We start from the raw sequence: 57,671 nt of genomic DNA, 5'->3' as shown, positions 1-57,671 counted from the left end.
AGTTGCAACCCAATGCCATTCGTCCGATGCAACAGTTCGCCTATACGCGGCAAAAGAACGCAACCGACTCTGCAATGATCATCGACGCTATGGACCTGCTTTACAGCGGCAATGTCGACGCCTTCGCGCTGATGACGAGCGATTGTGACTTCACTCCGCTGGTTATGAGGCTGCGCGAAGCCGGTCTCATGGTCTTCGGCTTCGGCGAAGAAAAAACGCCGGCGGCGTTTGTCGACAGCTGTTCTCAGTTTGTTTACATCGAAAAGCTGACAGAAGCGTCGGAAGTCGATGACGATGACGAAAAGTCAGAAGGCGCCAAGCCAAACACCCGCGTACCCGGAAAAGAACTCCGGCGAAAATCGGATCTGGTTCGTTTGTTACGAACCGCAGTGGACGAAACCTCCGACGATACAGGATGGTCTAACCTCGGCGCTGTGGGCACCTATATCTCGAACAACAGTTCATTTTCACCGATTAACTACGGCTATTCAAAGCTCGGGGATTTGGTTCGTGAAATTGATCTGTTTGAAATTGATTTCCGCCAGGGCTCGGCCATGGTCGTTCGTGCGAAACCAAAGAAAACGCCTCAGAAGCGGTGACGATTTCCGGTCAGACTGGTAACCATCGGCTTAAACATTCAGACAGTTTTAGTAAAGAGATGGGTTTGGTCAGGTAGTCGTTCATACCGGCGTCCAAACAAGCCTGTCGGTCTTCCTTGCTGACATTGGCCGTCAATCCGATGATGACCAGGTGGCGAAAGTCCGGGTCCTGACGCAAGAGGCGGGTGGTGGCCAAACCATCCATGCCCGGCATCTGAATGTCCATCAAAACTAAATCCGGAACTGATGCACGTATGCTATCAATTGCGTCTTCACCGCGACTGGCAATGTCGACCTGGAAGCCGCTTTTTCTCAGCAAAGCTCGTGTCACCTTCAGGTTGACGGCGTTGTCGTCCACCACCAGTATCCGATAGTTGTCATTGACCCGCCAGTGACCGGCTGGCGCCTGTTCACTGGCTTGCAACGAGACCGGAAGGCGAATGGTGAACTGACTGCCAACACCCTGTTCGGACTCGACCATCACTTGCCCATCGAGCAGTTCTGTTAAGGTCATGGTGATACTCAAACCGAGGCCTGTCCCGCCGTAGTGGCGAGTGATGCTGGAGTCTGCTTGTGTGAACTGATCAAAAATCCGAGCCCGCTCAGATTCTGTCATGCCGATGCCGGTGTCTTTGACCACAAGCATCAGCTGAGTTTCCTGTTCTTCTAGCACCTGCATCTGAACATGAATATCCCCGTGACGCGTAAATTTGATGGCATTGGAACAGAGATTGATCAAAATCTGCTGCAGTCGCGTTTCATCGCTGACAATGTCTTTGTTTGCCGGGCAGTCAACGTCGATACGAAAACTCAATCCTCGTGCCCGAGCTTGGGTTTCAAAGATTGATCGCAATCGTTTTGCTAGTTCCTGGAGCGAGAAAGGGGCCCGATGCAGTTCCAGTTTCCCCGCTTCCAGTTTCGAATAATCCAGCACGTCGTTGACCAGGCCGAGCAGTGCCTCTGAAGAACTGGAAATGCCTTTCAGATGTGATTGGATGGTCATCAGGTTCGATTCATCCTGAGCCAACTCCGCAAAGCCGATGATGGCGTTCAAGGGTGTGCGGATTTCGTGACTCATGTTTGCCAAAAACTGGCTTTTGGCAATCGTGGCTTGTTCGGCCGCTTGTTGTGCGTTGGTCAGGTCATTGGTTTTGCGCTCAACCTCTTCCTGGATCACCTCTGTGAGGGTGCCGGTGCGAAACGCAATAAACTGAATAAGTAATACCGCAACAGAAGCGATGGCGATGACTAGAGTGATCTGCCAGGCAAAGATACGACTGAACTCGGAGAGCATCGGTCGCCAGTGAATTCGCCAGGATTGCCCGTAGAACGACAGGTTGAGACTGCGGCCAAACGCAGCTAAACCGGCCAGTCCATTGGGTGACTGCTCATAGATTGTGGTCTCGGATTGGTCATTCAGTTGCTGAATTTCCAGCCAGCTCGATTGCAGATTGTTGTCCGAGATACTGCTTTGCAGCAGAGATTCAATTTCAATGACCGAGGCAATGACGCCAACCGGGTCGGCGTAATCGTCATAGGCCGGGGTAAACAAAATAAGCCCGGGACCCTGGTCAGCAGCTAGTGCTATCGGGTCGGAAAGGTAGGGATTGCCGGTTTGGATGGCAATGAACAACGCCCGTCGTCGTTGCGGCTCTGCCGCTAAATCACGACATCGCACCTGTTCAGTCACACTGGCGGGATAGAGATAGCGAACCGGAATAAGAACATTGATGTCGGAAGGGTCTGAGTACGTGTCTTCTTCTCGTATCGGGTTTATCTCACAATTGAACTGGTTTTCATAAGCGATGCGGCGATCTTCAGGCACCCAGTCCGACCAGGAGACAAATGAGACAAAAGGACTGTCGTAACCCTGCAGTTCCGCGGCAATGCTGAAGAAGCTCTCTTCATCAACGTCCGGCAGAACGGTCAAAAGACTGCGCATGCTGTTGTTCAGGTCAACAATTTCATCGAACGTATCACGCAACGACTCGGCTAAACGATCCGACGTGCGTTGATTTAACTGTTCGAGTTCATCGTAAACCTGGACATGAATAAACATCACAATGGCATAGAGCAGGGCGATGGCAAACAGGCTGCTCCAGAGATACCAGCGGCGAGCATAGGCCGACATCAGTTCTGGACTCAGGATCAGCAGCAACGGTGGTGTAAAAATCAAACCTCCCGCCGTCATGGCTAACCACCAACGAACATACAGAGTCAGCAGCACATCATTGGCGTAGGTGCTGCTGTCAATAAAGAACAGCATAACGAACGTATCGAGACTGCCGTTTACCGGCCCGATCAGAACCATAAACACCAGAAGTCGAAGGGGGGTTCGCAAAGTATCGGCTAAAGGGCGGATCCAGCGGTTGATCAGCCATAAAACGAACAGGGTTCGGATTAGCGCTCCCGCACTGAACAGGATGGCCTGGAGAGGGCTCATACCAAAGCCCAAATTAGTACCGGACACAGCAATGTCCGCAATCAGAATTACAAAGCCGCTGATCATCGGCCCGATTAACATCCGGACATTGAAAGACAGGGCGATGACCAGCAAGCCAGCGGTCGCCGGCCAGATGATGGGTTGAGATTCAAACAGGGATGAATATTGCTCGCTGAGTATCAGGAGCGCGGGGTAGAGCAGAGTTGCGAGAGTGTGTTGCTTCAGCCTGAGCATTGAAACTCTGACCATACTGCTGTCCTGAGGCCAATTGTACTGTGGTGCTGGGGATGGTGACCCCGATATCCAGCGAATCGCCTTAGGCAGCCCGGCCGAGGTTTCCTGATGAATGGTGTAGCGATCCGACGTGGCATATCTGTCCTTAAAACCGACTGTCTGTCTATAAGGTATAGCATGAAAGTTGCCGAAGCGACGGACAGTTAGCCAGGGTTGATGTTTGGACAATGAAAATGATCATCATCTTCAGTTTTTTTGATGAAATCGTGGTTCAAGGTGACGCAACCAAATCTATGCTGACATCGTAAACCTTGTTCACATCATGAAAGGACCAACACAATGACTTTACTGCGATTGTTTAAAATATTGCTGGTAACGGCTGGAACGTTTGGCGCAGCAGCGCTCAGTCAAGCGGCGGTTTCTGGTCAGATGCATGAATACACCGTCGACGGAATGGCTTTTGAAGGGTACGTTGCGCACAACTCAAACCTGCCGACGTCCAGGGGCACCGTCTTAATTGTGCATGACTGGGATGGGCTCACCGATTATGAAAAGCAGCGAGCCGACATGCTGGCGGCCGCGGGCTACACGGCTTTTGCCATTGATGTATACGGTAAGGGCCGACTACCTACCTCGATGGAAGAAAACCGTGCTCGCTCTGGCGAGATGTATGGTAACCGTGCAGAGTTCCAGAAGCGACTGCAGGGTGCTTTGAGCGAAGCGGGCCGCATTGACGGTGCCACTGACGATGTTGTGGTCATTGGCTACTGTTTTGGTGGGGCCGCCGTGTTGGAACTGGCGCGCACCGGAGCGGAGACTGAGGGGTATGTGTCTTTCCATGGTGGCCTGGCTTTACCTGATGGGCAAAACTATGACGATGTCGCGGCCCCGGTGATGGTCCAGCACGGCTCGGCCGACCCTGTGTCAGGTATGAGCGACTTAGCGGCACTGCTGGATGCCTTGCAGGCGGCGGGTGTTGAACACAGCGCGCAAATCCATGGCGGCGCGCGCCATTCGTTTACCGTTTTTGGCAGTGGCGATTACGACTTGACTGCCGACCAGGCATCCTGGCAAGCATTAATGGGTTTCCTGGCTGACAAGCTGGATTGATTTACTGCGCGTTAATGGTCCGAAAACGTAAGCGAAAGTTCGACAAGGGGCGCAAAGCCCCTTTTTTTATGTCGGTCACTGCGGATGCAATTAAAAGTGTTATCAACAAACAGCTCATATGAAGGGCTGATTGGGCATATGTATCTGGAGAGTGTCCGGATATTAAGGCTAAAGCTTAAAAAGTATGCAGGTGACGCTGAGAACGAAAATCTGCGAAGTAGCAAGCAGCATTAGGTGCCTAGGGTGTTTTAACGCTTGGATATCACAAATACTTGCGCCAGCGCACAAAAATAAGAATGCTCAAATTGACACGCATCGCCAAAGCTCCCAATATGACGAACTTAGAAGCGGCATAGAAATATTTCATGCAATAACATAGGTGTGCATGAAACTATGCAATAGCGTGGGGATAAACTCTATATGCAAAGACGATAATGAAAGACTTAACTAGCAATTGGTTGAAGAATTGCTCTCCATTTCTTTCCAAATGTAATTACGATATTGGAAATCGAGAAATTGTTCTTGAATGCGTGAACAACCCTACTGAAATGAAGCCTGTGACGCGTGTTCTGTTGTCTGGAGTCATGAAATATTCTGAAGAAACCATTGATGATGAGAACGACTATAACTGCCTTGATAGTGTAATTGGTATAAATTGGATAGCAAAAGGCATTATATGTATTCACACAGAAAAGAAAGAATTAGTTGTGACTATCAGCAATGAACCTTTAGTGGAAAGCATCGCATAACAAGCCAAGGATGTTCTGCCCGCTAAAACTGCTCCGCGGCGGGCATCGGATTCACTACCGTTCGCCGCAACTTAGGAGCGTTAGAAGCAATGAGTAAGATACATATAGTCACATGGGGTAATGCCGACTATCAGTTGCAATGGGTATTACCTGAAGATATTCCGAAAGATTCCAAAATCACTACGGCGCACGGCTATTGCTTTAAAGGTGACGATTTATTAGTCGTTGAAAACCATCGGGGTTTCGAGCTGCCTGGCGGTCATTTAGATCCCGGTGAGGGATATGAAGCTGCCTTTAAGAGAGAGGTTCTAGAAGAAGCCTGTGTGCATGTAGGCAGCGTGGTTTTGCTAGGTTATATTCGTGTCGAACCGATGCTAAAGATTTTTACGTCAAAATATCCAGCTGTTTCATATATGGCATTTTGTTCGTCAGTGGTAAAAAAAGAAGAAGAGTACTCGCCAGTTCACGAATGTGTATCTCGAAAGTACATTTCTCCAATGGAGATCCGGGTGGTTCATCACCATTGGTATGACATTTATGAGCCATCATTATTATCAGCGGTAGCGTAAGTCATTGATAATCAATGTCTGGAACAGACCCTCTGTTTCGGGCGGCTCATCGACTCGTTTTCGCTCTCGCCGACACCAAACGTTATGGAACTATGAAAAATATAATACTAATACTGCTTGTTGCTTTCTATACGCTGGCTTCAACTGCGAATGCTGACACTCTTGAAGATTTCATAGCGTATTTTGAAAAATACAGTGCCGAAGAAACCCAGGTGTATGTCGAAAATTACATTTCTAAGTCCGAGGGAAAATACTTCGCAGATATAGAAAACAGGGTGTCTCAACAGGGTACCGGTGAAGAGCTACCTACACGTTGGAGATATAGTGCTTTCAAAGACGGAAGCGGTTTTAAGATATTCTTACCAATAGATAGTCACTACCCAGATCCAAAACCTGATATCTCAAAATATGAGGTGTTGGAGTGTTCAAATAATGGTGCTAGCTCCGGAACAGTCTATGTTGATTTCGGAGAAAGCAAAACCTTTAGTCATAGCTGGTCATGTGGCAGTATTGGTTGTTCTTTTGATTACATATTTACAGAAAATGCTGATGCTTGTAATTAAACTCCTCCATAACGAAGGTAGTTAGCAAGCCCCTAGCGGGATTGGGGCTCAAAATATCACTGACGTTCACTTTTGGCCTGTGTGAAAGATTGTTACTTGTATAAGGATATGTATATGAAGTTTAGTTCAATAGCAGCTTTATCTTTTGTTCTTTTAGTAGGAAGCCACGCCTCCTCTTCAGATATCGATGCTAGGTTGAAGTCTTGCATAAACATCAATCAAACAACAACAGGTATGACTAACTGTACAAATGTAGCCCTGGCCGAATGGGATGATGAGTTAAATAGAATATACCGGGAGCTTCGTCTGCAGCTGGGGGAAGGTGCCCGAGATTCCTTGCTAATCGCACAACGTAAGTGGATAGAATATAAGGAAGCTGAGATTCAAAATATAAACGCCATATATGGTTCTTTAGATGGCACGATGTATATACCAATGCGTGCCAATGCAATCCTAACGATAACTAAGAGTAGAACCCTGGAGTTGAAGTCCTATCTAGCTTTAGTCAGCAAATAATGAGTCTGATCGTTGATGCAGAAGTGAAGCACATCGGTCGAAAAATATTGTGCATAAGGAAAATGCTGCATGAAATCTAAAGAAGTCACGATTACAAAGTTCGATCTTATCTCTATGCAGATTCTCCTCATGTTTCGGGCTACTTACAATCGAAGACTTTTAGTTGTTCTTTTTATTAGCTCATTAATCGGTGGTTATAAAGGGTTGATAAGCCTAGGGGTTGTATACTGGGTTATCCTAGCCTTTGTCATCAGCACATTAGGTTTGATTTGCCTAACTTTAGTTGGATCTATAGTCCAAGCACTTACCGCTACGCCTGGTAAGGGAGTAATTGGAAACACTAAGTTTACGGTATCTGATAAAAGCTTTATTGAAGACACTGAAGGAACTGCAACGGAATCAAGCTGGAAAGCCATTAAAAACATTTATCCGTCAAAAAATTATACTTTTGTTGAAGTAAGTGGATATCGTATCCACATCATTCCGAAAAGGGAGTTCTCGTCTGATCTTGAGTTTCAGGACTTTTCAACGCTAATTCAAAGGTTCTGGAATGAAGCACAACAGTTGTCAGTCGCCAACCAAAATCGGGTTTAGTCTGAAAACTCAACAGCGCATTTATTGCCCGTTTGCAGAGCGTTCGTATCTTTGAGTTTAACGGAAACCCGGGTCATCAAATTGTTTTTGTGCTGGATGCGGTGTTTGAGGATCAAACATTCTATGTGCGTAAAGAGTTTTTTAGGAATGAAGGGGGTACAGAAATTAAAGTACTTTGGATGCCCATTGATGACTTTGTCATGGCAACAAAATTTTTTATCCCTCCAGCTTTGTTTCATCATCGGAAAAACGTGACAATACGCTGCAGCAATACAGCGCTAAAATCACTGCTTTGCGGTGAGTTATGAACTCGCATTCGCTCGCCGCAAAGCGCTGTTTTATACGATAAACTCGCTTTAACACGCTCACCGTAAAATGGTTTCTACGACACTGAAGATTCAGGATATAACATCTAATCTTGATCACTCAAACTGTGCTTGGCTAACTGGAATGGGAGTAATTTCCTGTCATTATCCAGTGTTACAACATCGAGCTCATTGAAGAGCGTTTCATTGAAATACTCATAAGTCCATAGATAATCAAATCCATGTTTTTCCGCCTCATATCTATTTGATACGATAACAACCTTCATTATCTCTGCCATTCGGATTGCCATGTAACAGAGAGCGCAAGGCTCTCCTGAAACAATTAATATCATTCCTTTTAAAGAGACCGTTTTTTCATTTCCTGAAGCCTCTCTTATCGCCTGGATTTCAGCGTGCGCGGTGCAGTCTAGGTGCTTGGCGACTTGATTTACCCCTTTACCAATGATTTCCCCATTCTGATCAACGACAATAGCGGCAAACGGCAAGCCATCTTCTTTGACATTGCTGATCGCTAAGTTAATAACTTTGTCTGCATACTCCATGAGAAACTCATCAGAAATAGAATTACACATGGCCAATCTCTCTATTGAATGATGGCGCCGGCTTTGAATCACTCAGTTCGAGGGCAATGCTTTCGGCTTGTTTTTTTGCATTTGTCACTGACGCGTGGTGTCTCTCGTCACCAAATTCTTGGTATTCCGCGGCAATCTCGTACATTGTGTCTGCCCCTAAATACTTGCTCAACGTCCGTAGATGCGGTGCTAAGTGGCCAGATTGTTCTCTTATTCCCCCTTTTTCGAAACCAAACTCTCCACTTGAAGTCACAACGATCAATGTCTTGCCTGAGAGCAACGGCTGCAAAGGGTAGTCTCCTCGTGAGAGATCGAAATCAAACGTTTTGTCGATGCGTACAATTTGATCGAACCACGCTTTCAGTTGAGCCGGCATGCCATAGTTATACATTGGTGAGGAAATCAAGATAACGTCTGCTTTTGCTACTTCAGCTATCAGCTTATCGGATAAAGCCAGTCTCTCCCTCTGCGCAGGGGTTCGCTTTTCCTCAGGGGTAAATACCGCGCCAATCCAGTCTTGTGTAATGAAGTCGGGTGGATTCACACCAACGTCACGATAAATATACTCATCCTCAGGCCGGTTTCGTTTCCAACTATCAATAAAACGGCGAGCGATGTTTTTCGATATGGAATCGTGATCTGGATTTGGGTTTTTTGCGGCTCTAACGCTTGAGTCAATGTGTAATATGATGCTCATGTTCATTACCTCGGTTGATTAATCGCAGGAGCCATTTTGTGAGCCAGAGATGTCGGGCACAAACGATGAAATCGCACCTATAGATGCGCTAAACTCATCTATAATGTCGATGAACCGGTCGTGAACTTGGAGATTATGTGTGCAGGTATCGTTACAGGCTCTAAAAGCCTTTGAGTCGGCTGCCCGTCTGGGAAGCTTTAAGTTGGCGGCAGAAGAGCTTTCGTTGACGCCAACTGCAGTTTCACACCATATCGGCAACCTGGAAAGTCGACTAAACGTAAGTTTATTTCATAGGCAGGGAAGGCGAGTATCACTCACCGGAACCGGTTCAAGACTAGCTAAAGCCACCTCAGACGGATTCCGCAAAATTGACAATGCACTGGAAGAAGTGATGAAGGCCGGGAATGCGGTCAGGGTGACGACGACATCATCATTAGCCGCTATGGTATTGATCCCTTCCCAGCATGAGTTTGAACAAGCCAACCCGGATATTTCTATAGAAATATCGACCGGAGAGTCCGTCGATAGCCAATCCTACATAATTCCAATTCGGTTCGGAGATGTCTCTTTCGCTAAGGAATCTGATGTTATCAGAACTGAGTCTTTTAATATATTTGGTGCTCATGGAGTGACGCCTCCATCATGGTCTAATGAAACCATCACCATTTTTACAACAGAGTGGAAAAATAAATCGTTACCGGATCCTCCGTTAGCCGATTGGTTGAAAAAGAATGAGTTGGATTGGGCTAACATTAAGCTAAAAAAATTTGATCAAGAGCTTTTTGGTATTCAACAGGCAATGGCCGAAAATGGCCTTGTGTTCTGTTCTACAACCCTTGCTGAAAGGCTTTTGAAAGCAAACCTTCTTCAGCAGTTCGAAACTAAAACGGTAAAATCAGACCTTTGCTATTATGTGCCAAATAAGGACAGCTTCGAAACCAGAAGTGCAGTCATGTTTTTAAACTGGATCGAAAATATTTTGAACCGATAATTCGCGCGGAATTTACTGGCTAACTAAGTATGCTTAAGTCAGCTTGCTTGCACAAAAAGCTAGGTAAATGGATGCATTGCACGTTATGCTCCTGATTTTCCGGAGCAGAAAGTGTTTTATATTAAGAGTGGTGATTAAGTATGAGCGAGGTGAAAGTTCGTTCAGCAACTGAGCTGGATTTAGATCGATGTTTTGAGATTGAGTCTGTGTCTTATGCTGGCAGTGAGGCCGCAACAAAAGAAAAGATTCTAAAGCGGATTAGAACATATCCTGAGGGTTTTTTGGTTATCGAAAATAATAAGGAAATCATTGGATTTATTAATTCAGGAGCCACTCACAAGGTTGAACTATCCGATGAAGAGTTCAAGGAGTTAGTCGGTCACGATCCCAGCGGGGAAAGCATTGTTATCATGTCTGTAGTTGTTCACCCCAAGTATCAAGGCCAAGGTATGGTAAGCCGTCTAATGAAAAGTTTCATTGATGCTATGCGTGAACGCGGAAAAACGAGCATCTATCTTATATGCCAAGCCGAACTTGTTGATATGTATGCCAGATATGGTTTCGTGCACCTTGGTGAATCCGATTCTGATCACGGCGGGCTAAGTTGGCATGAAATGTCACTTTCACTAAAGAACATACAACCAACAAAAGCAGGGTGACGCCGAGAAAATCGAGAACTAGGTGAGGACGGAGTTAATCGTCTGTATTTTCGTAAACTAAAACGGGCGATGTAATTGTCAGCAAAAGGGCATCATTGCAAGGTGCTGCGGCAGTGACAAGGGGCCAAATTGACATCCCCGGGTTGCCCCGATAGATTCGCAGCCTGATCTCAATTTCATTCCGATTCCGGGGCTTTCTGTTATGCCAACGATTCTGCACACCGCCGACTGGCAAATCGGTCGTCAATACAGCCGTTTTGACGCCGAAGACGCTGCCGTGCTCGCGGATGCCCGTTTTACTACCGTCGAACGCATTGCCGCTTTGGCCCAAGACGAGCAGGTAGATGCCGTTGTGGTTGCCGGAGACGTGTTCGATGCGCAAACCGTTAGCGACCGCACCATTCATCGCACCTTTGATGCCATGAAAGGCTACACCGGGTTGTGGTTGATGCTGCCGGGCAACCATGACGCCGCCCTGGCAGAAAGCGTATGGAGCCGGGCGGTCCGCTTGGGTGCGGTACCAGAGAATGTCCATCTGTTGCTGACCCCCGGTGTGGTTGAGTATGCCGATTTGGGTCTGGCCGTGTTGGCGGCGCCCTTAACTCAGCGCCAGACACATAACGATCTCACCATTCCGTTCGATCAATGGACTTCGTCTGAAGGATTGTGTCGTGTTGGACTGGCACACGGCAGTATTACCGGCGTGTTGCCGGACTCCATCGATTCGCCCAACCCGATTCACCCGGATCGTGCCCGAACGGCACGTTTAAGTTATCTGGCGCTGGGTGATTGGCATGGCACCAAACAGATTGATGAGCGCACCTGGTACAGTGGAACGCCTGAGCCTGAGCGTTTCCGCAATAATGACGCGGGCAATGTGCTGAAGGTGACGTTAGCCGATGCCGACAGTCCGCCCCAGGTCGTCAGTTACCCGGTAGCCCAGCACCGCTGGTTCGCCATCGAATCCACGTTGAACGTGGCCAGCGACGTGGACGCACTGCAAGCGGAACTTAATGAACTGCCGGATCGTTCGGTATTGACGATTCACCTTCGCGGGCAGCTCGATCTGAGCAATCATCGGCGGCTTCAGGCGCTGTTGTCCGCCAATGCCGGGCGGCACCGCAGCCAGCAAGTGCATCAGCATGAGCTGACGTTGATGCCCACCGACGACGATTTAGCGACCATTCAAGCTGACGGCTATGTTGGCGAGGTCATTGAGGCCCTCAAACAGATGCAGCAGCACGACGAAAGCCCGGTCGCCGGGGATGCCTTGATGATTCTCGCCAGTGAGTTGCAAACGATGGAACAGGACGGTCACGCATGAAGTTAACCCGAGTATCGATCGATAGCGTTCGCCAGTTTCGTGAGCCACTGACGCTGGAAAATCTGGCGGAGGGTTTGAATCTTTTTGTGGGACCAAACGAGTCCGGCAAAAGTACCTTAGTCAGCGCCATTCGCGCCGCCTTTTTTGAACGCTATAAATCCAACAGCGTGAAAGATCTGCAACCCTGGGGTGACTCGTCTGCCGCGCCATCGGTTTCCATAGCCTTCGAATGGCAGAACCAATCCTGGCAGCTGGACAAGCGCTTCTTAAAACGACAGCGCTGTGATCTGAAAACCCCGAGCGAGACACTGAATGGCGAGGAAGCCGAAGAGCGGCTGGCGGAACTGCTGGGCTATGGATTTTCCGGTCGTGGCGCCAGCAAGGCCGAAAACTGGGGCATTCCCGGTTTGCTTTGGGTTGAGCAGGGCCAGGTACAGAACATCCAGGAGCCGGTCGATCACGCGTCGACGCATTTGCAGTCGGTACTGAGCAATCAGCTTGGCGATGTGGCCAGCACCCAGGGCGATGCGCTGATCGATCGGATCGAAGCGCAAAGCAAAGAATTGTTGACCGCAACCGGTCAGCCCAACAAGTTTCTGAAGGGAATCATTCAGGCCGACGACGATGCGCAGGCCAAACTGTCCGCATTGCAGGACGACGTCCGCCAATACAATGACCAGGTGGACGAACTGGGTCGCCTGCAGAGCCAACAGCAGGAGCAGGATCACAACCAACCCTGGAATGCCTTACGCAAACAAGCGGACCAGGCACGCGGTCAATTGCAGGAAGCCCGACAGTGGCAGCAGCAACAGCAGAGTCAGAAGCAGACACGCCATGAGGTAACCCGGCAGATTGAATTGACCCGGGAAAAACTGCAGGGGTTTGAAGATCAGTCAGAACGGCTTCAGCAACGAGCGCAGGCGCATCAGCAGGCCTTACAGCAGCGAGAAAGCTGTGCAGCACGGGAACCGGTGTTAAAGAAATCGCTGGAAACGGCCAAACAGGCCGAGCAGGATGCACGACAGCGCGCGCAACAGGCACGGCAGTCGAATCGGACATTGCAACTGCGCCAATCCCATCAACAGGTTCAGGCCCAGTGCCAGGACCTCACTGACAAACTGACCAAAGCCGAAGCGCTGGATGCACAGATTGCAGAGTTGAGTCAACAGCAGGCCATGCTGGTGGTCGATGCGGACGCCTTAACCGCACTGCAGCAAAGCGAACGGAAACGAGAACAGCTGATTTTACAGCAAGAAGCTTTGGCCAGCCGTCTGTCGTTTAACCTGCAGGAGAATGCCAACGTTCGCGTCAACGGCGATGCCGTAAGCGGGCAGGGCGAGCGTGCATTGGTGGCACGAACGACCGTCGATATTGAAGGTGTCGGGTCCATTTCGTTCGAACCCGGTGGCAGTGATCTCGCGGAACTGCAACGGCAAACCGAGAACGTCACCGCGAAGCGTGACGATGCCTTGCAGCGTCTATCGGTCGCGTCTCTTGATGAGGCGGAGCAAAACGCTGAACAGCATCGGTCTGTGACGCAGGCGCTCGAAGCCAAGCGAACAGAGTTGCGCTTTTTTGCTCCGAAAGGTCTGGAGGAGTTGCGTCGGGAACGGCAGCAACTGCACGACCAGCAAGCTCAACTCAACGAACAACTGTCAACGCTTCCGGACATCGCCGAGGCTGAAGTGGATGTCGATCGGGCGGAACGTCTGTTAGAAGAGGCCGGTGATGCGCTTAAACAGGTGGAAGCGGACTGGAACGCTTATCAACTTGAGCTGGCACAGGCACAGCACCATGCGTCGGCAGCCGAACAAGAATGGCAGCGATTATCTGAGCAGTTGTCATCGCCGGAACAGCAGGCACTGAAAGAACAGACGCAACAGGAGCTGATCGATTTGCAAGCGCGCGACCAGAGTTTTCAAAACGCGATTGCCGCCTTGCAGGAAAAAATCGACAACGCCAACCCGGACTTACTCGAACAGGACATCCAACGGCTGACGCAAAGCGCGGACAGTCAGGAAGCGGATGCCCGTGAACGAACCCGGCAAATCGATCGATTGCAAACATTGCTGGAGCAGGTGGGGGCTACCGGACTGGGTGAAAAGTTGGACGACGCACAACGGGCGGCAACTCAGGCACAGCAGCGGCGTGTGGAACTGGAACGTCGCGCTGAGGCATTGTGGCTGCTGCTGGAACAACTGCGCAGTGCCCGGCATCGGTTGACGCAAAAACTTCAGGCACCGTTGCAGAAGCACCTGAATCACTACTTGCGGTTGTTGTTCCCCGGTGCAGAACTGACCGTTGATGATCAACTGAGGCCGGAACAGTTACAGCGTAAAGATCAGGATCGTGCCGACATGACAACACTGAGTTATGGCGCGCAGGAGCAAATGGGGCTGATCTGCCGGTTGGCGTATGCGGATCTGTTAAAAGAAGCTGGACGACCCACGTTGATCATCCTTGACGATGCCCTGGTCCACAGCGATCGGGAACGGTTAGACCAGATGAAACGCATCCTGTTCGATGCCGCCACCCGGCATCAGGTGTTGTTATTTTCCTGTCATCCGGAAAACTGGCGTGACTTGGGTGTAGCGGCAGTCGATCTGCAAGCACTGAAAGCCCAGCCGTCGGCGCTGCGTCTTGAATAACCGCCCGAAGGCGGTTTGTTTTTGGTATATCAGGAAGGAAACGAAAAACTGGCGCCTTCGCGTACCGACGATGACGGCCATCGCTGGGTGATGGTTTTGCGTTGCGTATAAAACCGCACCGCGTCCGGCCCGTAGGCGCTGAGATCCCCAAAGAGGGATTGTTTCCAGCCGCCAAAGCTGTGCGAGGCAATCGGCACGGGCAATGGCACGTTAATCCCGACCATGCCCACCTGAATCCGGTCACTGAAATAGCGCGCCGCTTCACCATCCCGGGTAAACAGGCAGGTGCCGTTGCCGTAGATGTGATCGTCAATCAGAGCCATGGCATCGTCCAACGTCGGACAACGCACAATGCACAACACCGGCCCGAAAATTTCTTCCTGATAACAGGTCATGCCCGTTGTGACGCGATCGAGCAGGGTGCCGCCAAAGTAATAGCCATCGGGATATTGTGGGTCGGACGCCTGCCGGCCATCGACCACCACGACCGCACCTTGCGTTTCAGCGCCATCAACATAGGCGGACACTTTTTCGTGATGCGCTTTGGAAATCAGCGGACCGAAGTCATTGTCCGGATTGCTGTAAGCACCGACTTTCAGATCCTTCATCTTGGTTTGCAGTTCAGCGACAAGCCGATCCGCACATTCATCACCGACCGCCACTGCAACCGAAATAGCCATGCAGCGTTCACCCGAAGAGCCAAAGGCGGCACCGATCAGCGCGGAGCTGGCGTTGTCCATGTCGGCGTCGGGTAAGACAATGGCGTGGTTTTTTGCACCACCGAGTGCCTGGCAGCGTTTGCCGTGAGCATTGGCCGTGCTGTAAATCGATTTAGCAATGGGCGTTGAGCCAACAAAGCTGACGGCTTTCACTCGGTCATCCGTCAGCAGCTGACCAACCGCATCTTTGTCGCCATTGACCACGTTCAACACGCCTTCGGGCAAACCTGCTTCCAACGCCAGTTGCGCAATGAACAGGGCGGAGGCCGGGTCCTGTTCTGATGGTTTCAGCACAAAGGTGTTGCCGCAGGCGATGGCCATCGGGTACATCCACAGTGGCACCATGGCCGGGAAGTTAAAGGGCGTAATGCCGGCCACGACACCCAAGGGCTGCATTTCGGACCAGGTATCAATGCCGGGACCGGCATTTTTGCTGTACTCGCCTTTTAATAGTTCGGGAACATAGCCGGCGTATTCAACGTTTTCGATGCCGCGTTTTAACTCGCCAAGCGCATCATGACTGATCTTGCCGTGTTCCTGCCCAATCAGTTCAACAATGCGATCGGCATTGGCTTCCAACAGCACTTTGAACTGCTGGATGATGCGCGCCCGTTTCACCGGTTCGGTATTGCGCCAGGCCGGGAAAGCGCGTTCGGCGGCCGCAATGGCGTCGGCAACCTCGGTTTCTCCCGCTAGCCAGACTTGTCCGTCGGCTTGACCCGTTGATGGATTATAGATGTCCTGTTTTGCTTTGCCCTGAAGGCTGGTTTCACCGTTAATCAGGTGACCTATTTCATACATGGTGGTTTCCTTCATTGGTTAAGGCAGTGCATGCAATGCATCGCCAATCGCATGAATCACGTTGTCAATTTCCGCATCGGTGCTGATAAACGGCAACCCGAGTTGCAGTGTATCGCCGCCATAGCGCACATAAAAACCTTGTTTCAGACAGTGCATGGCCGCCAGGTACGGGTGCAAAGTCGGGTCGCCGGGGGCGCTTTCCAGCGTGATGCCGCCGGCCAGTCCATAGTTGCGAATATCACTGACGTATGGGCTGCCTTTCAGTTCGTGCAGCTTATGTTCAAAGCGTTTGGCTTTTTCAGCAACCTGACTGACCAGCTGTTCGCGCTGCAGCAGGTCCAGAGTCGCCAAACCCGCTGCGCAGGCGAGCGGATGAGCGGCGTAGGTGTAACCGTGTGGGAACTCGATCTGATGCTCCGGGCCATCAGCGGACATGAACGCATCGTAAATTTCTTCGCTGGTGATTACCGCGCCCATCGGTACCGCGCCGTTGGTCATTTGCTTGGCGATGTTGATCAGATCCGGCGTGACTCCGAATGCTTCAGAACCGGTATTGGCCCCCATGCGGCCAAAGGCGGTGATCACTTCGTCGAAAATGAGCAGAATGTCGTTGGCGCTGCATATATCGCGTAAACGATTCAGGTAACCCACGGGCGGAGGAATGACGCCTGCAGAGCCGGATAACGGCTCAACAATGACAGCGGCAATGTTGCTGGCATCGTGCAGAGCAATCAGGTCGAGCAGTTCGTCCGCCAGGTGAGCACCGTGTTCCGGCTGTCCTTTACTGAAGGCGTTTTCGGGAATCATCGTGTGTTTCAGATGGTCCGCGTCGATACCCTGGCCATAAAGTGCGCGATTACCGCCGATGCCGCCAACGCTGAAGCCGCCAAAGTTAACACCGTGATACCCCTTAATCCGGCCGATGAACTTGGTCTTGCCGGGTTTGCCCTTTTTGCGCCAGTAGGCGCGGGCCATCTTTAACGAAGTATCGGCCGACTCCGACCCGGAGCCGGTATAAAACACATGGTTCATGCCCTTGGGCATAAACTCCAACAGCCGGTCTGCGTATTCAAAGGCCAGCGGATGGCCATACTGAAAACCGGGTGAGTAGTCGAGCTGCCGCGCCTGTTTGGCGATGGCATCGGCAATCTCCGCACGACAATGCCCGGCACCGGTCGTCCATAAGCCGCTCAGCCCATCATAAATGGTGCGCCCCTGGGCATCGGTAAAGTAGGCATCTTTTGCCGACACAAACAGGCGCGGGTTCTGATGGAACTCACGGTTTGCCGTGTACGGCATCCACCAGGCTTTGCTTTGAACCGGTTTCGCTGGAACGTTCATGGCCGTCCTCCTTAACGGTGATTTCAGGACACATCTTTGAACGGATTCCGTTCGTCCTGCGTCCAGTTCATGTAGGGTTTGTCGGTATCTTTCTGAACCATAGTGATGCAATCCTCGACCGGACAGGTAATCTGACACAGGTTACAACCGACACATTCTTCTTCAATGATGTCGAACCGGTTGGTACCGTCGGCCTGTGGCGTCAGCTCGATGGCCTGGTGCGAGGTGTCTTCACAACCGATGTAGCAACGTCCGCAACCGATGCATTTGTCCTGGTCGATATCGGCCACGACCTTGTAGTTCATGTTCAGATACTTCCAATCGGTGGTGTTCGGCACGGCCAGACCCTGAAAATCGGTCAGTCGTTCGTAACCTTTACTGTCCATCCAATTGTTCAACCCGTCCTGCATTTCTTTGACAATACGGAAACCATAGACCATGGCCGCCGTACACACCTGAACACAGCCGGCCCCAAGCGAGATGAACTCGGCCGCGTCACGCCAGTTACTGATGCCGCCAATGCCGGAAATCGGAAGTCGCTGGGTTTCCGGGTCACGGGCAATTTCGCTGACCATGTTCAGGGCGATTGGCTTAACCGCAGGACCACAGTAACCGCCGTGTGTGCTTTTTCCATCCACAATTGGTCGAGCGGTCATCTGGTCGAGATCAATGCCGGTGATGGAGTTGATGGTGTTGATTAATGAAACCGCATCGGCGCCGCCACGATTTGCTGCTCTCGCAGAGTAACGAATGTCAGTGATGTTTGGTGTCAGTTTCACGATGACCGGCAGTTTGCTGTATTGCTTACACCAGCGGGTGACTTGCTCGACGTATTCGGGAACCTGACCGACCGCCGCACCCATGCCGCGTTCCGGCATTCCGTGTGGGCAGCCAAAGTTCAGCTCCAGACCATCGGCTCCGGTTTTCTCAACTTCTTTAACAATGGTTTTCCAGGCGTTTTCTTCGCACGGCACCATCAGCGAGACGACCAACGCGCGATCTGGCCAGCTTTTCTTTACCGCTTCAATTTCGCGCAGGTTGATTTCCAGACTCCGGTCGGTAATCAGTTCGATGTTGTTAAACCCGGACACCTCGCCATAGGAATCATAAATAGCGGAATAACGCGAAGAGACATTGACCGCCGCCGGATCTTCGCCCAGCGTCTTCCAGACCACGCCGCCCCAGCCAGCCTCGAAGGCTCGCTCTACATTGTATGCTTTGTCGGTCGGTGGCGCTGAGGCCAGCCAGAATGGGTTCGGTGATTTAATACCTACAAAATCGGTAGACAGATCCGCCATGTCATTTCTCCTCAGACATCAATGCAGTGTGAATGGCCAAGGCGGCCTTTTTGCCTTGTTGTACGGCTTCAACCGTCAGGTCTTCACCAACGGTGGTGCAGTCACCACCGACATAAACATTGGCCAGTGATGACAGGAAGGACGCATCAACTTGAAATTTTCCGCTCGTCACTTGCGGCAAACCCGGTTCATTCTCTGGCGTTACCAGAGTTTGACCTACGGCCTTGAACACGGCTTCGCAGGGCAGAGTGAACGTTTCTTCGGTATCGGTGAGCTTTCCATCGACCAGGGTTGTTTTTACAAACGTCATGGACGTCAGGGTATTGTTGTCATCGAATGTCAGCGCGTCTGGTCGCGACCAGGTTTTAATCCGCACTTCATGGTCTTTGGCAATTTGTTGCTCATGACCGGTAGCGCTCATCTGTTCGGTGCCGCGACGATAGACCAGCGTGACTTCTTCGGTACCCAGACGTTTCAGCTGACAGGCGATATCGATGGCGGTGTTCCCCGCGCCAATGACAATGGCATGTTTTTTCGGAACGGAAAGATCTTCAGTGTGCTTGGCTTGTCGTAACGCTTTAATAAAGTCGACCGCGTTGTGGACCGCAGGATGGTCCTCACCGTCTAGGTTAAGCTGACGCGTGCCTTGCAGACCGATGCCTAAAAAGACTGAGTCGTATTTTTCGGACAGATCTTCCAGATGAATGTCCTGCCCAAGCGCTTTGTTGGTGTGTAGGGTGATGCCACCAATCCCGAGAATAAAGTCGACTTCCTTCTGCGCGAAGTTTTGGGTGAGCTTGTATTTGGCAATTCCGTACTCATTCAAACCACCGGCTTTGCTTTGTGCTTCGAACACATCGACCTCATGACCGAGGCTGGCCAGCCGGTGCGCGCAACTCAACCCGGCAGGGCCGCCGCCAATCACAGCGATGCGTTTGCCCGTCGTCGGTGCGCGGCTAATGGGGTGTTCTGAGAACTCCGCCTGATCCGTTGCATGTCGCTGCAGTAAACCGATCAGCACCGGAGCGCATTCGGCTTCATCATTGCGCACACAAGCCTGTTCACAGAGAATTTCGGTTGGGCATACACGTGCACAACTGCCACCGAGAATGTTTTCGCTGTAAATGGTTTTAGCCGCACCTTCCAGATCTTCGTTGTGGATGCTGGCAATAAAGCTTGGAATATCAATGTCACTCGGACAGGCTTTAACGCAAGGTGCGTCGTAGCAGTAATAGCAGCGTGATGCTTCAAAGCTGGCTTGCCTCGAGGTCAGTGCCGGATTGATGTCTTTGAACAGCTCATCCAGAGCGTTCTCGGACGGTGTGTTTGGTACCGCAGTTATCGAGTTCATAACGGTTTTCTCTCTCATTCCCAACCAATTCTTGGTACGGTTGTTCTTGCATCGGGTATGCCAACCTTTTGACCAGATGGTCAAAAGGTTGAGCCGGTTCAGTTTATTCGTCCGAAACATAGAAAAGACGCGGCATTAAATCTTTCTGCAAAAAATGTTGAAGGTTTTCGTGGTTTTGGTTGTTGAGAGTTATTATTATTTGATTCAATGCTTCGCAAGTTGATCGCACTGAAACAACGCGCGAAGGCACAAAAGGGTGCAACCTGAGTGGTTTATGGCAAAAAAAACGAGTCAACCTCGACGCAAGCTGGTCGACATTCGCAAAGATAATTCAGAACAGATTTTGGCAGAAGCCGCTCGCGTGTTTGCGAAGCACGGTTTTCGCGGAACCACGGTCAACGCCATTGCGGAACAGGCTAATTTACCGAAAGCCAATGTACTGTATTACTTTAAAACCAAGGAAGGTTTGTACAAGGCGGTACTGAATCAACAACTGAATATCTGGATGGCGAACATGGATGCCATGACCAGTGACAGCCATCCGAAAGATGCGCTTCGGCAATACATTGTCGATAAAATCAAGCAATCGAAAGAACATCCAAACGCTTCAAAAATATTTGCAGCCGAGATACTGCACGGCGCTGAATTTTTAAAAGAAACCCTGGAGACCGAACTGAAAGATCAATTCGATCGTACCTGTGCGGTCTTCCGCAGTTGGATTCAGAAACAATGGATGGACCCGATCAGCCCGGAGCATTTACTTTTTACCATCTGGTCTTCGACACAAGCCTACGCCGACTATCAGGCGCAAACGACCATACTGTTAGGTAAACCGGTGTTGGATGATGACGACTTTGAAGCCGGTATCGAGTTGCTCACCTGCATGGTGCTAAAAGGGTGTGGTGTGCGTTTGGTGTGATACCAATGATACAAAAAAAGTGCCGATGAAATCGGCACGGTTTTGGGTCGGTTAGTTCTAATGAGTTCGAAAAAAGCCTCCCTTCGGTGAGGGGAGGGAGACGAAACCCGTTAGGCCGTTTCCGTTGCAGTTTCGCTCAATTTCTCACTCACACCTTCGGCCATACGCACCATGGCATTCAACAATACCGAACAACCGGCTTCGCATTCTTCCGGTGTTGTGCTCTCAATTTCGTTGTGACTGATGCCATTCAGGCAGGGGGTGAAAATCATGCTGGTGGGCGCGAAATCCGAGACATAACAGGCATCGTGGCCGGCCCCGGCAATGATATCCATGTGGCTGTAACCCAGGTCTTGGGTGGCGCCACGCACGGCGGAGATGCAGTTTTCGTCAAAGGCAATCGGCTCGTAGTACCAGAACGGGTCGAGGTCGATTTCAACACCGCGCTCTTCGCAAAGCTCTTTGACAAAGGCTTTCAGTTCCGCATCCATTTGCGTGAGTTCTTCATCGATTGGGTGGCGCAGATCGATGCTCATGCTGACTTCACCAGGAATAGTATTGCGGGAGTTCGGTGTCACCTGAACAAACCCAACGGTACCGCAACCGGGTTTGTGCGCTTTGGCAATGGCTTCCACTTTCTGGATGAGCTGAGTGCTCGCAAGTAGGGCATCGGTCCGCAAATGCATGGGCGTTGTACCGGCATGAGATTCCTGTCCTTTAATGACCGCATTAAACCAACGCTGGCCCTGACCGCCGGTGACCACCCCAATCTGTTTCTCTTCCGCTTCTAAATACGGGCCCTGTTCAATGTGGGTTTCAAAAAACGCGTGGTATTGTCGGTTCCCCGCTGGGACATCACCGGCGAAACCGATTCGCTCCAGCTCATCACCCAAACGTAATCCGTCTACGTCGACTTTATCCAAGATTTCCTGCAGTGCGAAACGCCCCGAGACCACACCGGAACCCATCATGGCGGGTGCGAAACGCGACCCTTCTTCGTTGGTCCATACAGAAATTTCAATCGGGTGCTTGGTTTCAATGCCGTGGTCATTTAAAGAGCGCACCACTTCGAGGCCGGACAACACACCAAAGACGCCATCGAATTTTCCACCGCTGGGTTGGGTGTCCAGGTGGCTGCCGGTGCCGACTGGTGGCAGGCTCATAGCCGTACCAGGGCGCACGCAAAAGATATTGCCAATCTCATCGACGGTGACGCTACAACCGGCTTCTTTCGCCCATTTTATGTAGAGTTCACGTCCTTGTTTATCGAGGTCGGTTAACGCAAGACGACGACAGCCGCCTTTCTCTGTCGCACCAATTTTAGCCATTTCCATCAGGCTGTCCCACAACCGTTCACCATTAATCTGATAAGTCTTCATAGCTCACTCCGCGTTTCTGTCGAACGAACGAATTCTTTATAACAACGAATTCGCTCTGCAATCTATTGACCAATTGGACAAAAGATAACAATAAAAAAAGTAAGTGATTGTTTCTTAAAGAGAAAAGTTTCAAGCGCCTTTCCAGATTGCTTATGGATTTGATTTATCTGGAACGGCAACGATGGCAAAGCGCACCAAAGGCGAATCATAACGCCCTAACATGGGTCAATTTCTAAACAGTTTTTATCCGAATCAAAAAACCATCGCGGTAAAGGTTATTGACTCTTTTCCGCGGTTTAACTGAAGAAAGAAAAATTTTTAATAACGTTTTGTCCAGTTGGTCAAATGATTGCATAGGTCAGAATCAGAAAGATCGGCACGACACCAAGCGTGTTGCAAAAACAAAACGAAAGGGGATTGCACCATGGGCCTACTGATTACCGGCGGAAAATTGTCAACGCAGATACGTCTGTATTTGCGGATGTGTATTGTGAAGATGGCATCATTCACGAAGTCGGTAACGACCTTTCTGTCCCAGACGGAACGACCGTGATCGATGCTGCTGGTAAATTGGTGATGCCCGGCGGTATCGATCCGCATACACACATGCAGTTGCCATTCATGGGGACGGTCGCCAGTGAAGATTTTTACACCGGCACCGCAGCGGGTCTTGCCGGTGGCACCACCATGATCATCGACTTTGTCATTCCTAATCCTCAGCAGCCGTTGATGGAAGCGTATCAAACCTGGCGTGAATGGGCGTCACGTTCGGTCGCCGATTACACCTTTCATGTTGCAGTGACCTGGTGGGACGATTCGGTTTATGAAGACATGGGCACGTTGGTGAACGAATACGGCGTGAACAGCTTCAAACATTTTATGGCGTATAAGAACGCGATCATGGCACCGGATGAAACCTTGGTGAACAGCTTCAGTCGTTGTCTTGAACTGGGGGCGATGCCAACCGTTCATGCTGAAAACGGCGAGCTGGTGTATCACCTGCAACGCAAACTGATTGAAGCCGGGTTTACCGGCCCGGAAGCGCATCCACTGTCTCGTCCAAGTCAGGTCGAAGGTGAAGCGGCGAACCGCGCGATTCGCATTGCGCAATCGATTGGCGTGCCGCTGTATCTGGTGCACGTCTCTTGCGAAGAAGCCGTTAACGAAATTGCACGCGCTCGTCATGAAGGGCAGCGGGTGTACGGTGAAGTTCTGGCCGGACATTTGGAACTGGATGACAGCGTTTATCAGAGTAAAGACTGGGCAACGGCGGCGGCGCATGTCATGAGCCCTCCGTTCCGGCCTAAAGGTCACCAGGAAGTACTTTGGAAAGCCTTGCAAGGCGGTACGTTGCAAACCACAGCAACCGACCATTGCTGCTTCTGTGAAGAACAGAAAGCCGCCGGCAAAGATGACTTCTCAAAAATTCCGAACGGTACGGCCGGCATTGAAGATCGCATGATGATTCTTTGGGATTCTGGTGTGAACAAAGGTCGTTTAACTGAGAACGAATTTGTCGCCGTCGCGTCAGCGAACACCGCGAAGATTTTCAATATTTATCCGCGTAAAGGGTGCATCGCTAAAGGTGCCGATGCCGACATCGTGATCTGGGATGCCAATAAAGAGCACACCATTTCCGCCAAGACGCACCACCAGAACATCGATTTTAATATTTTTGAAGGCCGCACCGTAAAAGGTTCCGTCGATACCACCATCAGTCAGGGCAAGGTGGTGTTTGCCGATGGTCAGCTGACCGTCACCGAAGGTGCAGGGCGTTATATCGAGCGTCCGGCATTCCCAACTGTGTATGAGGCCGTCAAAAAGTATAACGAGCAGCACCAACCGGTGGCTGTCGAGCGTTAATCTGATTCGGACTGAGGCATGAGCATGCAATTAGCTGTGAAAGAAACCGAACCGGCGGTCGAGGCAGTCAGCCATCGGAAAATGATTGAAATTGACGATCTGTCACTGGTCTTTCAAACCAATGATGGACCGGTGCACGCACTGTCCGATATTAATCTGACCATTCGTCAGGGCGATTTTGTCTCGTTTATCGGACCCTCCGGCTGCGGTAAAACAACGCTGTTACGGGTCATCGCCGATCTGGAGCGGCAAACCGCCGGTTCCATTAAAGTCGATGGCACCAGCCCGGAAGACGCGCGCAAGAACCGTCTGTATGGCTACGTATTTCAGGCACCGGCGCTGTTGCCCTGGCGCACCATTGCCAAAAATTGCGCGGTACCCATGGAAATCAGTGGGCAGTCGGCGGCGCATCAGACCAGCCAGATCGATAAGTATCTGACTATGGTCGGCTTACAGGATTTTCATCAGAAATATCCCTGGCAGCTCTCCGGTGGGATGCAGCAGCGCGCGTCCATTGCGCGAGCCTTGTGCATTGAACCGGAACTGATGCTCATGGACGAACCCTTTGGCGCGCTCGATGAAATCACCCGCGACCATATGAACATGGAGCTGCTGAAAATCTGGGAGCAGACCAAGAAAACGGTAGTGTTTGTGACGCACTCCATTGCCGAAGCAGTGCTGTTGTCGACCCATATTGTGGTGATGTCACCACGGCCGGGTCGGATTACCAAAGTCATCGAAAGTCCGTTACCGAAATTGAAAACACTCGCCTTGCGCGATACCGAAGCCTTTCATCAGCTGGCGGCCGAGATTCGTGCCGCGCTGGCCGATGAGCACGCCATCGACTGAAACAGGAGCGACTTATGCAAACCCCATTGCATCACCGCTCCTGGTTTGCGGTGCTATCAACGGTGATTGCCGTCATCGCGATCTGGTATCTGGCGGCATTATGGTTAAACGGTCAGCAGTTGATTAAAACCTACGAACGGAAAAATCAGAGCTGGCAACTGACGGACATTGTTCAGCAGGCCTATGCGGTTAAACGCCCCATGTTACCGCCGCCGCATCAGGTGGTTCAGGAGTGGGTGAAGACGGTGTTTCAAACCAAACCCAGTTCTAAGCGTTCACTGGTGTTTCATACCATCGTGACGTTGCAGTCCACCTTGTTGGGGTTTGCGCTGGGCACGGTGTTGGGCATTTTGATTGCCGTCGGCATTGTGCATAACCGGACGCTAGAGTCGAGCTTTATGCCTTGGGTGATTGCCAGTCAGACCATCCCGATTTTGGCGATTGCACCGATCATCGTTGTGGTGCTCGGCGCGATGAGCATTACCGGTATTTTTCCGAAAGCGGTCATTGCCATGTACCTGTCGTTTTTCCCGGTCACCATTGGCATGGTGAAAGGTTTACGCTCCGCCGACCGTCTGCACATGGAACTGATGCAAACCTACTTTGCATCGTCCAGTCAGTTGTTCTGGAAGGTTCGCTGGTATTCGGCACAACCCTATTTGTTTGCCAGTTTGAAAATCGCCATCGCCTCCGCGTTGGTCGGTGCCATTGTCGCCGAGCTGCCCACCGGATCGCAGGGCGGTTTAGGCGCACGGTTGCTCAGCGGCTCATATTACGGCCAAACCGTGCAGATCTGGTCGGCACTGTTGATGGCGTCGTTGCTGGGAGCCTCCTTGGTGTTTTGTGTCTCCGTTCTGGAAAAACTGATGTTGCGTAAGCGGGGGTATCAGGCATGAAGTCGACTCTATTGACGGCCTTGAGTGTGCTGATTGTGTTGGTACAGGTCGGTGCTTCCCTTACGTTAAGTGAAGGCTTTATGACGGCCGCACCAGCCTGGTGGCTGCTGTTGATTTTCTTTGTTGCGTCAGCCACGCGGTTAATGAATGAGATGACACGATGGTTGGATGCGCAACCGAATGCGAATCGACTGTTTAAACTGGTGGTGCCTGGTTTGTTTGCCGTAGTGCTGCTAACGATCTGGCAAACCCTGACGCGCGGCTACAGTGTGCCCTCCGTTCTGTTGCCCGCGCCGAGCGATATAGTGCTGGCGTTGTTCAACAACGGGCCGGTGTTATGGGCGGACTTTAAACAGACGTTCTTAAAAGCAGTTTTGGCCGGGTATGTCATCGGCTGTGTGTCCGGTTTTATTGTGGCGCAGTTGGCGGTCAAAAGCCGGTTTCTCGAACTCGGGCTGGTGCCGTTGGGGAACTTCGTCTCGGCGATTCCGATTGTCGGTATCGCGCCCATCATGGTGATGTGGTTTGGGTTTGACTGGCCATCGAAAGCGGCGGTTATTGTGGTCATGACGTTCTTCCCGATGTTCATTAACACCTTGACCGGGCTGCAATCGGTCGATGCACTGCATAAAGACCTGATGCACACCTACGCTGCAAAAAGCGCGCAAAAATTTACCACAACGCAGTTACCGCAAGCGCTGCCTTACATTTTTAATGCCTTAAAAATTAACGCCACGCTGGCCCTTATTGGCGCCATTGTCGCGGAATTTTTTGGTACGCCCATTGTTGGAATGGGTTTCAGAATTTCGACCGAAGTCGGTCGGATGAATATGGACATGGTCTGGGCCACCATCGTGGTTGCCGCCCTGGCCGGGTCCATCAGCTATGGTGCGTTGGCTTTGTTGGAGCGTCGTTTGCTGTTCTGGCATGCATCCGTGCGCAATGCTCAGCCTTAACAACACACCGTTAATCAGGAAATCGACGAGGAACTCTGCATGAAAAAAATGATAGCAAGCCTGGCCGTTGGCGCAGCAATAACCGCGGGTACGCTCGCGCATGCGGCGGATCAACTGACACTGCAACTGAAGTGGGTGACACAGGCGCAATTTGCCGGCTATTACGTCGCACTGGAAAAAGGATTTTACGAAGACGAAGGAATCGACCTGACCATTAAGCCTGGCGGTCCGGACATCGCGCCTGCGCAAGTATTGGCCGGTGGCGGTGCAGATGTCATCGTCGATTGGATGCCGTCAGCGTTGGCAACCCGGGAAAAAGGCCTGGGTATGGTGAACATCGGGCAGATATACGGTAAGTCCGGCATGATGCTCACGTGTTTAAAATCCAGCGGTATTGCCAGTCCTGAAGATTTTGGTGGCAAAACCCTCGGCGTTTGGTTTTTCGGTAACGAGTATCCGTTCCTGAGCTGGATGTCCAAACTCGGTTATGAAACCAATGGCGGTGACGGCGTGACCGTGTTGAAGCAGGGCTTTAACGTAGACCCGATTTTCCAGGGTCAGGCCGACTGCGTTTCGACCATGACATACAACGAGTACGGTCAGGTGCTGGACGGTGGACTGACACCGGATGAACTGATTCTGTTCAAATACGAAGACGAAGGTGTAGCGACGCTGGAAGATGGCTTGTACGTGATGGAAGACACGTTGGAAGATCCGGCCAAAGTGGACGCCTACGCGAAGTTCCTGAAAGCCAGTATTGCCGGTTGGGAATGGGCGAAGGAAAATCCTGAAGAAGCGGCCATGATTGTTCTGGAATACGACGATACCGGCGCCCAGACAGAAGATCATCAGGTTCGTATGATGACCGAAGTCGCCAAGCTGTTGAGTGCCAGCGATAAAGGCATTGGCTACCTGGAACCCGAAGCTTATCAGCGCACCGTCGATGTTCTGTTGAGCAGCGATTCTGCACCGGTGATTACCAAAGAGCCGGAAGGTGCCTATACGCACGTCGTGTTTGACGCGGCCATGGCGCTGTAAAGAACACTTCAGTACTTTCAAGTAAGCGAAGCGTTGCGGAGCTGAGTTGCCAACTGGCATTCAGCTTCGTTTCGCTTCCAAACCTACCGAGTTCCTTCCAATACCTTCAGATAAACCGACAGGGCAGCGACCACTTTATCGTTCAAGGCAAACACCGGCATCGGTGCAAGCCTCTGCCACCTTTCCGTTGTGTTTACTGAGCAATGATAGAAAGCGACTGAAACCGATAAAACGAATTCTGTTCGAAGCCGCGACCCGTCATCAGGCGCTGAAATCCAGGCGGTAACCGGCCGTTGCCCGTGTTTACCGCCGGCGGGTGCGGAATCGAGCAGGATGGCTCGTCGCAATGACCTTTGGGCGATGTTAAACCGTGGTATCTTATGTGAGTCTTAATTACACAGCGCCTGCGCCCGCCCGATCGGAAACGCAGAGTGAGACTGTTCAGCTCATAGAGAAAAGGTCGTTATGTCGTCTACCGATGAATCCGACACCGATAAACCGTCATCGCCATCCTCCAGTGACGGCCAGCCGGGTATGGCCGCGCGAACGCGGCGGCTAGGCAGCCAACTGCGCAAAGTCACAGGCCGCATTGTGAAACCCGGCCGCAACCCGGAAATCGACCAGATTAAAGCGATCAAACCGGAATTCCTGCCGACCTTATGGCTGCTCGGGAAAACGGGGGCTGGCAAGTCGTCGCTGATCAAGGCCGTGACCGGCATCGACCGGATCGAGATCGGTCTCGGTTTCAGGCCATGTACCGATCGCTCCTACCATTACGACTTTCCGAGCGATAAACCGGTGTGCCGTTTTATCGATACCCGCGGTCTGGGTGAAGCCGACTATGACGCCACAGAAGACATTGACGCTCTGAGCCTCAATGCCAATGCCGTGGTGCTGGTGATGAAACTGGACGAACCCGAGCAGAGCGCCGTGCTGGCCGCATTAAAACAGGTGCGTGCTTCGAAAAAGGTCAACCAGGTGTTGCTGGTGCATACCGGAAAAGCGAGCCTCGGCAGCACCGAAGAACTGGCATCCTGCAGGGCTTACAACCAGCGCCAGGTTGAATCGGTGTGGGGCAAACCCGTTGAGAGTGTGGCCGTGGAACTGGATGATGAGCACAGTGCTGCCGAAGACAGCGATCATCGCGATCTGATCGCCAAGCTGAGCGAGTTCCTGCCGATTGTCGCCTTCCTGCACAGTGAAACCACCGCCGCCGACAGCGAGCATAAAAGCTTTAAGGTCATGCAGAAGGAGCTGCTCTGGTACGCAACAGCAGCCGGTTCGAGCGATGCGTTTCCGGCGGTGGGTCTGGTCTCGGTGCCGGTACTGCAAACTAAAATGCTGCACAGTATTGCCGAGCACTACGGTGTGCCTTGGGGCAAAAAAGAAATGGCAGAGCTGATGGCGACGCTGGGCGCGGGCTTCGGCGTTCAGTACTCGGTGAAACTGGGTCTGAGGCAACTGGTGAAGTTTATTCCGGTTTATGGCCAGACCATCGGCGCGGCATCGGCTGCGGCGATCAGCTTCAGTTCGACCTTCGCGCTCGGGCGTCTCGGATGCCTGTACATGTATCATAAAAGCCGCAACGAACCCGTCTCTGCCGAAGAGCTGAAAAAGGCTTACCAGGACGCATTTGCCAGTGTCAGAGGAGTGTCTGGTTTTGACGAAAACCACCCGGATCACTAAAACGTTACTCAGTGACACCCGTTGGCTGCTGCCGTTCCTGCTGTTCGGACTCATTGCCCCGGTGTTAACACTGTTGGTGTTCGGCATGATTTATGTGATTCAGAATGGTCACTGGCTGATGTTACTGGTGATTTTTGTCGCCACGTTTCTGATTGGTTACCTGATGTCTGTCGTGATTCACTACCGGCAAATGAAATCGGTCGATCAGTCCGTCCAAGACATGAGCATTGAGGCGTCTGAAAACTGGAGCGAGTTTGATCATTCGGTGTGGCAGGCACAGAACATCTGGCTGGAAGAGCAACTCAAAGCCAGCTCAGAATGGACCGAACTGTTACCGGTGGCTCAAACGCTGCTGCAGAATATTGCGCACGCCTACAACAAAGGGGATTTTGATTTCTCGGTGGTCGAAACACTGGCGTTGATTGAAGAGATCAGCCGGCGTTACCGGGTTGAGATCCGCGAGAGCCTGCCATTTGTCGAGAATCTAAAGCTGTCATACGTCAAGTACGGCTACGACAAACGGGAGACACTGAAAACCGGTTTGTCCGCCTACAAGGTCATGTCCGACGCGCATCGCATCTATCGGTTATTGAACCCGGTATCGGCCGTCACCGGAGAAATCCGACGGGCGATATTTGGGGACTTGTTTAATAAAATAAACTCGGCCTCGCAGATGAAACTGAAAAAGTATCTGCTGCAGGAAGTCGCATCGGTCGGCATCGATCTGTACAGCGGGCGTTTCGTGATTTCAGACAGTGAACTGGTGCCCAGCGAAGTCGCCAATGCCGATAAGCAACGTCAGGCACCAGCGCTCGAACCTTTGCGGCTTTGTCTGGTCGGGCAGGTCAGTTCCGGTAAATCGTCGGTCGTGAATGCCTTAACGCAGTCGGTGGATGCCGAGGTCAACCGATTACCGTCTACCGACAGGGTGGTGACCTACCAGTGCCGGAAACACAATGCCGACACCGAGCCGAACAACACCGAGCCCGATGACGGAACGGACGTTTTAACCTTGGTTGATCTGCCGGGCCTGGACGGTCAGCAGAAAACCAGCGATCGGGTGTTGAGCGAAGTGGTCAACGCCGACGTTGTCCTGTGGCTGCTGAAAGCCAATCAACCTTCCAGAGCCCTGGATGTCGAGTTCAAAGCACAGTTGGACGACTACTTTCAACAGCCTGCCAACCGCTCCCGTCGGCGACCGGTGGTCATCGGCGTGCTGAATCAGATCGATCTGCTTAAACCGGCCAGCGAATGGCAGCCACCCTACGATTACGAGCAACCGAAAAGCCTCAAGGAGCGACTGATTGCCGACGCGCTCGCCTACAATGCCGAACAGCTCAACCTGCAAACGCTTATCCCCGTTTGCGTGGCCGAGCAGAAAACGCATTTTAATACCGAGTTACTGATGTCGCTGATCAATGAGCATTATGCCGACGGGGTGCAGATTCAACTGAACCGACGTCGCTTGTCGAGCGACAACCGGGCCAGTATGAAAAAGCAACTGCAACGAGCCGGTCGGTTAAGCCAGTCGCTCTTTAAAGTGATGAAAGAAGGTCACCCGAGAGGGTGATCACTTTTTGGCACTTGGCCTGCTATTTGGCAGAGCTTCAATCCGCTGCAATTTTTACTGGCCTGCCGAATGGCGAATACCCCCTTTCTACGCACCCCCAACCAGGATCGGACCCGATCTATTCATTCTTTTTCAAAGCCTCATAACACTAAGAGCAGAAACGTCTTTTGACATCAATCATGCAAAGCAGTGATGGGTGACTTTATGGGGATCGCCGGATATATGGGCGCAAGCACGAAAACATGGGAGTGAAGAAACTAAGTAATTGAATTACAAAGCATTCGGGTCAGTACTATGAGGCTTACAGGCACGCATGTATCTGAAATAAATGAGCACCCGCTAATTTTTAGGTGTGCCAAATTGACATGTATCTGTAGAGGTCGCAGTATGACAGGGGAACAGTGTTATGAGCCTAAAATTAAGAGATGTATATGCAGAGCAGGAATATTTGGGCGGTGGCCTATGAAGAAACTGTTAAGGTTTTAGTATGAAAAGGGTTTTATTGCTAATCATATTGCTAGCTCTAAGTAAGGTTCTAGCGGCAGTTGCACTGGAACAATTAGATTATGTCGGTACTTGGGAGTCAGTACAGGGGCAAGCGGAATTAACGGTGAACATCAGTTCCGATTTAAGTGGCCAATTTATTAGAAGCGATATTGGTGAAAAAACTCAACGAATACCTTTTACCTCTAGTAATGTGATTTTTCATGATGACTTAATAATTATAGATTTATATGTGGAAAAGGTACCTGAGTTGGTTTATCGGCTAGTTTTATCTGGCTGGAAATCAGGAGATACAACTCGAGCTTACGGCTATTTGTATCTATACGACGGATTTGGGCGGCCATTTAATGGTATGCCTACGACACTAGATAAAAAACATTAACAATCATAGGCACAGCGACTCGTAAACTCGCGCGTGCTATAGGCGTTATGTGCCCGAGTTACCCAAAATTAGTAGACACCTTCTATAGTTAGATAGGAGGTGCATTATGGCACGCAAGAAAACCCAAGCGTATTCTGAAGAGTTTCGCAAAGAAGCTGTCAGAAGAGCTCAGAAAAAAGGGAGCACCGCAGCGTCTGTCGCTAAAGAGCTAGGTGTTAGTCCCCAACAAATTTATAACTGGAAACGTCAGTTTAATCGTTTATCAGACAAACAGTTCAACTCTGTGGATGGCGTCGATTATTCTAAGAAAGAATCCTCGGAAATGCGTAAACTCAGGAAAAAGAACGCCGAACTTGAAAAAGAAATCGAATTCTTAAAAAGGCTGCGGCGTACTTTGCGAACCAGCAAGAGTGAAGTACGCTGTTATTCATGAGTATCTCGGCCGATACTCCGTTGTTTTGATGTGTCGTGTGCTGGGTGTTTCGCGGTCGGGCTATTATCGTTGGCGGGACCGTCCGATAAGCGAGCAAGCACAGCGGGGTGAGCGGTTAGAAGCTCAGGTTGTCGAGACGTTCGAGGCCTTTAAAGCACGCTATGGCGCTCCCAGACTGGCCGCAGAGCTCAAAGCGATGAAAGTTCCATGTTGTCGAAACACCATCGCTAAAATCCTTGCCAGCCGTGCCATACGGGCGCGGAACGGGAAAGCCTTCACCTATCGTCAGCACGCTCTCACGATGACTAACGTGGCCGATAATGAGTTGCGTCGGAAGTTCCAGGTCGAGCGAATCAATCAAAAATGGACCAGTGATATTACCTATATCTGGCATGAAGATCGTTGGCTGTACTTAGCCACGGTCATGGATCTGTGTTCACGAAAAATCGTGGGTTGGGCCCTCGACAGCAGCATGACCATAGAGCTAGTACGAATCGCTCTGGAAATGGCCCTGGCACGCCGAAAACCAACCGAACCCGTCATACTCCATTCGGATAGAGGCGTGCAATATCGCAGTCGAGAGTATCAGGACTTTGCCCGCGCGCATGGCTTGCAGCTGAGCATGAGCCGAAAAGGCAATTGTTGGGATAATGCGCCGATGGAGTCTTTCTATAGCCGGCTGAAAGTGGAGCTGATCCACGGTACAGAATATCGCTCGAAAAATGAGCTAAGGTCGAGTATCTTTGAGTACATCGAAATCTTTTATAACCGCCAACGACGGCATTCTGGATTGAACTATGTCAGTCCTGAAGAGTTTGAGCAGAATCTGTTAGTGGCATAGCAAGGGGTGTCTACTTTTTGTGGGTAACACCAATATGTTTATAATGTTGGTCAACTACTAAAAACTGAGTTTTTCTCATCTTCCCTTTTTGAGCAAGTGATTGTTCTTACCCATAGCTTATATTTTTTCTATGAGCTCGCAGACACTAATCACAAACGTAGAAAAGAAAATCAGAAACTATTTCGTCTATCAAAAAATGATGAGGGATCGAATATTAAACCCATGAAATATGAGGAGATTCAAAATGACTATCACTCATATTGGACTATTGTAAACGATAAGAACCAACCACCGGCTCTCATTGCAAACTGTATGAGAAATATAATCGAGTATTTCTTTAACTTTGTCCAAAAGGCAGATTTAAGTAACGTGGTACAAATGCCTGAGCTTCAAGACAATAAGTTTCAATCATTTTGCCGCTATATCAATAGAGAGTCTCACTCCCTTGGACAAAATATATTCGATTTCAAAGAATTTAACTACGATGATTTTAGAGAAGGACTTAGGCTTGTATTTGAGGTTACAGGGTATCCAGAGCATTATGAAAAAATGACAAAGAGTATCTTAGTCGTCTGAAGCCTTAATATGGTGCTGAAGGAATTCAGTCCTAAATTCACCACTATTCTGCGGACTGTAGATTCTCATCCGATCGCCGCTTAACTTTGCGTAAGAAGACAGTTATGTATCCAGCACTTAAATTTTTCTTGTTGTTTGTTCTAATAATGCCCATATCGGCCAACGCTGACTTGTTCGGTATTGGTGAAAGTGGAACAAATGAAGAACTCCAGCACGACCTGGATATCGCAAGGATAAATGACCTCGTACTTATGTCTGGCTATATTCAAGCCTTTAAAGAAAAGACTGGAAGCTATCCTCTACAGGGCGAAGTGCCATTTCCAAACTATGTGTATGTTGCGACGAAGGAACAGAAACAATACACCGAAGGTGGCGGACCTCCTTACTCGCATAAGAACACGCCGGTTAATGAGCTTATCGAAGAGCTTATGACGGTATTGGGTTCTGACATAGAAATACCTTTTGATTTACAAAGAGTTCCTGTAAACAAGCCTAATTTCTACATATATATGGTTCATGGAGATAGCTACTACTTTGCGGTACATCTTCATCATCCACAACAATACGCCAATAAAGTTTCTGATCATTATTACAAAGTTGAAGTAACAAATAACGAAAAAGCTGTTCGTCAGGGCGTTTGGCTTCGAAAAGATCTGTTGAATGATGAAGTATTCTTAAATGACTTATCAAAAACTCCTATAAAGCCAGGCTATACAGAGAGTTTAAGAGTTAAATTAGGTGGCAACACTGCCTTCTAACATGTCGGTGTTTGATGCGCCCCAAAGCACCGCTATTGCAATTAAAAAATCAAAAGTGTCGGCGGTTGACGGCCATGAGCATCGCTCCAAAGGCCACGAACGCTGCGGTCAATACCAGCGCATACGAGTAAGAGCCAAAGTGTTCTACCAGCGCTACGGAATACAGCGGACCTGACACCTGACCAATGCCATAGGCGGTTGTGATCGCGCCCATCACGACAACAGGATGGTGACCGGCCAGTTTACCGCCGAGCGTCATAAACAGCGCCACCAGCGCAACAAAGGTTCCCCCGAAAAGTAAACCGGATAGTAAGTTTAGCCACGGGTTATTGGTCAGTACCGGAATCAGAATCCCAGCGACCTGCAGCAGCATCGTCACGATGATGATGGTCACACTGCCAAACCGATGCGCGGCGCGCATCCATAAAATACAGGAGGGAATCCCGGCTAGCCCCACTGCCGTCCAGGCATAGCCGCCAAAACCCTCCAACCCTTCGAGTGAATTGATGATGTCGGGTAAAAAAGTGCCCTGTACCACCATGCCGAGACCTTCAGTGAAGTAGGCAAACACCAGCACCCAGACGGCACGAGTAAACACTGAGAAGTCGAAAGACGTAGCTTTAGCGGGTTCGGTTCCTGAAGGTTCAACCCTCAAAATGTACATCGAGTAACCGGCGGCAGCCGTTGCCATCAGTGTCAGAATCAACCAGGCGTGTTGCCAGGACCCGCCGAACTGCATCACCAGGCGACTGAGCAGATCCGTCACCAGAATCGAGAAGCCAATGCCGGAGAAGTGAATGCCCATGGCTTTGGTTTTGTCCGCCATATTGAGCTTGGTCATGACAATCGCAGACCCGACAACCAATGCCATGGCAGCACCAAACCCGGCGATGATCCGGGAAACCAACCAGACCCATTCGTCTGTGGTGGTGGCCAGCACCAGGGTTGTCAGCACACACAGCACCATACCGATGCGGAAGAAACGTACTTTGGCATTCAGGTCTTTCAGGAAAATGGCAAAAATGGCACCGGACAGGTAACCCACATAATTCAGGCTTGCCAACACACCCGAAAAGCGCAGCGAGAGGGTGTTCTCAAGCATGGCCGGCAGCAAGGCGGTAAATGCGAAGCGAGCTGCGCCAACGCCGACAATCAGCGCCAGAATGCCCGCGAGCAGAATGGCGATTGGATGGTTGCGATTCAATAGATCCATAATATGGCTTGTTCAAGTGGATGAACGCGCAGTGTACGTTCGTTGTCGTTTCATGCTTCGCTGGTCATCGAACTGTACCCTGAACTTTACTGGTATACTGGTTGGCCGCCTACTAACCAATAGTCTGAAAGCTGAGGCAAACGATGCAACCTGACATTGCCACGCTGGGCAGCCTGATCGGAGATGACAGCCGAGCCCATATGCTCACTGCCCTGATGGGTGGTAAAGCTCTGACCGCGACTGAGCTGGCGCTGGAAGCCGACATTACGGCACAGACGGCAACTCGCCATCTGACTCAGCTGGTCACCGGCAAGCTGCTGACGGTGCGTAAGCAGGGGCGTCACAAATACTTCCAGCTCGCCAATCATCAGGTGGCTGACGTGCTTGAATCGTTGTTGACCCTGTCGACTCAACTTACCATTCCCCATATTAAAACCGGTCCGTCTGACCCGGCACTGAGATTCGCAAGAGTTTGTTATGACCATTTAGCCGGAGAGATCGGGGTTCAACTGTACAATGGGCTGGTGACTCAAGGGCTGCTTTTGGATCAGGGAGACGTCACACATCTGACCGATAAGGGCCGCCGATTTTTCTCGAAACAAGGCTTCGATATGGACGCGTATGCAGGCTCAAAGCGCCCGCTGTGTAAGTCGTGCCTGGACTGGAGCGAGCGCACCAACCATCTGGCGGGTTCCATTGGGAAATGGATTTTGCAGGATCTGTTTGAACAGAAAATGGTGACGCGCCGACTGGACTCCCGAGCGGTCACCTTCAGTGATCGAGGCTTAATGCGGTTCAAAGCCCGTTATGGTCTCTGATCGTCTGAGCCATTCAATTTTATTTTAAAAGTCGATAAACCTGAAAATCCTCGCCAACGCTGCAACCACGTCGCACCTGCATACGACATGATGGAAGCAAAGATGTTCAGGAAGGAAAGGCCCGTTCTGGTGCAGCAGGCTTTCGGCAATCTGCTCGCAGCGCAGCGGAGCTGAGTTGCCAATAAGTACACCACTTTGCTTCTATCTTTGCCGCGTTCCTTCCAATACATTCAGATAAACCGACAGGGCAGCGATCTCTTTCTCGTTCATATCGAACACCGGCATTTGTTCAAAGCCCTGCAGCGCCATCTTAATGTCGTCGACTTCAAAGCCTCGAATGTCCACCGTACTCGGTCCTGACCCATCGGCCGCATGGCAACGTTGGCATTGATCGATGTACAGTCCCTGACCCAAAAACAAAAGGTCTGTATCGATTGGCTCGGTGGCCAGGGCAGCGCCTGTCAGCATCGCCACTAACATTCCTTTGATGTTCATCGCTTACTCTGAAATTAAGGATGCTCGCTGTCATCCTGTCAGGCAAAAGTTGCACCTTGATGACATCGGTCTGCTGGGTATGTCAGACTGATCACCCCACGTTTTCATTGAAAATACCGGTACTGAGGTTTTGTGTTTGCATTAGAGATCATTGCGGTCATCGTGACCTTGTTGATCGCCGTGTCCATTGTCTGGAGCACTTTGAAAGTGGGCATTTCACCGATGCCAAGTTCCAGCAAAGCCCGACAGGCCATCATTCAGTTGTTGCCCGAGATGGGTAACAAACCGATTTACGATCTCGGCAGCGGCTGGGGCAGTCTGGTTATTCCGTTGGCGAAAAAACACCCGAACCGGACAATCGTTGGGTACGAAGTGTCGTTTGTCCCTTGGCTGGTCTCTGTGGTACTGAAACGGTTTTTCCGGTTGAGTAATGTACATCTCTATCGACAAAATTTTTTACAGGCCGATTTGTCGGAGGCCGGCGTGCTGATTTGTTATCTGCATACCTGTGGGATGACCGCGTTGGCTGAAAAACTGAAGTCTGAGCGCAGTTGTGAAGGTGTTTTAATCAGCAACACGTTTGGCCTTGGGGACGTTCAGCCAGAACAATCCGTGCAAATTAACGACTTTTATAAATCGCCGATTTATCGCTATCGGTTAAATCGCGATGTTAAATAACCGATGCGGCAGCTTGGATGCGAGTGCAGAGTTCAGCCTTTTGGCCCAAACAACAGCCACAGAATGAAGCCTAATAGGGGCAACAATAGAAGCAAGACAATCCATATCACCTTGGTGCCGGTGCTGGCCCGGCTCTGAACCGTTTTGACAATGCCATAGACGACGCAGATGAGCAGGATAAAACCAAAAAAACCGGTGACTTCAATCGACATGAGTGCTCCTTTTTCAGTGTGTGGATAGCAACCCGGACCCTGTAAACCTTCGCAAGATACGGCATTCGGACGTTGTGCAGTCTAAATCAGCCATCGTCTGGTTGAAAGCGGCCGGGCGAGAATGCCTTCAGATATCAGCGTGGGTTGGCCATCCGGTGATACCAACCAAATTTACTCGAACCTGACTCCGATTCATGGTTCCATAGACGCATTCAACCGTTTGTTGTCGGAGACACCCCATGTCACCCGTGATGATCCTGCTGGTTTCCATGGCTCAGCAGATGAGTATGTTTCTGGTTATCGCTTATCTGCTCAGTAAAACGCCGCTGTTTTTGCCCCTGAGTAACATTTCGGCGCGACTGCCGAACGGGTTGATCATCTATTTTATCTTCTCGGCGTTCTGCATTCTGGCGTCCTTATTCGGTCACACCGTTAACGATGCCATTGCCAATACCCGTGCCGTTGGGGCCGTGCTGGGCGGCTTACTGGGTGGGCCGTTTGTTGGCCTGGCCGTTGGTCTCACTGGTGGGATACATCGATTTACCCTGGGTGGCTTCACCGATGTGGCCTGTGCGGTATCAACCACGCTGGAAGGCTTGCTTGGTGGACTGGTGCATTTGTGGGTGCGCAAGCAGGGGCACTATGAGTCGCAGTTGTTTTCACCCAAACGGGCATTGGTTGTTACCTTTTTCGCCGAAATGCTGCAGATGGCGTTGATTCTGCTGATTGCCCGGCCATTCGACCAGGCTTGGGCACTGGTTCAGCAAATCGCCTTGCCGATGTTGCTGATCAACTCCATTGGCGCAGCCATGTTTATGATGATGATTCAGGACCGTCGCAAGCTGTATAACGAGTTTTCCTCGGCCGGGTCCGATCAGGCTTTGCGATTGACCGAGCGCTTGGTCGGTGTTCTGGGCGACAGGCCCGATCAGGCCAGTGCCCGGCGCATTGCTGACATCATTAAAGAAGAAACCCAAGTCGCCGCCGTGGGCATCACCAACGAAACCGAGGTGTTGGCCTTTGTCGGACTGGGCGATGACCATCACAAGATTGGTGAAACGATAACCTCTGAGCAAACGCTGCAAGCCATTCGTGAAAACCGGGTTGTGTTTGCCGATGGCATCACCACGCCCTACAAGTGCTCGCATAGCCATCGCTGTCCGTTAGGCTCAGCGCTGGTCGTCCCGATCCGGGATGCCGACAATACGGTGATCGGCACGGTGAAACTCTATGAAGGCAAGCGCAGCCTGTTTCAGAGCATTAACCGATCCTTGGGCGAGGGTATCGGTCGAATCATTACTGAGCAGCTCACCATCAGCCAGCATCATGAACAGAAACAGCTGTTGTCTCAGGCTGAATTAAAAGTAGCGCGGGCGCAGGTCAACCCGCATTTTTTGTTCAACGCGCTGAACACCATTAACGCGGTCATCAAGCGTTCGCCGGAAACCGCGCGCAGTCTGGTGTCCGATCTGTCCCTGTTTTTGCGCATCAATCTCAAACGCAATCAGTCGGTGTCAACGCTGGCGCAGGAGCTTGAGCACGCCAATGCCTACCTGCACATCGAACAGGTACGGTTTGCCGATCGGCTGAGTATTGAGCAAACCGTCTCGGATGCGCTACTAACGCAAAATCTGCCGACCTTTACCGTGCAGCCACTGGTTGAAAACGCCATCAAGCATGGCACGTCACAGTTGCTTGAGGGCGGGCAGGTTCGCATATACAGCCGAACCGAGCAGGGCGTTGCGCAGTTGGTGGTGGAGGATAACGCGGGCCGGTATTCACCCACGCCGGGGGCGGAATCTGAAGGGTTGGGCATGAACATTGTCGATACACGGTTAAAGCATCATTTCGGCTCTGAGTTTGGCTTGCAGGTGGAATGCGAGCCGGAACGCTATACTCGGGTCATCGTAACCTTGGCGGGAGTGCCGGCATGAGAGTGTTTATTGTCGACGACGAGATGTTGGCACGGGAGGAGCTGAAAGACCTGCTGGCCGAGTTCGACCAGGTTGAGGTTGTTGGTGAGTTCAGTAATGGTGTGGAATGTTTAAAAGCCTTGCCGAAGCACCGGCCCGATGTGCTGTTTCTGGACATCGAAATGCCGATGATCAGCGGTTTGGAACTGGCCTCGATGATTGACCCGGAGTCGGCGCCGGACATCGTCTTTGTGACCGCTTATGACCAGTTTGCCATTCAGGCGTTCGAGCAAAACGCGGTCGACTACCTGTTAAAACCTGTGCAAAGCGTGCGTTTGCAACAGTGTCTCGAACGGTTATCGCAACGGTCTCAGCAACAGGCGCCGGCGTTTGAACGGTTGGTGCAAGACCGCTGTTTGACGCTCATTCCGTGTCACCAGGGGGCGTCGGCCCGACTGGTTCGCCTGGATGCCTTCGAGTACGCCTACAGCGATGTGGCCGGCGTGCATCTTTGGGATGGGCAAGGGCAGGTGCATACGCATCTGACACTGAAAGTGCTGGAAGATCGGACGCCCATGCTACGCTGCCACCGCCAATACCTGGTGTTGCCGCAAGCGATACGGGAAATCCGCCAGGAAGACGATGGCAACGCTGTGGTGTTAACCATGAGCGGCCAGGAACTCCCGGTCAGCCGGCGCTATTTCAAGGCTCTGCGCGATCTGTTCAGCATCAATTAGGCTGATGGCCTCGAAGTTTGATTGATCCTGTTTGACCCTGTCGCCGTTTAGAATGTTGCGACGGTATATGCCAGCACTCATGCACACGTAACCACTTAAAGCCGATATCGACCGCTCACCACGCTATTTGGCCGCTGACCCATTCTCTCGCTGCGCTTGCGTCAGCAAACCGTAAACTGACCCTCGTACTCATTTTTTTAACCAACTGAAAACAACAATAAACCACGAGGGCTTAATTATGCTTTGGTTCCTGACCAGTGTCGCGCTGTTACTGGGCGGCTATTTCATCTACGGAGCGTTTGTCGAACGCGTCTTTGACATTAAAACTGAGCGGCAGACGCCGGCCTACGCACAACGCGATGGTGTCGATTATCTGCCGATGAAAAAGCGTAAGGTCTACCTGATTCAATTGCTGAATATCGCCGGGGTCGGTCCTATATTCGGGCCCATCATGGGCGCCTTGTACGGTCCGGCGGCAATGCTCTGGATTGTTCTGGGGTGTATCTTTGCCGGTGCCACGCATGACTACTTCTCCGGCATGCTGTCGGTCCGTAATGGTGGGGCATCGGTTCCGAGCATTGTCGGTCGATACCTGGGCAATACCGCTCGCCACTTCATGAACCTGTTTGCGCTGGTGTTGTTGATTCTGGTCGGTGTGGTCTTCGTCAGTGCGCCAGCCGGCATGTTGACCAACCTGATCAACGATCAGACCGGTCTGACCGTCACTCTGGGCATGATGGTGATCTTTATCTTTGCCTATTACATCATCGCCACCATTGTCCCCATCGACAAAATCATCGGTCGCCTGTATCCGTTCTTCGGCGCGTTGCTGATTTTCATGTCAGTCGGTTTGATTACTGCCGTGGCGTTTTCGTCTGAACATCAGGTGATGGGCTCGTTCGCGATGTCTGACATGTTCACCAACATGAACCCGAACGATCTGCCACTGTGGCCGGCACTGTTCATCACCATTGCCTGTGGTGCCATCTCCGGCTTCCACGCCACCCAATCCCCACTGATGGCTCGCTGCATGGAAAACGAAGCCAACGGTCGCTTTGTGTTCTACGGTGCCATGATTGGTGAAGGTGTCATCGCGCTGATCTGGTGTGCCATTGCCCTGTCGTTTTTCGGTAACATTGACGGTCTGCAGGAAGCCGTTGCCAATGGCGGCCCTGGTAATGTGGTGTATACCTCATCCTTCGGTTTGCTCGGTGTGTTCGGTGGTATCCTGGCGTTCCTCGGCGTGGTCATTCTGCCGATTACCTCGGGTGATACCGCCTTCCGTTCCAGCCGTCTGATTCTGGCCGAGTACTTTAACTTCGATCAGAAACCGATCCGTAACCGTCTGATCGTGGCGCTGCCTATCTTCCTGATTGGCGGCATCCTGACTCAGGTCGACTTCGGCATCATCTGGCGTTACTTCGGCTTTGCCAACCAGACCACCGCCGTGTTCATGTTGTGGACCGCCAGCGCGTACCTGCTGCGTCACAATAAACTGCACTGGATCACATCTGTACCGGCACTGTTCATGACCACCGTGGTGGTGACCTTTATCATGAACTCATCGACGCTGGGCTTTGGTTTGCCAATGGCACTGTCAACGGGTCTGGGTGTGATCGCTGCGGTCGGTATCATCACTCTGTTGATCACTCGCTATAAAGGCATTGGTGATGACACCGTTGATCCTGAACTGGTGGCTGTTGAAAACATCGATGTGGTTTGCCAGCCGACGCAGAGCGAAGTGTGATGTCGATGTGATCGCTGTCGGAGCCTAAAGTTCCGACAGAAGATTCCTTGAAACCAGCCTCTATTGAGGCTGGTTTTTTGTTTTACACAGTGGCTTCAAGCCTTTTGTTTTACATTAGCTTGGGTCAGAATGGCGGGCTTGTTTCGCGGTGCCATTCTGTAAAGCGGGTGGTACGCGAGAGTTTTTGCGAGTTTCGAGAGTATCATGCGCCGTACCGATTCTATCAGCCCTCTGACACCCAGCACCGCCAAACACGCCTGGTTAAGCCGGTATCCGGTTAAAGAGCGGATATTCATCTATTACATGTCGTTTTTTGCCGCGATTTCTCTGCTCACGGTGCTCACCAACTCGCTGTTCGGATTCGCTTTTTCCTACAACATTAAATGGCTGATTATTTTGGTGTTTTGCACCGTCATGGTTGCATTGGCACTGCGTCAGGTCTGGACGCCATGGGTGCACCGCATCGGAATTTATCTGCTGACGTTGGTGATACTTCCCGGGGCTTGGTTGTCCAGTTCTGGTTTGACGTCACCGGCGATTGTCTATTCCATTGCCATGCTTCTGTTAATCAACTTTCTGACGACCGGTCTGGAACGATTCATTCTGAATTTGATGTTGATTGCTATCAACCTGGCGTTGATTGCCCTCTATTATGTCCATCCGGATTTGTATTGGAGTATGGCGCCGGAAGAACAGCTTTTAGACTGGATGGCGAATGTGGCCGTGATGTTCGTGTTCATTGCACTGCAGTTGAGCGTGCTTGAACGAGCATATGAACGTGAACGGATGGCCAATCAGGAAAAGACAGAACGCCTTGAGCGTCTGTCCCATACCGATCCGCTGACCGGTGTGGATAATCGATTACATCTAGAACAGGACATCGACGCCTGCATCGTGCAGGCGCGTCAAAGTCAAACAACGTTCGCGGTGTTGATTATGGACTTGGATCATTTTAAACGCTTCAACGATTTTTACGGTCATCTGCAAGGCGATGAATGCTTGAAAACCATTGGCAGCCTACTGCTGAGAACGGTGAAACGAGACAGCGACCGGGTGTACCGTTTTGGTGGCGAAGAATTTTTGGTGTTGTTGCCGCAAACAGATCTCAACGCTGCCCAAGCCCTGGCTGAACAGGTTAGGGCGCAGATCAAGGCGGCTGCGATCCCGCACGAGCAGTCGTTGTCCTCAACCGTTCTAACGACCACGATTGGGGTCGCCGAGTACGATGATACGATCACCAGCGCTGCCGCAATGATTGCCCGCGCTGATACCGCTTTGTATGAGGGAAAGCGTGCCGGGCGAGATCAGGTTTGTGTTTGGTGTGCTTAGCTCATGCTCTGTCGCTTTTCAGGTTCGCTATGACGAAAGCCCAGTCACGGTATTGCAATGAATACTTAAGGCGCTGTACTGTGCAGTGATTAATCAACAGGCGCGTCGGATGAAATCAGACCAAACGTCGGAACTCAGCTGTCGGTGCGGACAAGTCTCCCTGATCGTCTATCAACAACCGATCATCAGTGTGGAGTGCCTGTGTCGGGATTGTCAGCAAGCCGGTCGCTTGTTTAAAACCTTACCGGACGCGCCAGCCATTATGGATAACAACAACGCCACCCGGTTTGAGCTGTATCGAAAAGACCGGGTGACCTGGCAGCTGGGAGAGGCGAATTTGAAAGAGCATCGCCTGACGGCAGACTCAGATACCCGGCGGGTGATTGCAACATGCTGCAACACACCGATGTTTCTGGAGTTCACCAAAGGCCATTGGCTGAGTATCTATGGCGCCTTGTGGGCCGCAGAGACATTGCCACCATTGGCGCTGCGGACAATGACTAAAGACGCGCCAGCTTCGGTCTCACTGCCGAACGATGTGCCTAATCCAAACACCCATAATGTCGCGTTCTTTTACCGTTTACTTCGTGCCTGGGCGGCTATGGGGTTTCGCTCACCTAAAGTCAAATATGTGCACGGTTCGCTAACCCTGCCTCCCGGTTAACTGTGGGTGTTTATAGCCCGCCAGGTATCTGTGATAGACTGCACATCTCATCCGCGGGGTCGGCCCGCGTTCTTTCCGATAGTTCTGAATGTGAGTATTAAACTGAATGGCTCGTGTCACTCTGAGAGACGTCGCCGAAAAAGCCGGCGTGTCGGTTGCTTCTGTTTCGAATGTGCTGAATGGTCGAACGGAAAAGGTCACCGCCAAAACGGCGCAACGCATCGTGGATGTGGCGCGGGAGCTCGGCTATGCCAAAGACTTTAATGCGGCCGCACTGAAAACCGGCTCGAGTAACATTGCACTGGTACTGATGCCGGCGATTCATACCGATGACCCCGATATGCAACTGATGGATGGCTCACCGTTCTTCAACGATCTACTGGCCGGTATTGAAAAAGGCGCATCCGTCAGCCACCTTCAGTTCAGTTTTATTCGTATGGGCCATGAGTCCGAAGCGAAAGCGCTGTTGAATGGACCGGAGCCTCAGGGTGTGATCGTCGTCGGTCGGTTGAAAGACGAGATTCAACAGGTGATTGCCAAGTGGCGGTTTAAAACCATCGTTGTCGATAACGGTGATTTTTTCCGTCAGTTTTCCGCGCATGAACGCCTAATCAATTTCTGTGTCGATGATCGGGTGATGGGTCAATTAGCGGTTGAGCATCTGATTAATCTGGGTCATCGTCACCTGGTGTTGTTGTTCGGTGCTTTGGATGCGTCATCGGTTCACCAGGATCGTTTTCTCGGTATTCAACAATGGTTGGAAGCGCAGGACCGTTCCGATGTGACGCTCGAGTTGGTGGAATGCGGCGTAAATTATTCCGATGCTCAGCAGGCCTTTCCGGCGGTTGAATCCAAGCTGAAAAAAGGTGCCACCGCGGTGGTATGCATGGCTGATATTCTGGCTTTGGGTTGCTATCGTGCGGCGACTGAAGCCGGCTACTCGATCCCTCAGGACTTTTCTCTCACCGGTATGGATGGCTTGCAGATTCTGCAGTACATGCCGTACCAGTTAACGACGGTGAATCAGCAGGTGATACAGCGCGGGTTCAGCGCGGTGCAATCGCTGGTGACGCATCGGCCCATCGATAAACCGGATATTTCGTTAACGGTTGGCAATACGACTCGCGCAATTGAGCGTGAATGAGCCGATACCCATCACTTTCATGTTACTGAGAAGTCATGCTTTAACCATCGTCATGACGGTTGTTTTTGACTCATAAAAAAAGAGCGCCGAGGCGCTCTTTATTATTAATGGTGTTGTCGATTCGCTTGAATCAAATCGGCGTTATTGTGAAATAAACACCTGGCCACCAATGGCCGGCAACGTCAGTGTGATTTCACCGCTGGCAGGAACCGCCAGAGCCTCTGAGCTCAACGCATCGTTGAAGTTCAGGCTCGCCAGGTCATCTACCGTGAAGGTCACTTCTGATGTTTCTGCGGCGTTATTGAACGCGGTAATTGCATGGGTCCCGTTCAGTTCACGAACCAGTACAATGACATTTTCGTCAGCATACACGGGCGCGTCGATGCTACCGGTGCGCAACACAGCGTTATCGTTACGCATTTGGATCAGCGCTTTGAAGTCATCCAGCAGTGCCATATCCGGGTTGCCGCCTTCATCGGCCCACGGATAGGTAGCGCGGTTGTATGGATCTTCGCCGCCGGTGACACCCACTTCATCACCATAGAAAATCGCTGGGGCACCTGGATATGCCATCTGGAACAGAACCGCCAGTTTCAGACGGGTTTTGGCTTCGGCAACCGCTTCTGCGGAGCTTTCTGGTCCGGTGTACCCGAAGTGGTGCAGGGCACGGGCCGCATCGTGTGTCGACAGCAAGTTCATCAATGCGTAGAACGCTTCCTGCGGATAGTTTTCGCGCATCAGTTCCAGGTTCTGGTACATCTCTTCAGCTGATTCACCCGCTGCAAAATCCTGAACCGCATTACGGAAGATGTAGTTCATGGTGGAGTCGAACATGTCACCGAGCAGATGTTTGGATGCATCGAACCAGGTTTCGGCCACGGTCAGTGCGTCGGCGTCGTTGGCTTTAACCACGTCGCGCCATTCGCGCCAGAACTCATCGGACACCCAAGGCGCCACATCCATGCGCCAGCCGGAGGCACCTTTGTCGAGCCACATGTTGGTTACAGAGTCGGCATCGCCATAGGCATAGGCTTTCCAACTGTCAGACTCATTCAGGTTTGGCAGACTGTCGACACCCACCCAGCCTTCATACATGGCTTCGGGTGTTGTGCCTGCCGGGTCGAAGGTATACCAGTCGTAGAACGGTGAGCTTTCCTGAATCGTTTCGCCTTCGAAGGCGCCAAGCTCAGCGAAGTTTTCGTAACGGTCAAAGTATTTGGAGTCCGAACCGGTATGGTTCAACGACGTGTCCAGAATCACCCGGATACCGCGATTACTGGCTTCGGTGGTCAGTGTTTCAAACAGAGCGTTGTCACCAAAGTTATCGTCGATGTTTTTGTAATCAGCGGTGTCGTACTTGTGGTTACTGGCCGCTTCAAAAATCGGGTTGATGTACAGGGTGTTTACGCCCAGGTCCGCCAGATAATCGAGCTTTTCAACGATACCCTGCAGGTCACCGCCGAAGAAGTCGTTGTTGTAGAACTCGTCAGAGCCATCGCCTGTTCCCGGTACCCAAGGAGCATCGTTCCAGTCGGAGTGAACTTCAACGGCCTCGCCCAGAATGGTGTCTTGGCCAACGGTGGGATCATTGCTGGTATCACCATTGCGGAACCGCTCTGGGAAGATGTAGTAGTAGATGGCGTTTTTCGACCACTCCGGTACGGCGAATGTACCGTCGTAAGAGCTGTGACGGTAGCGGCGTACGGCATCAGTATCCGATGGTTGAAACGCGATCATGCTTTCGCCGCCAGAGCCCTTTTCCGGAGTCCAGTACACGCTGAAGTCATTGTTGTGCACGATGTAGGTTTCACCGTTAGCAACGACTTCAAAGTAGTAACCGTAAACCGCGACATCCGGGAAGGTGTAGCTGGCTTCCCAGCGCTCGCCTTCAGCCGTGACGACTTTGGCCATCGGATCCTTGGTCAGTTCGGTATAGCTGAACTCATCGTAGTTGCCGACCAGTGTGCGCTCTTCAATGACCAGTGTGGCACTGGTCAGACCAGCATCGGCTGTCAACGCAAAGCTGACTTTTCGCCTTGGGGACAGCCCGAAGGGTGTTGAAGGTCTCATCCCGAGAGTCATAACGCACACTCAGCGCCAGCTCATCGGTGACCGGTGGAATCGTGCGATCAATAAACGTCTGTTCACCAACGTTCAGAACCGGGTTTTCACCGTTTTCATCAAAGGTGATCTTAAAGGTGTAATCGCCTTCGAACTGGAAAGACAGGTTTGGCGCATCGCCGCCTTCTGTCACCGTGTTAGACATCAACGAAAAGTCGCTGTCAAAGCTTACGGTCGTGTTACCGGTTGCGCCACCAAAGGTGGTGTCAGCGGCCCAGTTTTCATCGGCCACTTTAAACTCGCTGGCACCGGTGTAGCTGACGTTCAGGTAGTAAGCGTCACAAGCATACTGGAACTGGGACTCAGCACTTGCCGCCCAGCCATTGAGGCCACCGCGCAGGAACAGGTCTTCTTCAAATGGCGCCGGTACACAGCTTTCTACGGTCAGCGTTGGGTTATCAACGGATTCACTTAAATCGAGAACCAGGCGATTGGTGTCATCGAAGGTGTAGCTGATGTTGCCACCGGACGGTGCCAGCGCAAAGCTCTCATTCAGTATGGGTGTGCTGGTTCCTGCAGCGGCACCCCAGTCATAAGGTGACCAGCCTTCGCTACCGAACTTAAAGGTTTGTGATCCGGGTATGCTGGTCACGAGTTCATATCGGCCACCGCAAACGTGGGCAAACTCGTATTCATAGTTGGCTTGCCAGCCATTCGGGCCACCCAACAGGTAAAGTGCTTCATCGCCAATCGGGCTTTCACAGCTGGCGACGGGCTCGTCTGGCAGTTCACAGGCGGTACCGTCGTCGTTCAGGACTTCCGGAGCGCTACAGGTGATAGGCGTGTCTGTATCAGGATCAGGGTTGGAGTTCGTGGATTCGTCATTACAGGCACTCAACCAAAGGCTGGTACTGATCATGACGGCCACTGCGAGTGGTGATCGCACAGCGGACAGATGCATAGGAGTTCTCCATGAATGGATTATTGTTGTTAATTAACTAGGTTAAACGTTTAACCTTATTTTCAGAGTACCAAATCGCTGTCCGGCGCGAAGGTCTATTTTGAGATTTGTGGAGTTTGAGTGGAGGGGTGGAAGGGTGGAGTACTGTCAGCTTCGTGCAAGGGCTTGAAAGGCACTCGGCCAACACGCACCGTTCATCGGTAGGGTGTCGGCCGTCTAAAGATTAGTGTTGCGCGGAAATCACCGGCCAGCCATCCATAAACCGCAGGCGGGCGATGGCCAGTTCGGGATAACCGTTGCGATCCCGGTTATAGATGTGCCAGGCCATAGCCCAGTCACCATTATCGAGCTGAAACACATCCTGACCGCCGCCGAAGCCCTGTACACGACCTTCAGACCGGTCGGTCCACACAAGGTTGCCACCGCCATCCAACATGCGGATGCCAAGATCATCCTCGTATGGGCCGGTCACCTGGGTTGAACGCCCGACAATCACTTTATAGGTGCTGTTGGAGTCTGCACAGCAGCGGTCGATGGACGCGAACAGATAATAGAACCCATCGTGATAGGCCAGCGCCGGCGCTTCGATGGGGTTGTGACGTACGCCAGGGCGAGAGGCCAGCGATACCGGTTCCGAGTCGGCAAATGGCTTCATGGTCTCAGGGTCAACTTCCCGCAGTTTTAAGCCACTCCAGTAAGAGCCGTAAGCCAACCACAGTCGACCGGTTTCGGGGTCTTCAAACAGGTTTGGGTCAATGGCGTTGAAATCGTCGTCGGCTGTGCTGGCGAGTACCGCACCTTCATCCACCCAATTATTGTCGGCAAGCGAGTCGGTCGAGGCCAGTCCAATGACCGAGTGGTTCCGTCCAAAGGTGGAGACGGCATAGTACAGATAGGTTCGGCCGTCGTATTGAAACACATCCGGTGCCCAGACACTGGTACCGGAATAGTCCGGTACGTACTGCGTCCACCAATCGTCTCGCATGGTTCGAATCAAGTTCCAGGGCAGTGCCGGCCGATAGGTCTTTTGCCAGCTCAGTCCATCTTCGGACACGTTCAGCCCGATACCATCGGCCGTATAAAAGCTGTACCAGGTTCCGTCTTCGACGGTGATGGCCGGGTCATGAGTAAACAGCTCGCCACTTACCGGCCATTGGCCAATGGTTACCGCGTCGGCTGAATCGCTTTCCTCGGTGGTAGCGTTGGTCGTCGTTGCTGTAGATTCCATGGTGCTGGACGTGTCGAATACGGCGCACGAGGACAGTATCGCTAACGAGGTGATAAGCATAAGGGAGTGTCGCATAGGCTCATTCCAATCAGTTGAGATGCTGCAAAAGTTTGAAGCGCCGAATGAACGGTGTAAATTTCCAGAACACGACATAGCCGGTGGCTACATGATTACAGGCGGGTTTTCCATGTCATCTGGCGTGCGTTTCCGCAACCATGGATCGTGGCAATAATGTTGGTGTTGAAATCTGACATTCCGTTTTGCCACGTCACCGTCACATAACAATAAGGAGAGCCTCGATGTTGCGTTGGGGATTGATCGGTCCGGGACGCATAGCCCGGCAGTTTGCCGAAGCCTTACCGGCTACTCATTCAGAACTGCATGCGGTACACAGCAGCAATGCCGAACGGGCAGAAACGTTTGCGAACACGTACAAGGCACCATTGCATTTTACCGACCTGCAAGCGTTTCTGGCCTGCGAAGAGATTGATGTCGTCTACATCGCCAATCCGCATCGGTTTCATCACGACTCAGTAGAGCAGGTACTGTGTGCGGGTAAACCGGTGTTGTGTGAAAAACCATTGACCGTCACCGAAGCTCAGGCTAAGCGCCTGACCGATCTGGCAAAAGAAAAAAATGTCTTCCTGATGGAAGCCCTGTGGACTCGGTTTTTACCGGCTTGGCAACAGACTAAGCAATGGATTGAAGACGGTCGGATTGGTGACATTCAGTATCTTCAGTCCAGCTTTGGTTTCCCGGTACCGCGTGACCCGAACGACCGGTTGTTAAATCCGGAATTGGCCGGTGGTGTGCTGCTGGACATGGGTGTCTATAACGTCTCAATGTCTCAGTTTGTCATGCAAACCGAACCGGATCGAATCATCAGCGATGTGTTTGTCGGAGAAACGGGAGTCGATGAACGCACGAGTGTCATACTGGGGTTTGGCGATGTCGTCAGCCAGTTCACTTGTGGATTTACAACCACCTACGACAACGCGTTCAGCATTCACGGGACGACGGGTGTGATTCGGGTACCGTCTATGTTTTGGGCAGCCACCCGAGCCGAGCTGCACCCCAACGAGGGGGCGGTGGATGTGTTTGAACAGCCACACTGGCGTAATGGCTTTGAGTATCAGATCCAGGAAGTGGAACAGTGCCTGGCGGAGGGGCAATTACAAAGCAACATCATCCCATGGGCGGACACATTGACCACCCTGCGGATCATGGATACGGTTCTCCAGCGGGCCGGGGTGCGGTACCCGTTTTTGTCATGAAAACTGCCCGCTGAAAGATGCGAGCGCATCACCAGTCCTGCACGGCCGTCAACGCAAGTGCAGGGCTGGTAGGCTAAATCATTGTTTGCCTTCATCGTCCTCGATTCAACCGCAAAGCAAAAGGCTCGGCAGCGTGCTTAGCGATTGAGAAAGAGTGCCCCTTTTATAGGAAGTTGTTGTGAAATAGGTTCGACGACAGGACTTGCCATCGGTGAGCTTCCTCTCAAACGGTTTTACAGTGTGTTTGGCATTGCCTCCCTATTTAAATGGTTGGTTACCCTTTGGGTGGGTCAGGGTAATCAATGCATAGTTAGCCGCCTTTTAAGAAGCTTGTTTCAGTCAATCAACGGGTGCTGTGAAAGGCCCCAAGTTGCTTTCTAAAGTCCGTTTTTCTGCTTAACTTATAGGAACGGATTTTTCCTGGAGCATGCTGGATGGAGCGAACCCCGCTTTACGCAAAACAACCCATTCTGAATACCGACCTCTGTACGACTGGCTACGAACTGCTTTTCCGGCCCACACAACAACTGGGCGTCATAAACGGTAATGCCGCGACCGCATCCGTTTTCTTGAATGCTCTAACGCTGTATGACCCCTATTTGCTCGACACCAGCCTGAGTCTGTATCTGAACTGTACGTTCGACTGGTTAAGGAGCGATATCCCGCTGGAACGAGAAAACCTGGTTCTTGAAGTATTGGAAACAGTCGAAAATACCAACGAGCTTATCCCTGCATTGACGGCCGCGAAAGAGCGGGGGTTTAAAATAGCGCTAGACGATTTCCATTTGAGTTTGGACACCAGGGCTCTTTTATCCATAGCGGACATCGTTAAAGTCGATGTCCAGTCAATGAGTGAAGGTGAGTTGCAAAAACTTGTTCGTCAACTTGAGTTAACCAAAGGCTTCAACGGCCAGTTGCTCGCTGAAAAAGTTGAGAGATACGAAGAATATGAGCTTTGCAAAGGGCTGGGTTTTACCCTGTTTCAGGGGTACTTTTTTGCAAGACCCGAAGTCATCGAAGGGGTAAAGCTTCAATCCAGCATCGTTTCTGCGTCCAATCTGTTAGTCGAATTATCTAAGCCCGAGCCTTCCATCAGCGAGCTCGAAGACTGGTTGAAAAAGGACGTGATCTTAACCGCACGAATTCTGGCACTGGTGAATAACAGCCACCTCAGTGCGGGAAAAGAGATAGAAAGCATCCGGCATGCCGTCGTTTTGTTGGGTTTGGATAGACTGGCCAAGGTGCTGAGCATTGTCATCATGACCGAGTTAACCGAGCAACCTGATGAGCTGGTACGGCAAGCCATTGTCACCGCATTTGCAATGGAAAACATTGCCATTGAACATCAGGTACTTTCTCCTGGTCTGTGGTTTTTGATTGGGTTTTTCTCCAAGCTGGACGTACTTTTTGGCTTGTCTTTTGATGATATTTTTAAACAGATTCCCGTCGCAGAGGAAATTAAAAACAGTGTCCAACATCGAAATACCGAGGCCGCCCGGTTTTTGTCCCTCGTAGAAAGCCTGATTATCGGAGATTGGGATTGCCTTAACGGAAACGAAGAACTTGAACAAATCGTTTTCAACTGCCTGTTAAAAGCAGAGCAGGAGTACTTAACCTACTGCGCGTCTTGATTGATTAATATGATTGAGTTGACCGACCGCACTGGTCGTAGGTCAACAACCCGGACTATAATTTTACGGGTCAGATTTTAGTTTTTCGTTAACGTGCCACCCGACTTGGCATGTGTTTAATGAATAGAAGTAATCTGTACGCCGTTGACACCGGTCTGTTCTTTGTTCAGGGACTGTTGATAGGTTAATGGTTGGCTACAGGCAAAATGACACCCTCTTGATAGGAACACCGGAACACAATGGCATCCGCACACAACTACGATCACCTCGTTCACATCCAAAGCCATGATGAGCTGAAGCATTACGAGCTGATCCCGAACGTCGTCTGGTTTTTTGACCTGGATAAGCATGGCTGGTGGTGGGGTAACCCGGCGGCTGTTAAGTTCTGGGGGCTGGACTCGCTCCAGCAACTGATCGATAAAGATCTTTCCGGCGATACGCAGGGCGCGCGGGACCGAACCCGGCAAACTTTCGACCTGGCAGCAGCAGAAGGCCTCACCGTCGATCCGTGGACGACGTACCCCAACGGCAAACCCAAAACTCTGTTGATGATGCACCGAGCCGTGCTGCTCGGGCCTGAAAAACACCGCGGTATCATCGCTTTCATAAACGAAGAGGTGAAACTGGGTGAACAACCTGAGAACTTGCTGTTGATGGAGGCCATGCGCTACACCCGCGTACCGGCCACCACCTTTACCCTGGAAGGTCAGCCCGTGGTCGAAAACCCGGCCGCAACCGATACCTATCCGCCAGCGCAATTTAATTCAACGGCGCAATGCCCGTTTGTGGCCCGTTTCGCTAACGTCAATGAAGGGTTGGCTTGTCTGGAGAAGATTCAGGCTGGTGAAGAAGGGCGATGGGACTACATCATGCAGACCAGTCACGGGCATCGACGCCACAGCCTCGATATTCGCCGTACCCGGCATCCTCTGAATGGCGATTTTCTGTTTTTGGTCGTGGAGTACGACTTCACCGAACGGTTTGAAGCCTTACAGGCCGTCGAAGACGCCCGTGCCCGACTGCACGACATGGCCATGAAAGACGCCCTGACCGGCGTACATTCTTTACGTTACATGCAGGAAGCCGTGCAGACCCAAATAGCCCACGCCGCCCGGCACCATCACAAACTTTGGCTCATCTTTGTTGACCTGGACGAGTTTAAAGCTGTAAACGACCAGCTCGGCCATGCCGCCGGTGACACCGTACTGCGCGAAGTCGCCCAGCGACTGCAGTCGGCCGTGCGCAATGAAGACCTGTTGGCCCGCATCGGCGGAGATGAGTATGTGGTGTTGCTGTCCGATGCCGACGCTGAAGCCGATGCTCAAGCCGTCGCTGAACGATTCATGGAGGTTCTGAAAAAGCCCATTACCGTGCTCGATCACACCCTATACGTCAGCGCCAGCATGGGCATTGCGCAGTTTCCGAATGACGGCGAGGATATGGATGCGTTGTTGAAAGCGGCGGATAAGGCGATGTACCGGGTGAAGCATGGTGGGAAGAATGGGTTTGTGTTTGCTGAGGGGTAGGGTCAAGCTCATCATATTATTAATTCACTTTGATGATCTTCAATCTTCATTAGTAAAGGTCGCGAACTTATGAATCTTCAAGGGTTAGCTAGACACCATTCAGTTAGATAAACTAACACAAAGAGAATTGCTCATTCCCAATCCATTTTCCAGTTCGCGGGAGAGTGGTTTTTCAAAGCTTTTGATATGGGCGGCGCACTTCGGACGTTTTTTTCCAGCAGGGTCATACAAGCGACACTGTTTTCAAGGCCATGCCCTAGGAAGGTATCCAAGGAAATTATATAGATTGGAACCAACCGGTGGCTTTTCTATCCGATCTAATCTCAAGCATTCTAATAAAGAATCTTCGGCCCTAGACTTAGGGGCCGAAACCACTGACGAGACCAAAACCTTACCAACAATAAAAGTCTTGGCCTCTTTTTTCTTGATTCAGCATGCGGTCGACTGAACCGAATCAGCAAGCCTCTCAGCGATCGATCATCCTTATTGGTTGTCAAACGCCCGGAAGCTGAGAGAAGACGGCGTTCTCTTGATCGCCCCGGGATTCAACAACGACATGCCGTAGAATCATCAAAGCTCCGTTCTGATACAGAGTGGTTCAGGAAACTAGGCTTAATGGCAACCCTTGGTAGAGATGCTAATTCAACATGAATAGGGTAGTTTCTAACTCAATTGATACAACTATCTCGACATCAGAATCACTCTTTGGTCTTATACCCAATTCAACAAGAGCGGGACTTTTGCCGATAGAATGTGCAAAACCTGCTGTTGGTCGAAAGACTGATTTTGCGTAGCCATCGAGCGAACTGGGTTCGTTGTCATCGAATAATTGGTCAGTGAAATCAATTAAACCAAATCGAAGTGCCCAGTAGCTCTCTCCAAAAGACTGGTGCGAATACTCATATCCGATTCGTGAGCGAAGGGACATTTCGGGATAAAAATTTGTAGCGACACCAGCACTCGCAAAAATTGAGTGTGTATTCTTATATGACTTCTCCACATAGGTGCCGACCGGTGCGGTGTATTCCTTTAGTATGGTCGTCACTTCCTCGCTTGATTCAGCGTCGGCTATTTGGGCGGCCCATGAATACTTGGCTACATATTTCTGACCAATACCCGTATCGGAAAACTCATCAACTAAAATAATGACGGCAGCACGCATGTTTTTCGTCTCGATGGCTTCGTACGCATCGATCAGGACAGACATCAACCGCAAGGCACTATTGAGGGAACGTTTTAGGTCCGGATCCGTAACAAACAATAATGTCCCTTGATCGTCATCAGATGTTAGTGACACGCCATTAAGCTGGCTTTTCAGGCTAGTCAAGAACATAGCAAACAGTTCGACTTTGGAAATTAACTCAGGTTCTTGCTGTATTGCGCTCGCCACTGCTGCCCGTTCGGCATTGATATCCTGGGTCTTTTTTACAAGACTTTGCAAGAGATCCGTTTTGTATTGTAGGGCGGGGAACAGAACCAGTAGATCTGTGGTACTTCGGACATCCTGAACCAATCGAACGATAGCAGGCAAGTACACGGCGGTCTGAGATTGGTAGGTTCTAACAAACACACCATTTTTTTTGGTTTGCTGAAGACACTCGGTGTACTCATAACTTTTTTCCCAATTAATCCATTGATTTCGTTTTTCATCGTCGAGGCTATCTAGGAAATCTTCATCATTCGTCTTGGCTTCAAGGATCGCCTCAACTCTCTCGCACATGTTGGTTAGGGTGATCATTCTTGGATAATTGATGATGTCTAAGCGAATGGTTTCAACAACATGTTGAAGGCTGGCCTGAAAATCATTATCTTTCATAGATGTGTTCAGCGCACAAGTGTTAGCCGCAATTATTTTATCAAAATCGTCTTTGCAAAAATCATCAAGAAATTCTGTTTTCGCATAATAGATGGCCTCAGCTTTGATTTGTTCGCTGGCAATAACAGTCAGAGAGTAAACCAGTTGATCGAGAATCGAACCTCCCTGGACGGGTGGTTGATCAACCCGTAGGTGCTCTTGGCCATAGTCTTCTGAACCTTGTCCCTCATTACCTCCCTGTTGAGTATTTGTGGTCTGGCCCGCCTCAATTTTAATCGGGATTTCTTCTATGGCCGTGTTGATAATGCAGGCCGCCATGTCCTCTTCGAAGGCTTTTCGGAGACTGACACTCTGCCCCGGGTCCGTTGGTTCTCCACTTTTTAACCACACCATAGTATTTAACAAATCGGACCGGGAGTTGAGGTCTTCAAGGTCAGTATTGGTTTTGGTCAGGACATGAGCTGATGGTTTCTGTTTTAGGCAACGTTCCAGTATTATAGGCTGGTTGAAAATTGAAGTTTCTTTATAGAAATCCTCTGTAAGTTCAAAATCTGCAAGTGCGGCAGTCGACGCAAAAGTCAGGACTACCAAAGACCAAAGGTGTTTCATCGCAATTTCCTATTTGCTGATCATGTACACCTGGCTGAAGCACCACTCATGATGATGTGAGAGTTAACCAACTTGGACCTATACCGTGCTCCCACTAATCAAGAACAGTCGCCGCGGTCAAGTTTTATGAAGTTGGCCGAAGTATTCACCTTAGAAGAAAAATAAGAAGTTGGAAGATTACGTCGGCATAGTAAACGGTTAGTTCGTTCGGGATTGCCTGGCGCACATCCCTGTGCGCCACCCTTCGGGCGCCTTAGGGCGGGCCAAATCGTTCCGGACGATTTTTCGAACCCACGGGATCCACGAACGAAATCCATCAGCACGCATCAAAATTCCACAAAAAAGGCCACCCGATTGGGTGTTGGAAGTTGTGGTGGAGCAATAGTAAACGTGAGGGATGCGCTGCGCAGTATGCTCGCGGCCCTTCGGGTCGAACCCGCGGGGGCCACGAACGAAGTCCATTACTCGCAAGACCAAAAACGAAAAAGGCCACCCGATTGGGTGGCCTTTTTCGTTTTAAATTTGGCGGAGAGTGAGGGATTCGAACCCCCGGTACGTTTTCACGTACGTCTGATTTCAAGTCAGGTGCATTCAACCGGACTCTGCCAACTCTCCTGTAAGAGTGTTCCCTCAAGAACGGGGTGCATATTACCGTGTGATTTTTGGGTGTCAACCAAAAATCTGGCTAAGCTGCTGAAAATTAACAAAAAAGTTGGCGGTTGATGGGTGTTTGAGCGGTTTGGTTGATTTATATCCCCTCCTGGCCTCCCCTTAGGAAGGGGAGGGACAAAACCTTAGGTTCGAGTCACTCCTGGTCTCCCCTTAGGAGGGGGAGGGATAAAACCGGGGGGTTTTGCTAGG

Annotated in this window: 49 protein-coding genes, 1 tRNA gene and 1 pseudogene (1 of these 51 cut by a window edge); 35 read left to right on the top strand and 16 right to left on the bottom strand. The window is 51.0% G+C overall.

The genetic code is table 11. The annotated features are described in order from the left end of the window. Positions 1–599, top strand: partial view of an NYN domain-containing protein gene (locus MED297_RS07925; RefSeq protein ID WP_008043888.1) — the 3' portion only. It extends 160 nt beyond the left edge of the window; 599 of the gene's 759 nt are visible here — the last part of the coding sequence; its start codon lies beyond the left edge, outside the window; the stop codon is at positions 597–599. Between the two features lie 10 nt (positions 600–609). Here MED297_RS07925 and MED297_RS07920 read toward each other — a convergent pair whose 3' ends face one another. Then, the gene (locus tag MED297_RS07920) at positions 610–3,291 is read right to left on the bottom strand and encodes a response regulator (protein ID WP_083779377.1); all 2,682 of its coding nucleotides are present in this window, start codon (positions 3,289–3,291) and stop codon (positions 610–612) included. Between the two features lie 324 nt (positions 3,292–3,615). On the opposite strand from MED297_RS07920, the gene MED297_RS07915 reads away from it, so the two are divergent. The 6 genes from MED297_RS07915 (at position 3,616) to MED297_RS07890 (ending at position 7,377) form a co-directional block, all read left to right on the top strand. Continuing rightward, the gene (locus tag MED297_RS07915; RefSeq protein WP_008043884.1) at positions 3,616–4,386 is read left to right on the top strand and encodes a dienelactone hydrolase family protein; all 771 of its coding nucleotides are present in this window, start codon (positions 3,616–3,618) and stop codon (positions 4,384–4,386) included. 434 nt (positions 4,387–4,820) lie between these two features. Next, entirely contained in the window at positions 4,821–5,135 is a 315-nt protein-coding gene (locus tag MED297_RS07910; protein ID WP_040556747.1) for a hypothetical protein, read from the top strand. An 89-nt stretch (positions 5,136–5,224) separates the two neighbouring features. Beyond that, a complete protein-coding gene (locus MED297_RS21165) occupies positions 5,225–5,704 on the top strand; it encodes an NUDIX domain-containing protein (protein WP_008043880.1) in 480 nt (159 codons plus the stop codon). A 14-nt stretch (positions 5,705–5,718) separates the two neighbouring features. Beyond that, entirely contained in the window at positions 5,719–6,267 is a 549-nt protein-coding gene (locus tag MED297_RS07900) for a hypothetical protein (protein WP_154650872.1), read from the top strand. A gap of 114 nt (positions 6,268–6,381) precedes the next feature. Beyond that, positions 6,382–6,783: a lysozyme inhibitor LprI family protein gene (locus MED297_RS07895; protein WP_050762887.1), complete on the top strand. Its 402-nt coding sequence runs from the start codon at positions 6,382–6,384 to the stop codon at positions 6,781–6,783. Between the two features lie 69 nt (positions 6,784–6,852). After that, positions 6,853–7,377 (top strand): YcxB family protein, encoded by a 525-nt coding sequence (locus tag MED297_RS07890; protein ID WP_008043877.1) that lies wholly within the window; start codon positions 6,853–6,855, stop codon positions 7,375–7,377. A 412-nt stretch (positions 7,378–7,789) separates the two neighbouring features. On the opposite strand, the gene MED297_RS07880 is transcribed toward MED297_RS07890, so the two are convergent. Continuing rightward, positions 7,790–8,245, bottom strand: coding sequence for a nucleoside deaminase (locus MED297_RS07880; protein ID WP_040556877.1), 456 nt, complete (start codon positions 8,243–8,245; stop codon positions 7,790–7,792). 22 nt (positions 8,246–8,267) lie between these two features. Further along, positions 8,268–8,972, bottom strand: a complete 705-nt coding sequence (locus MED297_RS07875; protein WP_008043874.1) for an FMN-dependent NADH-azoreductase — start codon at positions 8,970–8,972, stop codon at positions 8,268–8,270. Between the two features lie 139 nt (positions 8,973–9,111). On the opposite strand from MED297_RS07875, the gene MED297_RS07870 reads away from it, so the two are divergent. The 4 genes from MED297_RS07870 to MED297_RS07855 all read left to right on the top strand — a co-directional run bounded on the left by MED297_RS07870 (position 9,112) and on the right by MED297_RS07855 (position 14,594). Further along, complete coding sequence (locus tag MED297_RS07870; RefSeq protein ID WP_008043872.1) at positions 9,112–9,963, top strand: LysR family transcriptional regulator; 852 nt, start codon at positions 9,112–9,114, stop codon at positions 9,961–9,963. 140 nt (positions 9,964–10,103) lie between these two features. Continuing rightward, positions 10,104–10,622 (top strand): GNAT family N-acetyltransferase, encoded by a 519-nt coding sequence (locus tag MED297_RS07865; RefSeq protein WP_008043870.1) that lies wholly within the window; start codon positions 10,104–10,106, stop codon positions 10,620–10,622. A gap of 202 nt (positions 10,623–10,824) precedes the next feature. Next, positions 10,825–11,946, top strand: coding sequence for a metallophosphoesterase family protein (locus MED297_RS07860; RefSeq protein WP_008043869.1), 1,122 nt, complete (start codon positions 10,825–10,827; stop codon positions 11,944–11,946). Beyond that, positions 11,943–14,594 carry an AAA family ATPase gene (locus MED297_RS07855; RefSeq protein WP_008043867.1) on the top strand — a complete coding sequence of 884 codons (2,652 nt, stop codon included), beginning with the start codon at positions 11,943–11,945 and terminating at the stop codon, positions 14,592–14,594. Before MED297_RS07860 ends, MED297_RS07855 begins: the two co-directional genes overlap by 4 nt. Positions 14,595–14,623: 29 nt before the next feature. Here MED297_RS07855 and MED297_RS07850 read toward each other — a convergent pair whose 3' ends face one another. Genes MED297_RS07850 through MED297_RS07835 form a run of 4 tightly spaced genes read right to left on the bottom strand, consistent with a single transcriptional unit; the run spans position 14,624 to position 20,104 of the window. Next, positions 14,624–16,114 carry a CoA-acylating methylmalonate-semialdehyde dehydrogenase gene (locus tag MED297_RS07850; RefSeq protein WP_040556745.1) on the bottom strand — a complete coding sequence of 497 codons (1,491 nt, stop codon included), beginning with the start codon at positions 16,112–16,114 and terminating at the stop codon, positions 14,624–14,626. Positions 16,115–16,132: 18 nt separating this feature from the next. Next, positions 16,133–17,455: an omega-aminotransferase AptA gene (gene aptA, locus MED297_RS07845; RefSeq protein ID WP_008043862.1), complete on the bottom strand. Its 1,323-nt coding sequence runs from the start codon at positions 17,453–17,455 to the stop codon at positions 16,133–16,135. 23 nt (positions 17,456–17,478) lie between these two features. Continuing rightward, entirely contained in the window at positions 17,479–18,753 is a 1,275-nt protein-coding gene (preA, locus tag MED297_RS07840) for an NAD-dependent dihydropyrimidine dehydrogenase subunit PreA (RefSeq protein WP_008043861.1), read from the bottom strand. Position 18,754: 1 nt separating this feature from the next. After that, a complete protein-coding gene (locus tag MED297_RS07835; RefSeq protein WP_202594524.1) occupies positions 18,755–20,104 on the bottom strand; it encodes an NAD(P)-dependent oxidoreductase in 1,350 nt (449 codons plus the stop codon). A gap of 274 nt (positions 20,105–20,378) precedes the next feature. Between MED297_RS07835 and MED297_RS07830 the strand changes: the two genes are divergently transcribed. Beyond that, positions 20,379–21,023 (top strand): TetR family transcriptional regulator C-terminal domain-containing protein, encoded by a 645-nt coding sequence (locus tag MED297_RS07830; RefSeq protein ID WP_008043859.1) that lies wholly within the window; start codon positions 20,379–20,381, stop codon positions 21,021–21,023. Between the two features lie 110 nt (positions 21,024–21,133). On the opposite strand, the gene MED297_RS07825 is transcribed toward MED297_RS07830, so the two are convergent. Further along, the gene (locus MED297_RS07825; protein WP_008043858.1) at positions 21,134–22,402 is read right to left on the bottom strand and encodes a Zn-dependent hydrolase; all 1,269 of its coding nucleotides are present in this window, start codon (positions 22,400–22,402) and stop codon (positions 21,134–21,136) included. A 390-nt stretch (positions 22,403–22,792) separates the two neighbouring features. On the opposite strand from MED297_RS07825, the gene hydA reads away from it, so the two are divergent. From hydA to MED297_RS07765, 12 genes and pseudogenes are all read left to right on the top strand, one after another. Then, complete coding sequence (gene hydA / locus MED297_RS07820; protein ID WP_237613421.1) at positions 22,793–24,265, top strand: dihydropyrimidinase; 1,473 nt, start codon at positions 22,793–22,795, stop codon at positions 24,263–24,265. Positions 24,266–24,283: 18 nt separating this feature from the next. After that, positions 24,284–25,114, top strand: coding sequence for an ABC transporter ATP-binding protein (locus MED297_RS07815; protein ID WP_202594523.1), 831 nt, complete (start codon positions 24,284–24,286; stop codon positions 25,112–25,114). Positions 25,115–25,128: 14 nt separating this feature from the next. Beyond that, a complete protein-coding gene (locus tag MED297_RS07810; protein ID WP_008043855.1) occupies positions 25,129–26,010 on the top strand; it encodes an ABC transporter permease in 882 nt (293 codons plus the stop codon). Beyond that, positions 26,007–26,966 (top strand): ABC transporter permease, encoded by a 960-nt coding sequence (locus MED297_RS07805; protein WP_008043854.1) that lies wholly within the window; start codon positions 26,007–26,009, stop codon positions 26,964–26,966. Before MED297_RS07810 ends, MED297_RS07805 begins: the two co-directional genes overlap by 4 nt. 39 nt (positions 26,967–27,005) lie before the next feature. Next, on the top strand, positions 27,006–28,004 hold the full coding sequence (locus MED297_RS07800) for an ABC transporter substrate-binding protein (protein ID WP_008043852.1): 999 nt from the start codon (positions 27,006–27,008) through the stop codon (positions 28,002–28,004). 465 nt (positions 28,005–28,469) lie between these two features. Next, complete coding sequence (locus MED297_RS07795; protein WP_008043849.1) at positions 28,470–29,690, top strand: YcjF family protein; 1,221 nt, start codon at positions 28,470–28,472, stop codon at positions 29,688–29,690. Beyond that, the gene (locus MED297_RS07790; RefSeq protein ID WP_008043847.1) at positions 29,665–31,260 is read left to right on the top strand and encodes a GTPase family protein; all 1,596 of its coding nucleotides are present in this window, start codon (positions 29,665–29,667) and stop codon (positions 31,258–31,260) included. Before MED297_RS07795 ends, MED297_RS07790 begins: the two co-directional genes overlap by 26 nt. Positions 31,261–31,747: 487 nt before the next feature. Continuing rightward, positions 31,748–32,146 (top strand): hypothetical protein, encoded by a 399-nt coding sequence (locus tag MED297_RS07785; protein WP_008043846.1) that lies wholly within the window; start codon positions 31,748–31,750, stop codon positions 32,144–32,146. A 106-nt stretch (positions 32,147–32,252) separates the two neighbouring features. Next, positions 32,253–32,579 carry a transposase gene (locus MED297_RS07780; RefSeq protein WP_008043841.1) on the top strand — a complete coding sequence of 109 codons (327 nt, stop codon included), beginning with the start codon at positions 32,253–32,255 and terminating at the stop codon, positions 32,577–32,579. Beyond that, complete coding sequence (locus MED297_RS07775) at positions 32,557–33,420, top strand: IS3 family transposase (protein ID WP_040556744.1); 864 nt, start codon at positions 32,557–32,559, stop codon at positions 33,418–33,420. Before MED297_RS07780 ends, MED297_RS07775 begins: the two co-directional genes overlap by 23 nt. Before the next feature lie 48 nt (positions 33,421–33,468). Continuing rightward, positions 33,469–33,996 (top strand): annotated as a pseudogene (locus MED297_RS07770) (AAA family ATPase); the annotation flags it as partial. A 104-nt stretch (positions 33,997–34,100) separates the two neighbouring features. Next, entirely contained in the window at positions 34,101–34,754 is a 654-nt protein-coding gene (locus tag MED297_RS07765) for a hypothetical protein (RefSeq protein WP_008043838.1), read from the top strand. 49 nt (positions 34,755–34,803) lie between these two features. Here the strand turns inward: MED297_RS07765 and MED297_RS07760 are convergent, their stop codons facing one another. After that, on the bottom strand, positions 34,804–35,967 hold the full coding sequence (locus tag MED297_RS07760; RefSeq protein ID WP_008043837.1) for a YbfB/YjiJ family MFS transporter: 1,164 nt from the start codon (positions 35,965–35,967) through the stop codon (positions 34,804–34,806). Positions 35,968–36,110: 143 nt separating this feature from the next. Between MED297_RS07760 and MED297_RS07755 the strand changes: the two genes are divergently transcribed. Next, positions 36,111–36,785: an ArsR/SmtB family transcription factor gene (locus MED297_RS07755; RefSeq protein WP_008043836.1), complete on the top strand. Its 675-nt coding sequence runs from the start codon at positions 36,111–36,113 to the stop codon at positions 36,783–36,785. A gap of 201 nt (positions 36,786–36,986) precedes the next feature. Here the strand turns inward: MED297_RS07755 and MED297_RS07750 are convergent, their stop codons facing one another. Continuing rightward, positions 36,987–37,280, bottom strand: coding sequence for a c-type cytochrome (locus MED297_RS07750; RefSeq protein WP_008043834.1), 294 nt, complete (start codon positions 37,278–37,280; stop codon positions 36,987–36,989). Between the two features lie 132 nt (positions 37,281–37,412). Between MED297_RS07750 and MED297_RS07745 the strand changes: the two genes are divergently transcribed. Beyond that, the gene (locus MED297_RS07745) at positions 37,413–37,958 is read left to right on the top strand and encodes a class I SAM-dependent methyltransferase (protein ID WP_008043832.1); all 546 of its coding nucleotides are present in this window, start codon (positions 37,413–37,415) and stop codon (positions 37,956–37,958) included. A 32-nt stretch (positions 37,959–37,990) separates the two neighbouring features. Here the strand turns inward: MED297_RS07745 and MED297_RS07740 are convergent, their stop codons facing one another. After that, the gene (locus tag MED297_RS07740; RefSeq protein ID WP_008043831.1) at positions 37,991–38,170 is read right to left on the bottom strand and encodes a PLDc N-terminal domain-containing protein; all 180 of its coding nucleotides are present in this window, start codon (positions 38,168–38,170) and stop codon (positions 37,991–37,993) included. A 239-nt stretch (positions 38,171–38,409) separates the two neighbouring features. Here MED297_RS07740 and MED297_RS07735 point away from each other — a divergent pair, with 239 nt between their 5' ends. The 6 genes from MED297_RS07735 (at position 38,410) to MED297_RS07710 (ending at position 45,704) form a co-directional block, all read left to right on the top strand. Further along, positions 38,410–40,104 carry a sensor histidine kinase gene (locus tag MED297_RS07735; protein WP_008043830.1) on the top strand — a complete coding sequence of 565 codons (1,695 nt, stop codon included), beginning with the start codon at positions 38,410–38,412 and terminating at the stop codon, positions 40,102–40,104. Then, complete coding sequence (gene btsR / locus MED297_RS07730) at positions 40,101–40,820, top strand: two-component system response regulator BtsR (RefSeq protein ID WP_008043829.1); 720 nt, start codon at positions 40,101–40,103, stop codon at positions 40,818–40,820. The genes MED297_RS07735 and btsR overlap by 4 nt, the downstream gene beginning before the upstream one ends. A 238-nt stretch (positions 40,821–41,058) precedes the next feature. Continuing rightward, entirely contained in the window at positions 41,059–42,567 is a 1,509-nt protein-coding gene (locus tag MED297_RS07725) for a carbon starvation CstA family protein (RefSeq protein ID WP_008043828.1), read from the top strand. A gap of 204 nt (positions 42,568–42,771) precedes the next feature. Next, positions 42,772–43,896, top strand: coding sequence for a GGDEF domain-containing protein (locus MED297_RS21160; RefSeq protein WP_008043827.1), 1,125 nt, complete (start codon positions 42,772–42,774; stop codon positions 43,894–43,896). A 109-nt stretch (positions 43,897–44,005) separates the two neighbouring features. Next, positions 44,006–44,560, top strand: coding sequence for a GFA family protein (locus MED297_RS07715; protein WP_008043826.1), 555 nt, complete (start codon positions 44,006–44,008; stop codon positions 44,558–44,560). 106 nt (positions 44,561–44,666) lie between these two features. Further along, on the top strand, positions 44,667–45,704 hold the full coding sequence (locus tag MED297_RS07710; protein ID WP_008043825.1) for a LacI family DNA-binding transcriptional regulator: 1,038 nt from the start codon (positions 44,667–44,669) through the stop codon (positions 45,702–45,704). Between the two features lie 141 nt (positions 45,705–45,845). Here the strand turns inward: MED297_RS07710 and MED297_RS07705 are convergent, their stop codons facing one another. From MED297_RS07705 to MED297_RS07695, 3 genes are all read right to left on the bottom strand, one after another. After that, a complete protein-coding gene (locus tag MED297_RS07705) occupies positions 45,846–47,774 on the bottom strand; it encodes a glycoside hydrolase family 13 protein (RefSeq protein ID WP_161599283.1) in 1,929 nt (642 codons plus the stop codon). Further along, a complete protein-coding gene (locus MED297_RS07700; protein ID WP_008043822.1) occupies positions 47,677–48,726 on the bottom strand; it encodes an early set domain-containing protein in 1,050 nt (349 codons plus the stop codon). The genes MED297_RS07705 and MED297_RS07700 overlap by 98 nt, the downstream gene beginning before the upstream one ends. 223 nt (positions 48,727–48,949) lie before the next feature. Next, entirely contained in the window at positions 48,950–50,029 is a 1,080-nt protein-coding gene (locus MED297_RS07695; RefSeq protein WP_161599282.1) for a glycoside hydrolase family 43 protein, read from the bottom strand. 224 nt (positions 50,030–50,253) lie between these two features. Here MED297_RS07695 and MED297_RS07690 point away from each other — a divergent pair, with 224 nt between their 5' ends. The 3 genes from MED297_RS07690 (at position 50,254) to MED297_RS07680 (ending at position 54,385) form a co-directional block, all read left to right on the top strand. Then, on the top strand, positions 50,254–51,228 hold the full coding sequence (locus MED297_RS07690) for a Gfo/Idh/MocA family protein (RefSeq protein WP_008043819.1): 975 nt from the start codon (positions 50,254–50,256) through the stop codon (positions 51,226–51,228). Between the two features lie 434 nt (positions 51,229–51,662). Further along, the gene (locus MED297_RS07685; RefSeq protein WP_008043818.1) at positions 51,663–52,859 is read left to right on the top strand and encodes an EAL and HDOD domain-containing protein; all 1,197 of its coding nucleotides are present in this window, start codon (positions 51,663–51,665) and stop codon (positions 52,857–52,859) included. A 239-nt stretch (positions 52,860–53,098) separates the two neighbouring features. Then, positions 53,099–54,385 (top strand): GGDEF domain-containing protein, encoded by a 1,287-nt coding sequence (locus tag MED297_RS07680; protein WP_008043817.1) that lies wholly within the window; start codon positions 53,099–53,101, stop codon positions 54,383–54,385. Between the two features lie 637 nt (positions 54,386–55,022). Here MED297_RS07680 and MED297_RS07675 read toward each other — a convergent pair. Both MED297_RS07675 and MED297_RS07670 read right to left on the bottom strand, forming a co-directional pair. Further along, positions 55,023–56,810: a hypothetical protein gene (locus MED297_RS07675; protein ID WP_008043816.1), complete on the bottom strand. Its 1,788-nt coding sequence runs from the start codon at positions 56,808–56,810 to the stop codon at positions 55,023–55,025. Positions 56,811–57,333: 523 nt separating this feature from the next. Further along, a tRNA-Ser gene (locus MED297_RS07670) sits at positions 57,334–57,425 on the bottom strand. Positions 57,426–57,671 lie beyond the last annotated feature (246 nt).

This window comes from Reinekea blandensis MED297, from assembly GCF_000153185.1.
Lineage (GTDB): Bacteria > Pseudomonadota > Gammaproteobacteria > Pseudomonadales > Natronospirillaceae > Reinekea > Reinekea blandensis.
Note: the sequence above shows the minus strand (reverse complement) of the source record. Positions and strands in the feature narration are given on the sequence as shown.

Excerpts from the sequence above, each read along its gene's own strand:
- MED297_RS07920 (WP_083779377.1), bottom strand. The coding sequence starts at position 3,291 with ATGGTCAGAGTTTCAATGCTCAGGCTGAAGCAACACACTCTCGCAACT.
- MED297_RS07915 (WP_008043884.1), top strand. The coding sequence starts at position 3,616 with ATGACTTTACTGCGATTGTTTAAAATATTGCTGGTAACGGCTGGAACG.
- MED297_RS07910 (WP_040556747.1), top strand. The coding sequence starts at position 4,821 with ATGAAAGACTTAACTAGCAATTGGTTGAAGAATTGCTCTCCATTTCTT.
- MED297_RS21165 (WP_008043880.1), top strand. The coding sequence starts at position 5,225 with ATGAGTAAGATACATATAGTCACATGGGGTAATGCCGACTATCAGTTG.
- MED297_RS07900 (WP_154650872.1), top strand. The coding sequence starts at position 5,719 with ATGTCTGGAACAGACCCTCTGTTTCGGGCGGCTCATCGACTCGTTTTC.
- MED297_RS07895 (WP_050762887.1), top strand. The coding sequence starts at position 6,382 with ATGAAGTTTAGTTCAATAGCAGCTTTATCTTTTGTTCTTTTAGTAGGA.
- MED297_RS07890 (WP_008043877.1), top strand. The coding sequence starts at position 6,853 with ATGAAATCTAAAGAAGTCACGATTACAAAGTTCGATCTTATCTCTATG.
- MED297_RS07880 (WP_040556877.1), bottom strand. The coding sequence starts at position 8,245 with ATGGAGTATGCAGACAAAGTTATTAACTTAGCGATCAGCAATGTCAAA.
- MED297_RS07875 (WP_008043874.1), bottom strand. The coding sequence starts at position 8,972 with ATGAGCATCATATTACACATTGACTCAAGCGTTAGAGCCGCAAAAAAC.
- MED297_RS07865 (WP_008043870.1), top strand. The coding sequence starts at position 10,104 with ATGAGCGAGGTGAAAGTTCGTTCAGCAACTGAGCTGGATTTAGATCGA.
- MED297_RS07860 (WP_008043869.1), top strand. The coding sequence starts at position 10,825 with ATGCCAACGATTCTGCACACCGCCGACTGGCAAATCGGTCGTCAATAC.
- MED297_RS07855 (WP_008043867.1), top strand. The coding sequence starts at position 11,943 with ATGAAGTTAACCCGAGTATCGATCGATAGCGTTCGCCAGTTTCGTGAG.
- MED297_RS07850 (WP_040556745.1), bottom strand. The coding sequence starts at position 16,114 with ATGTATGAAATAGGTCACCTGATTAACGGTGAAACCAGCCTTCAGGGC.
- aptA (WP_008043862.1), bottom strand. The coding sequence starts at position 17,455 with ATGAACGTTCCAGCGAAACCGGTTCAAAGCAAAGCCTGGTGGATGCCG.
- preA (WP_008043861.1), bottom strand. The coding sequence starts at position 18,753 with ATGGCGGATCTGTCTACCGATTTTGTAGGTATTAAATCACCGAACCCA.
- MED297_RS07835 (WP_202594524.1), bottom strand. The coding sequence starts at position 20,104 with ATGAACTCGATAACTGCGGTACCAAACACACCGTCCGAGAACGCTCTG.
- MED297_RS07830 (WP_008043859.1), top strand. The coding sequence starts at position 20,379 with ATGGCAAAAAAAACGAGTCAACCTCGACGCAAGCTGGTCGACATTCGC.
- MED297_RS07825 (WP_008043858.1), bottom strand. The coding sequence starts at position 22,402 with ATGAAGACTTATCAGATTAATGGTGAACGGTTGTGGGACAGCCTGATG.
- MED297_RS07815 (WP_202594523.1), top strand. The coding sequence starts at position 24,284 with ATGAGCATGCAATTAGCTGTGAAAGAAACCGAACCGGCGGTCGAGGCA.
- MED297_RS07810 (WP_008043855.1), top strand. The coding sequence starts at position 25,129 with ATGCAAACCCCATTGCATCACCGCTCCTGGTTTGCGGTGCTATCAACG.
- MED297_RS07805 (WP_008043854.1), top strand. The coding sequence starts at position 26,007 with ATGAAGTCGACTCTATTGACGGCCTTGAGTGTGCTGATTGTGTTGGTA.
- MED297_RS07800 (WP_008043852.1), top strand. The coding sequence starts at position 27,006 with ATGAAAAAAATGATAGCAAGCCTGGCCGTTGGCGCAGCAATAACCGCG.
- MED297_RS07795 (WP_008043849.1), top strand. The coding sequence starts at position 28,470 with ATGTCGTCTACCGATGAATCCGACACCGATAAACCGTCATCGCCATCC.
- MED297_RS07785 (WP_008043846.1), top strand. The coding sequence starts at position 31,748 with ATGAAAAGGGTTTTATTGCTAATCATATTGCTAGCTCTAAGTAAGGTT.
- MED297_RS07780 (WP_008043841.1), top strand. The coding sequence starts at position 32,253 with ATGGCACGCAAGAAAACCCAAGCGTATTCTGAAGAGTTTCGCAAAGAA.
- MED297_RS07765 (WP_008043838.1), top strand. The coding sequence starts at position 34,101 with ATGTATCCAGCACTTAAATTTTTCTTGTTGTTTGTTCTAATAATGCCC.
- MED297_RS07760 (WP_008043837.1), bottom strand. The coding sequence starts at position 35,967 with ATGGATCTATTGAATCGCAACCATCCAATCGCCATTCTGCTCGCGGGC.
- MED297_RS07755 (WP_008043836.1), top strand. The coding sequence starts at position 36,111 with ATGCAACCTGACATTGCCACGCTGGGCAGCCTGATCGGAGATGACAGC.
- MED297_RS07750 (WP_008043834.1), bottom strand. The coding sequence starts at position 37,280 with ATGAACATCAAAGGAATGTTAGTGGCGATGCTGACAGGCGCTGCCCTG.
- MED297_RS07740 (WP_008043831.1), bottom strand. The coding sequence starts at position 38,170 with ATGTCGATTGAAGTCACCGGTTTTTTTGGTTTTATCCTGCTCATCTGC.
- MED297_RS07735 (WP_008043830.1), top strand. The coding sequence starts at position 38,410 with ATGTCACCCGTGATGATCCTGCTGGTTTCCATGGCTCAGCAGATGAGT.
- btsR (WP_008043829.1), top strand. The coding sequence starts at position 40,101 with ATGAGAGTGTTTATTGTCGACGACGAGATGTTGGCACGGGAGGAGCTG.
- MED297_RS07725 (WP_008043828.1), top strand. The coding sequence starts at position 41,059 with ATGCTTTGGTTCCTGACCAGTGTCGCGCTGTTACTGGGCGGCTATTTC.
- MED297_RS21160 (WP_008043827.1), top strand. The coding sequence starts at position 42,772 with ATGCGCCGTACCGATTCTATCAGCCCTCTGACACCCAGCACCGCCAAA.
- MED297_RS07715 (WP_008043826.1), top strand. The coding sequence starts at position 44,006 with ATGAAATCAGACCAAACGTCGGAACTCAGCTGTCGGTGCGGACAAGTC.
- MED297_RS07710 (WP_008043825.1), top strand. The coding sequence starts at position 44,667 with ATGGCTCGTGTCACTCTGAGAGACGTCGCCGAAAAAGCCGGCGTGTCG.
- MED297_RS07705 (WP_161599283.1), bottom strand. The coding sequence starts at position 47,774 with ATGAGACCTTCAACACCCTTCGGGCTGTCCCCAAGGCGAAAAGTCAGC.
- MED297_RS07700 (WP_008043822.1), bottom strand. The coding sequence starts at position 48,726 with ATGCATCTGTCCGCTGTGCGATCACCACTCGCAGTGGCCGTCATGATC.
- MED297_RS07695 (WP_161599282.1), bottom strand. The coding sequence starts at position 50,029 with ATGCGACACTCCCTTATGCTTATCACCTCGTTAGCGATACTGTCCTCG.
- MED297_RS07690 (WP_008043819.1), top strand. The coding sequence starts at position 50,254 with ATGTTGCGTTGGGGATTGATCGGTCCGGGACGCATAGCCCGGCAGTTT.
- MED297_RS07685 (WP_008043818.1), top strand. The coding sequence starts at position 51,663 with ATGGAGCGAACCCCGCTTTACGCAAAACAACCCATTCTGAATACCGAC.
- MED297_RS07680 (WP_008043817.1), top strand. The coding sequence starts at position 53,099 with ATGGCATCCGCACACAACTACGATCACCTCGTTCACATCCAAAGCCAT.
- MED297_RS07675 (WP_008043816.1), bottom strand. The coding sequence starts at position 56,810 with ATGAAACACCTTTGGTCTTTGGTAGTCCTGACTTTTGCGTCGACTGCC.